This window comes from Cupriavidus phytohabitans (assembly GCF_017815025.1).
Classification (GTDB): domain Bacteria; phylum Pseudomonadota; class Gammaproteobacteria; order Burkholderiales; family Burkholderiaceae; genus Cupriavidus.
Window position 1 is genome coordinate 112,787 of record NZ_JAGIQB010000007.1, and the last position, 56,129, is coordinate 168,915.

51 protein-coding genes and 1 tRNA gene (2 of these 52 running past the window's edge) are annotated in these 56,129 nt (G+C 68.2%); 18 read left to right on the plus strand and 34 right to left on the minus strand.

Going from position 1 to position 56,129, the window contains the following annotated elements:
• The 10 genes from purH to J8I34_RS07000 form a co-directional block, all read right to left on the minus strand.
• On the minus strand, positions 1-625 hold the 5' end (the start) of the coding sequence (gene purH, locus J8I34_RS06955) for a bifunctional phosphoribosylaminoimidazolecarboxamide formyltransferase/IMP cyclohydrolase (protein ID WP_209805689.1). Its footprint begins 950 nt before the window's first position; 625 of the gene's 1,575 nt are visible here — the first part of the coding sequence; its start codon is at positions 623-625; its stop codon lies off the left edge, out of view.
• Between the two features lie 22 nt (positions 626-647).
• Positions 648-881: a Fis family transcriptional regulator gene (locus J8I34_RS06960; RefSeq protein WP_019447044.1), complete on the minus strand. Its 234-nt coding sequence runs from the start codon at positions 879-881 to the stop codon at positions 648-650.
• Entirely contained in the window at positions 878-1,945 is a 1,068-nt protein-coding gene (gene dusB / locus J8I34_RS06965) for a tRNA dihydrouridine synthase DusB (protein WP_209805690.1), read from the minus strand. Before dusB ends, J8I34_RS06960 begins: the two co-directional genes overlap by 4 nt.
• Positions 1,946-2,240: 295 nt before the next feature.
• Positions 2,241-3,470, minus strand: a complete 1,230-nt coding sequence (locus J8I34_RS06970) for a UbiH/UbiF/VisC/COQ6 family ubiquinone biosynthesis hydroxylase (RefSeq protein WP_209805691.1) — start codon at positions 3,468-3,470, stop codon at positions 2,241-2,243.
• Complete coding sequence (locus J8I34_RS06975; protein ID WP_209805692.1) at positions 3,451-3,933, minus strand: hypothetical protein; 483 nt, start codon at positions 3,931-3,933, stop codon at positions 3,451-3,453. Before J8I34_RS06975 ends, J8I34_RS06970 begins: the two co-directional genes overlap by 20 nt.
• Positions 3,930-5,321 carry an aminopeptidase P N-terminal domain-containing protein gene (locus J8I34_RS06980; protein ID WP_209805693.1) on the minus strand — a complete coding sequence of 464 codons (1,392 nt, stop codon included), beginning with the start codon at positions 5,319-5,321 and terminating at the stop codon, positions 3,930-3,932. Before J8I34_RS06980 ends, J8I34_RS06975 begins: the two co-directional genes overlap by 4 nt.
• A gap of 119 nt (positions 5,322-5,440) precedes the next feature.
• The gene (murU, locus tag J8I34_RS06985) at positions 5,441-6,178 is read right to left on the minus strand and encodes an N-acetylmuramate alpha-1-phosphate uridylyltransferase MurU (RefSeq protein WP_029048787.1); all 738 of its coding nucleotides are present in this window, start codon (positions 6,176-6,178) and stop codon (positions 5,441-5,443) included.
• Complete coding sequence (locus J8I34_RS06990; protein ID WP_133093742.1) at positions 6,178-6,501, minus strand: AzlD domain-containing protein; 324 nt, start codon at positions 6,499-6,501, stop codon at positions 6,178-6,180. Before J8I34_RS06990 ends, murU begins: the two co-directional genes overlap by 1 nt.
• Positions 6,498-7,199, minus strand: coding sequence for an AzlC family ABC transporter permease (locus J8I34_RS06995; RefSeq protein WP_245175819.1), 702 nt, complete (start codon positions 7,197-7,199; stop codon positions 6,498-6,500). Before J8I34_RS06995 ends, J8I34_RS06990 begins: the two co-directional genes overlap by 4 nt.
• An 88-nt stretch (positions 7,200-7,287) precedes the next feature.
• Entirely contained in the window at positions 7,288-8,322 is a 1,035-nt protein-coding gene (locus tag J8I34_RS07000; protein ID WP_209805695.1) for an aminoglycoside phosphotransferase family protein, read from the minus strand.
• A gap of 200 nt (positions 8,323-8,522) precedes the next feature.
• Here J8I34_RS07000 and J8I34_RS07005 point away from each other — a divergent pair, with 200 nt between their 5' ends.
• From J8I34_RS07005 to trpS, 5 genes are all read left to right on the plus strand, one after another.
• The gene (locus J8I34_RS07005; RefSeq protein ID WP_209805696.1) at positions 8,523-10,976 is read left to right on the plus strand and encodes an LPS-assembly protein LptD; all 2,454 of its coding nucleotides are present in this window, start codon (positions 8,523-8,525) and stop codon (positions 10,974-10,976) included.
• A gap of 9 nt (positions 10,977-10,985) precedes the next feature.
• A complete protein-coding gene (locus J8I34_RS07010; RefSeq protein WP_029048792.1) occupies positions 10,986-12,458 on the plus strand; it encodes a peptidylprolyl isomerase in 1,473 nt (490 codons plus the stop codon).
• Between the two features lie 42 nt (positions 12,459-12,500).
• On the plus strand, positions 12,501-13,607 hold the full coding sequence (gene pdxA / locus J8I34_RS07015) for a 4-hydroxythreonine-4-phosphate dehydrogenase PdxA (RefSeq protein WP_029048793.1): 1,107 nt from the start codon (positions 12,501-12,503) through the stop codon (positions 13,605-13,607).
• Between the two features lie 29 nt (positions 13,608-13,636).
• Complete coding sequence (gene rsmA, locus J8I34_RS07020; protein ID WP_209768502.1) at positions 13,637-14,470, plus strand: 16S rRNA (adenine(1518)-N(6)/adenine(1519)-N(6))-dimethyltransferase RsmA; 834 nt, start codon at positions 13,637-13,639, stop codon at positions 14,468-14,470.
• A gap of 79 nt (positions 14,471-14,549) precedes the next feature.
• Positions 14,550-15,587 carry a tryptophan--tRNA ligase gene (gene trpS / locus J8I34_RS07025; protein ID WP_029048795.1) on the plus strand — a complete coding sequence of 346 codons (1,038 nt, stop codon included), beginning with the start codon at positions 14,550-14,552 and terminating at the stop codon, positions 15,585-15,587.
• Positions 15,588-15,763: 176 nt separating this feature from the next.
• Here trpS and J8I34_RS07030 read toward each other — a convergent pair whose 3' ends face one another.
• The 15 genes from J8I34_RS07030 to J8I34_RS07100 form a co-directional block, all read right to left on the minus strand.
• Positions 15,764-16,630: a DMT family transporter gene (locus tag J8I34_RS07030; protein ID WP_051320584.1), complete on the minus strand. Its 867-nt coding sequence runs from the start codon at positions 16,628-16,630 to the stop codon at positions 15,764-15,766.
• A gap of 59 nt (positions 16,631-16,689) precedes the next feature.
• Positions 16,690-17,097 (minus strand): lactoylglutathione lyase, encoded by a 408-nt coding sequence (gene gloA, locus J8I34_RS07035; protein ID WP_029048797.1) that lies wholly within the window; start codon positions 17,095-17,097, stop codon positions 16,690-16,692.
• Between the two features lie 83 nt (positions 17,098-17,180).
• On the minus strand, positions 17,181-18,035 hold the full coding sequence (locus J8I34_RS07040; RefSeq protein ID WP_029048798.1) for a M48 family metallopeptidase: 855 nt from the start codon (positions 18,033-18,035) through the stop codon (positions 17,181-17,183).
• Entirely contained in the window at positions 18,032-18,796 is a 765-nt protein-coding gene (locus J8I34_RS07045; RefSeq protein WP_029048799.1) for a lysophospholipid acyltransferase family protein, read from the minus strand. Before J8I34_RS07045 ends, J8I34_RS07040 begins: the two co-directional genes overlap by 4 nt.
• 47 nt (positions 18,797-18,843) lie before the next feature.
• Positions 18,844-19,434, minus strand: coding sequence for a D-glycero-beta-D-manno-heptose 1,7-bisphosphate 7-phosphatase (gene gmhB, locus J8I34_RS07050; protein WP_029048800.1), 591 nt, complete (start codon positions 19,432-19,434; stop codon positions 18,844-18,846).
• Between the two features lie 31 nt (positions 19,435-19,465).
• Positions 19,466-21,589 carry a glycine--tRNA ligase subunit beta gene (gene glyS, locus J8I34_RS07055; protein ID WP_029048801.1) on the minus strand — a complete coding sequence of 708 codons (2,124 nt, stop codon included), beginning with the start codon at positions 21,587-21,589 and terminating at the stop codon, positions 19,466-19,468.
• A 35-nt stretch (positions 21,590-21,624) separates the two neighbouring features.
• The gene (locus J8I34_RS07060; RefSeq protein WP_029048802.1) at positions 21,625-22,254 is read right to left on the minus strand and encodes a hypothetical protein; all 630 of its coding nucleotides are present in this window, start codon (positions 22,252-22,254) and stop codon (positions 21,625-21,627) included.
• A complete protein-coding gene (glyQ, locus tag J8I34_RS07065) occupies positions 22,251-23,207 on the minus strand; it encodes a glycine--tRNA ligase subunit alpha (RefSeq protein ID WP_029048803.1) in 957 nt (318 codons plus the stop codon). Before glyQ ends, J8I34_RS07060 begins: the two co-directional genes overlap by 4 nt.
• 543 nt (positions 23,208-23,750) lie before the next feature.
• Entirely contained in the window at positions 23,751-25,358 is a 1,608-nt protein-coding gene (lnt, locus tag J8I34_RS07070; RefSeq protein ID WP_209805697.1) for an apolipoprotein N-acyltransferase, read from the minus strand.
• On the minus strand, positions 25,355-26,242 hold the full coding sequence (locus J8I34_RS07075) for a CorC family transporter (protein ID WP_029048805.1): 888 nt from the start codon (positions 26,240-26,242) through the stop codon (positions 25,355-25,357). Before J8I34_RS07075 ends, lnt begins: the two co-directional genes overlap by 4 nt.
• Before the next feature lie 133 nt (positions 26,243-26,375).
• Positions 26,376-27,137, minus strand: a complete 762-nt coding sequence (gene ybeY, locus J8I34_RS07080) for an rRNA maturation RNase YbeY (protein WP_029048806.1) — start codon at positions 27,135-27,137, stop codon at positions 26,376-26,378.
• Entirely contained in the window at positions 27,138-28,145 is a 1,008-nt protein-coding gene (locus tag J8I34_RS07085; RefSeq protein ID WP_029048807.1) for a PhoH family protein, read from the minus strand.
• A gap of 18 nt (positions 28,146-28,163) precedes the next feature.
• Positions 28,164-29,516, minus strand: a complete 1,353-nt coding sequence (miaB, locus tag J8I34_RS07090) for a tRNA (N6-isopentenyl adenosine(37)-C2)-methylthiotransferase MiaB (RefSeq protein WP_209768117.1) — start codon at positions 29,514-29,516, stop codon at positions 28,164-28,166.
• Positions 29,517-29,602: 86 nt separating this feature from the next.
• Positions 29,603-30,016 carry a hypothetical protein gene (locus tag J8I34_RS07095; protein WP_209768118.1) on the minus strand — a complete coding sequence of 138 codons (414 nt, stop codon included), beginning with the start codon at positions 30,014-30,016 and terminating at the stop codon, positions 29,603-29,605.
• A 112-nt stretch (positions 30,017-30,128) separates the two neighbouring features.
• Complete coding sequence (locus J8I34_RS07100) at positions 30,129-31,814, minus strand: ClcB-like voltage-gated chloride channel protein (RefSeq protein WP_209805698.1); 1,686 nt, start codon at positions 31,812-31,814, stop codon at positions 30,129-30,131.
• A gap of 325 nt (positions 31,815-32,139) precedes the next feature.
• Between J8I34_RS07100 and J8I34_RS07105 the strand changes: the two genes are divergently transcribed.
• Together J8I34_RS07105 and J8I34_RS07110 are read left to right on the plus strand one after the other, a co-directional pair.
• Positions 32,140-33,789, plus strand: coding sequence for a DEAD/DEAH box helicase (locus tag J8I34_RS07105; protein WP_209805699.1), 1,650 nt, complete (start codon positions 32,140-32,142; stop codon positions 33,787-33,789).
• A 4-nt stretch (positions 33,790-33,793) separates the two neighbouring features.
• Positions 33,794-34,846: a serine/threonine protein kinase gene (locus J8I34_RS07110; RefSeq protein ID WP_029048812.1), complete on the plus strand. Its 1,053-nt coding sequence runs from the start codon at positions 33,794-33,796 to the stop codon at positions 34,844-34,846.
• Positions 34,847-34,902: 56 nt separating this feature from the next.
• Here J8I34_RS07110 and J8I34_RS07115 read toward each other — a convergent pair whose 3' ends face one another.
• A complete protein-coding gene (locus J8I34_RS07115; protein WP_029048813.1) occupies positions 34,903-35,340 on the minus strand; it encodes a universal stress protein in 438 nt (145 codons plus the stop codon).
• A gap of 375 nt (positions 35,341-35,715) precedes the next feature.
• Here J8I34_RS07115 and J8I34_RS07120 point away from each other — a divergent pair, with 375 nt between their 5' ends.
• Together J8I34_RS07120 and J8I34_RS07125 are read left to right on the plus strand one after the other, a co-directional pair.
• Positions 35,716-36,783, plus strand: coding sequence for a CaiB/BaiF CoA transferase family protein (locus tag J8I34_RS07120; RefSeq protein ID WP_209768125.1), 1,068 nt, complete (start codon positions 35,716-35,718; stop codon positions 36,781-36,783).
• Between the two features lie 215 nt (positions 36,784-36,998).
• Positions 36,999-37,625, plus strand: a complete 627-nt coding sequence (locus J8I34_RS07125) for a response regulator transcription factor (protein WP_029048815.1) — start codon at positions 36,999-37,001, stop codon at positions 37,623-37,625.
• A 9-nt stretch (positions 37,626-37,634) separates the two neighbouring features.
• Here J8I34_RS07125 and J8I34_RS07130 read toward each other — a convergent pair whose 3' ends face one another.
• The 3 genes from J8I34_RS07130 to J8I34_RS07140 form a co-directional block, all read right to left on the minus strand.
• Positions 37,635-40,211, minus strand: a complete 2,577-nt coding sequence (locus J8I34_RS07130) for a fimbria/pilus outer membrane usher protein (RefSeq protein ID WP_209805700.1) — start codon at positions 40,209-40,211, stop codon at positions 37,635-37,637.
• Between the two features lie 89 nt (positions 40,212-40,300).
• On the minus strand, positions 40,301-41,062 hold the full coding sequence (locus J8I34_RS07135) for a fimbria/pilus periplasmic chaperone (RefSeq protein ID WP_198030850.1): 762 nt from the start codon (positions 41,060-41,062) through the stop codon (positions 40,301-40,303).
• Positions 41,063-41,242: 180 nt separating this feature from the next.
• Positions 41,243-41,785 (minus strand): fimbrial protein, encoded by a 543-nt coding sequence (locus tag J8I34_RS07140; RefSeq protein WP_029048817.1) that lies wholly within the window; start codon positions 41,783-41,785, stop codon positions 41,243-41,245.
• A 380-nt stretch (positions 41,786-42,165) separates the two neighbouring features.
• Here J8I34_RS07140 and J8I34_RS07145 point away from each other — a divergent pair, with 380 nt between their 5' ends.
• The 8 genes from J8I34_RS07145 (at position 42,166) to J8I34_RS07180 (ending at position 50,217) form a co-directional block, all read left to right on the plus strand.
• On the plus strand, positions 42,166-43,926 hold the full coding sequence (locus tag J8I34_RS07145) for a L,D-transpeptidase family protein (RefSeq protein ID WP_245175806.1): 1,761 nt from the start codon (positions 42,166-42,168) through the stop codon (positions 43,924-43,926).
• Between the two features lie 30 nt (positions 43,927-43,956).
• Entirely contained in the window at positions 43,957-44,517 is a 561-nt protein-coding gene (gene mepK, locus J8I34_RS07150) for a peptidoglycan L,D-endopeptidase MepK (protein WP_209805701.1), read from the plus strand.
• A 277-nt stretch (positions 44,518-44,794) separates the two neighbouring features.
• The gene (locus tag J8I34_RS07155; protein ID WP_209768141.1) at positions 44,795-45,076 is read left to right on the plus strand and encodes a UxaA family hydrolase; all 282 of its coding nucleotides are present in this window, start codon (positions 44,795-44,797) and stop codon (positions 45,074-45,076) included.
• A gap of 55 nt (positions 45,077-45,131) precedes the next feature.
• Positions 45,132-46,307 carry a UxaA family hydrolase gene (locus tag J8I34_RS07160; RefSeq protein WP_209805702.1) on the plus strand — a complete coding sequence of 392 codons (1,176 nt, stop codon included), beginning with the start codon at positions 45,132-45,134 and terminating at the stop codon, positions 46,305-46,307.
• The gene (locus J8I34_RS07165) at positions 46,307-47,242 is read left to right on the plus strand and encodes a hydroxyacid dehydrogenase (RefSeq protein WP_209805720.1); all 936 of its coding nucleotides are present in this window, start codon (positions 46,307-46,309) and stop codon (positions 47,240-47,242) included. The genes J8I34_RS07160 and J8I34_RS07165 overlap by 1 nt, the downstream gene beginning before the upstream one ends.
• Entirely contained in the window at positions 47,239-48,264 is a 1,026-nt protein-coding gene (locus J8I34_RS07170) for an Ldh family oxidoreductase (protein WP_209805703.1), read from the plus strand. Before J8I34_RS07165 ends, J8I34_RS07170 begins: the two co-directional genes overlap by 4 nt.
• Before the next feature lie 77 nt (positions 48,265-48,341).
• Positions 48,342-49,373 (plus strand): Bug family tripartite tricarboxylate transporter substrate binding protein, encoded by a 1,032-nt coding sequence (locus J8I34_RS07175; RefSeq protein ID WP_209805704.1) that lies wholly within the window; start codon positions 48,342-48,344, stop codon positions 49,371-49,373.
• 103 nt (positions 49,374-49,476) lie between these two features.
• The gene (locus J8I34_RS07180) at positions 49,477-50,217 is read left to right on the plus strand and encodes a GntR family transcriptional regulator (RefSeq protein ID WP_029048824.1); all 741 of its coding nucleotides are present in this window, start codon (positions 49,477-49,479) and stop codon (positions 50,215-50,217) included.
• A 113-nt stretch (positions 50,218-50,330) separates the two neighbouring features.
• On the opposite strand, the gene J8I34_RS07185 is transcribed toward J8I34_RS07180, so the two are convergent.
• From J8I34_RS07185 to J8I34_RS07205, 5 genes are all read right to left on the minus strand, one after another.
• Positions 50,331-50,407, minus strand: a tRNA-Met gene (locus J8I34_RS07185).
• Between the two features lie 141 nt (positions 50,408-50,548).
• Entirely contained in the window at positions 50,549-52,246 is a 1,698-nt protein-coding gene (locus tag J8I34_RS07190) for an MFS transporter (RefSeq protein ID WP_029048825.1), read from the minus strand.
• A gap of 251 nt (positions 52,247-52,497) precedes the next feature.
• Positions 52,498-52,821 carry a DUF4212 domain-containing protein gene (locus tag J8I34_RS07195; RefSeq protein ID WP_029048826.1) on the minus strand — a complete coding sequence of 108 codons (324 nt, stop codon included), beginning with the start codon at positions 52,819-52,821 and terminating at the stop codon, positions 52,498-52,500.
• Positions 52,818-54,371, minus strand: coding sequence for a sensor histidine kinase (locus tag J8I34_RS07200; protein ID WP_029048827.1), 1,554 nt, complete (start codon positions 54,369-54,371; stop codon positions 52,818-52,820). The genes J8I34_RS07195 and J8I34_RS07200 overlap by 4 nt, the downstream gene beginning before the upstream one ends.
• Positions 54,372-54,465: 94 nt before the next feature.
• The gene (locus tag J8I34_RS07205; RefSeq protein ID WP_029048828.1) at positions 54,466-55,155 is read right to left on the minus strand and encodes a response regulator transcription factor; all 690 of its coding nucleotides are present in this window, start codon (positions 55,153-55,155) and stop codon (positions 54,466-54,468) included.
• Positions 55,156-55,382: 227 nt separating this feature from the next.
• Here J8I34_RS07205 and recA point away from each other — a divergent pair, with 227 nt between their 5' ends.
• Positions 55,383-56,129, plus strand: partial view of a recombinase RecA gene (gene recA, locus J8I34_RS07210; RefSeq protein WP_209805705.1) — the 5' portion only. The gene runs 309 nt beyond the window's last position; the window shows 747 of its 1,056 coding nt (coding positions 1-747); it begins with the start codon at positions 55,383-55,385; the stop codon falls past the right edge of the window.

A 56,129-nucleotide genomic window follows, 5' to 3' on the forward strand; every position in this document is an offset into this window, starting at 1 on the left:
TCTGCGGGTAGGCGCTGCGGGCCTGGTGCGACTTGTCGGCACCCAGGCTGGTCAGGTAGTTGGTGATGGCGCCGTCGTACTGCGCCGTGTGCGCGAATACCTTGGTCGCCAGGCGGAAGTTGGTGTCGTAGCCAACGGCGTTGCCATTGGCGCGCATTTCGTCGAGCACCACGGCGTAGTCGGCCGGATCGACAATCACGGTCACGTCGCGGTGATTCTTGGCCGCCGACCGCAGCATGGTCGGGCCGCCGATATCGATGTTCTCGATCGCGTCCGGCAGCGTGCAGTCATCCTTGGCCACGGTCTGCTGGAACGGGTACAAATTCACCACCAGCAGGTCGATGGTGGGGATATTGTGCTCGGCCAGCGCGGCCATGTGCTCGGGCAGGTCGCGGCGCGCCAGGATGCCGCCGTGGACCTTCGGGTGCAGCGTCTTGACGCGGCCGTCGAGCATTTCCGGGAAGCCGGTGTAGTCGGCCACCTCCGTCACGGGCAGGCCGCTGTCGGCCAGCAGCTTGGCGGTGCCGCCGGTGGAAAGCAGCGTCACGCCGAGCGCGTTCAGTTCGCGCGCGAATTCGACGATGCCGGTCTTGTCGGAAACGGAAAGGAGGGCTTGCTTGATCATGGCTGTGGGAAACGCTTCAAATTCAAAGTAAACCGTGCTGCTGCAGCTTCTTGCGCAGCGTGTTGCGATTGATGCCCAGGTAGGCGGCCGCCAGCGACTGGTTGCGCTCGGCGCGCACCATCACGGCTTCCAGCAGCGGCCGTTCGACGGCCTCGAGCACCATGTTGTACATATTGGAAGGCTCTTCACCGTCCAGGTCGCGAAAATACGTGTCCAGGCTGTCCCGGATGCACTGGTCGATAGCGTTGCGGCTCATGCGGCAAGCAACTCCCCGTTTTTGTTGTTGTTCGCTTCGTCTTTATCTTGTCTGCCCTGATCGTCGTCCACGTACACCAGCCGGTCCGAGAACGCCGCCTGCTCGTCGAAGAAGGCGTTGACCGCCGCCAGTTGCTCGGTGGTGGATTCCAGCGTGTTCATCCGGTGCCGGAACAGGTTCGCGCCGCGCAGGCCGCGCGTGTACCAGGCAATATGCTTGCGCGCGGTGCGCACGCCGGTGAACTCGCCGTAGAAGGCGTAGTGGTCTTCCAGGTGCGCGTTCATGATCGCGCGGATCTCGGCCACCTCGGGCGACGGCAGCATCTCGCCGGTCTTCAGGAAGTGCTCGATCTCACGGAACAGCCACGGCCGGCCCTGCGCCGCGCGGCCGATCATGATCGCGTCCGCGCCCGTCAGCGCCAGCACTTGCCTTGCCTTCTGCGGCGTGGTGATGTCGCCGTTGGCGACCACCGGGATCGAGGCCGCTGCCTTGACCGCGGCAATGGTCTCGTACTCGGCGTCGCCGTGGTACAGGTCGGCACGGGTGCGCCCGTGGATGGTGAGCATGCTGATGCCCGCGTCCTCGACCATGCGCGCGACGCGCAGCGCATTGCGGTTCTCGCGGTTCCAGCCGGTGCGGATCTTCAGCGTGACCGGCACGCGATCACCGACGGCGGCGACCACCGCCTCGACGATGCGCACCACCAGCGGCTCGTTCTGCAGCAGCGCCGAGCCGGCGGCCACGTTGCACACCTTCTTGGCCGGGCAGCCCATGTTGATGTCGATGATCTGCGCGCCGCGGTCGACGTTGTATCGCGCCGCCTCGGCCATCATGGAAGGCTCGGCGCCGGCGATCTGCACGGCGATGGGCTCGACCTCGCCCGCGTGGTTGGCGCGGCGCATGGTCTTTTCGCTTTTCCACAGCTGTGCGTTGGACGCCACCATTTCCGACACCGCATAACCCGCGCCGAGCTGCTTGCACAGCTGGCGGAACGGCCGGTCCGTCACGCCCGCCATGGGGGCGACAAACAGGTTGTTGCGGAGTTGGTGAGGTCCGATCTGCACGATAGGGCGGCGGTTCTGCTGGGGGCCCTGCCGCCCTGGCGGCGCGCGCGCCGGGAAGGATCGGGATGGCCTGCTCTGGTTCGGGGACCTTCTTGTGACGATCGGGCGAAACAGAGACGAAACGGAAAAACATGCCCCTGCCGAAACTGCAGCCGGCGATGGATCGGGACATGTGCGAGGGCGAGATTCTACCGCCAAACGGGAGCGACTGCCCAAGAATTGAGCATCGATGGCGCAATCTGTAGCGGGATCTGTGGTACGTGGCGCACGCGCCACAGATCCCCGATGCCCGACTTCAGCGGCGCATACCGAACATCATGTGGCGCGCCAGCGCGTGCCGCAACGGCGGCAGGCAGGCCAGCGCCGCCAGCGACGCCCCGCGGGCATGCGCGGCAAGCGGGTAGGGCACACCGAACAGCCGCGGCAGCAGGTCGGTGACGCCGATGGTGACCGCGCGGTCGAGCCGATGCCGGCTGGCAAAGGCCTGCAGCGCCTGCGGCGTGCAGGCCGCACGCAGCGAGTCGGCCAGCGCGAAGGCGTCGCGCAGGCCCAGGTTGAGGCCCTGGCCTGCCACCGGGTGCAGCGTCTGCGCCGCATTGCCGACCGCAGCGACGCGGCCGCTGACCGTGACCGGCGCGGCGTTCAACCCCAGCGGAAAGGCATGGCGCTTGCCCGCCAGCGTGAAATAGCCCATGCGGTCGCCAAAGGCACGGCCAAGTTCCAGTGCGAAGTCCGCGTCGGGCAGCGCCAGCCGCCGTGCGGCCTGTTCCGGCGGGCAGCACCACACCAGTGCGTAGCCCGGCACGCCATGCTGGTCGTGCGGCAGCAGCGCCAGCGGGCCTTCCTCGGTAAAGCGTTCCCAGGCCCAGCCCGGCTGCGGGCGTGAGCAGGCCACATGGGCGATCAGGGCGGTCTGCCCGTAGTCGCGCGTGCGCGCGCCGCGGCCCTGGTGCCGGGCCTGCTCGTGGAACAAGCCGCCCTCGGCCTGGATCGCCACCCGGGAGGCAAAGACCGCTGTCTGCCCGTCATGGGCGGTGCCGGTCAGCTGCACCGTGCCGCCGTCGGCATCGTCGCCGGTGCCGGCCGATGGCGGCTGCTCGATCTGGTCGATGCGGGTCTCGAATACGCGCTGCAGCCGGTCGGCCGGGCAAGCCTGCGCGGCGCGCGCGAGGGCGCGTTCGAGCACGTCGCACAGCTCGCCATAGCGGACTACATAGCCCAATGCCGGCACGCCGTAGTCGTCATGGTGCAACCGGACGTGGCCGAAGCGGCCGCGCTGCGACACGTGGATATGCTCGATCGGGCTGCCTGGCACGGGCCAGGCGCCGATCTGTTCGAGCAACTGGCGGCTGCCGTACGACAGCGCGATCGCGCGCGGATCGCGTGCGGCGCGCGCCGGCGTGGCCGCATCGATCAGCGCGATGCGCCAGTCGGTGGTGCGCAGCAGCTGGCAGGCCAGCGCCAGTCCCACCGGGCCGCCGCCGACGATGGCGATGTCGTGGAGATCAGCTGGTGCGACCGGCATTGTCACTGCCTCCGGTATTGCCGCCCGGGGCATTGCTGCCGCCGCCAGTCTCGCCGGCACCGCGCTTCCAGCAGATCGCGTCAGTGCGCGACTTGCCGGCCGCGGCGTCGCGCAGCGCATTGTCGAGCTTCTGCTGGTTGAAACCGGGCAGCGCGCGCAGTTGCTCGAGCAGCGCGGCATAGTTGGCGGCATCGGCCGGGACCACGCAACCCTGGCCGCTGTCGGGCGCGCCGACCAGGATCAGCCAGGCGGCGCCCGCCCAGGGCTCGCGGTTGGAGACGCGCACCACGACGCGTTCCAGCGTGTCCCACGCGATTTCCTCGCGCTGGCCATCGGGGCGGTGCACCACGACGCGGTCGTCGAACAGGTTGATGATGAACGGTTCTGACGGATCGCGCGGTGGCGAGGCCGAAGCCCGGGCGCGGCCCTGGCCGGGAAAGATTCTGCGCAGCCAGCCGATCATCGCCGGCCTCCGGCGTCGCGCATCAGCGTTTCGATCTCGTCGGCATGCACCGGCACGCCGCGGGTGATCAGCTCGCAGTCGCCATCGGTCACCACGGCGTCATCCTCGATGCGGATGCCGATATGCCAGTAGCGCTCCGGCACGTCCTCCGCCGGGCGCACGTAGATGCCGGGCTCGATGGTCAGCACCATGCCCGGCTGCAGCGGCCGCCACGGACGCTCGCCTTCGCCGCTGTGGCTGGCGACGCGGTACTCGCCCACGTCGTGCACGTCCATGCCAAGCCAGTGCCCGGTGCGGTGCATGTAGAAGCGGCGGTAGCTGCCGCTGGCCAGCACGTCGTCGAGCGTGCCTTCCTTGTTGCGGTCGAGCAGGCCGGTATCGAGCATGCCTTGCGCCAGCACGCGCACGGCGGCATCGTGCGGCACGTTGTAGGGCACGCCGGCGCGGGTTTCGGCGATCGCGGCTTCCTGCGCTGCCACCACCAGGTCATACAGCTCGCGCTGCGCGGGCGAAAAGCGTCCCGACACCGGGAAGGTGCGGGTGATGTCCGAAGCGTAGCCGTCAAGCTCGCAGCCGGCATCGATCAGGCACAGGTCGCCATCCTTCAGCTCGGCCGGGCCGGCGCGGTAGTGCAGCACGCAGGCGTTGGGGCCGGCGGCGACGATCGAGTTGTAGGCCACGCTCTGCGCGCCGTGGCGGCGGAATTCATAGAGCAGTTCGGCTTCGAGGTGGTATTCGCGCAGGCCCGGGCGCGTGGCCTGCATCGCGCGCACATGGGCCCCGGCGGAGATTTCGCCGGCGCGGCGCATGATCGCCAGTTCGCCCGCGTCCTTGAACAGCCGCATCTCGTCGAGCACCGTGCGGATATCGATCGCCGCCGACGGCGCGGACACGCCCGCGCGGCCCTGCATGCGCACGGCGTCGAGCCAGCGGCGCATCTGCATGTCGGTGCGGGTCGACTCGGCCAGCGGGTAGGCCACCTGTGCGCGATTGGCCAGCAGCGGCGGCAGCGTCGCGTCGATTTCTTCGAACGAATGCGCCTCGTCGAAGCCGAACGCGGCGCGTGCCCCTTCGGGCCCGTAACGGAAACCGTCCCAGATCTCGCGCTCCTCATGCTTGGGACGGCACAACAGGATGCTGCGGTCGGCATCGTCCGGGTCGCCGGGCGCGCCGGCCACCAGCACCAGCACGGCCTCGGGCTCGGTGAAGCCGGTCAGGTAATAGAAGTAGCTGTCGTGCCGGTACGGATAGTCGCTGTCGCGGTTGCGCATGGCTTCCGGCGCCGTAGGCAGGATCGCCACGCCACCGCCGCCGGCGCGCAGGTGCTGCAGCACACGGGCGCGGCGTTCGCGGCAGGCGGCGAGGAGGGCGTTGTCGGGTGCGGACATGGTGTGGCCTGGGAAAGAGGAGGATCAGGCCGATTCTAACGCCGCCGGGCACGTTGCAGCGTTGGTGCAGCAAAAGGCGCGCCGCGCCACTGCCATGGCACGGCTCGGGTCCGCCTCGATCAGCGGCCCACGAAGGCGGCCGCCACAGGCGCAATACTGGCGTTCAGCTCGTCCAGCTGCGCCGGCGTGCCGACGTTCTCCCAGCGCCCTGCGAAACGTTCGCCCGTAGCGGTGCCCGCGGTGATTGCGGCGCGGTAGAGCGGCGTCATGGCGACACGGCTGCCGGGGGCGATGCCAGTGAACAGGCGCGTGTCGTACAGGCCGATATTGCCGAAGGTAAGCCGCTCGCCATGCGTCGGATGCTCGTCCAGCGACAGTCGGCCCTGGGCATCCATCGCAAAGTCGCCGCGCGGGTGGAATGCGGGGTTGGGCACCATCACCAGGTGCATGCGCGGCTCGGCCGCGCCTGCCAGCGCGGCGGCGCGGGGCAGCAGGGTGCGGAAGTCGTAGTCGCAGAAGATGTCGCCCGACACGGCCAGGAAGATCTCGCCGCGTGCCGGGTCGTGCGACAGCAGCGGCAGGGCCTTGGCGATGCCGCCGGCGGTTTCCAGCGCCTCGGTTTCGGGCGAGTAGGCGATGCGCACGCCGAAGCGGCTGCCGTCGCCGAGCGCGGCCTCGATCTGCTCGCCGAGCCACGCGTGGTTGATGACGATGTCGCGCAGGCCGGCGCGCGCCAGCGCCTCGATCTTCCAGACGATCAGCGGCTTGCCGCCCACGGCCAGCAGCGGCTTGGGGCAGGTATCGGTCAGCGGGCGCATGCGGTCGCCGCGGCCGGCGGCGAAGATCATGACCTTCATCAGAAGAGGGCCTCCAGGGCAAGGAGCGCGGCCATGCCGCCGGCAATGGTCCAGCCGACGCTGCGGGTACGCGCGGCGATCAGGATGGCGACCACGCCGGCCACCAGCCGCGCATTGGTTGGGGTAAGCGCGAGCTCGCCGCCCTGCATCAGCAGGTCGGGGGCGATCAGCGCCGACAGCATGGCGGCCGGGACGAACTGCAGCGCGGTGCGGAACCACGCCGGCAGCCGCACGCGGCCTTCCACGGCGATGAATGACAGGCGGATCAGGAAGGTCGCCAGGCCCGCAGCCAGGAAGACCCATAGCAAGGTCAGCGCATTCATGCGGCCTCCTTGCCGACCGAGCCGGAATGATCCGCCGCCCCGGCCCGGCGCGCGCCGGGGCGGTTGCCACGGCCCAGCACCAGCATGCCGGCGGCGATGCCGCCCAGCGCCGCCACCATCAGCCCGAGCTTGTGCGGCAGGCCGAAGCAGGCCACCGCCAGCACGCTGGCGGACACTGCGGCGGCCACGTGCGAGCGGTGCTTGAGACCGGGCACGATGATGCCGATGAAGGTCAGCGGCAGGAAGAAATCGAGCGGCCAGTCGCGCGGCACCTGGGCGCCGACCAGCACGCCGGCCAGCGTCGACACTTGCCAGCTGGCCCACAGCGCGAAGCCGCCGCCGAAGTAGTACCAGTGGCGGTATTGCGCGCGCGGGCCGGTATCGCCCAGCCGGTGCGTCATCGCGGCGAAGGCCTCGTCGGTCAGCAGGTAAGCGATCAGCGCCTTCCAGCGGCGCGGCAGGTGGGCCAGCGTTGGCGCGATGGTGGCGGAATACAGCGCGTGGCGCAGGTTGACCATCGCCACCGTCAGCGTGATCACCACCGCGGGCGTGCCGGCGGTCCACAGCTGGGTGAGGATCATCTGCGAGGCGCCGCCGAACACGATCGCGCTCATGGCACAGGCCAGCCATGCCGGCATGCCGGCGCCGACCGCCAGCACGCCGTAGATCAGGCCGAACGGCACCACGCCAAGCAGCATCGGCGCGAGCGCGCGCGCGCCGGCCAGCCACTCGCCGAAGGCGGTGATGGCGGGGGGGCGGGCCGGATCGTTGACGTCAGGCACTTCGTCAGAAGGTATAGCCGGCCGGGCTGGCCACGCCTTCCAGCGCATCCAGCAGGCGGATCAGCTTGCGCAGCTCGGTATAGCGGCCGGCAACGCTGCGGGTGTACTTCAGCACCAGCGGCAGGTTGGCGAGGTAGCCGTCCTTGCCGTCGCGGTGGTACAGGCGGGCGAAGATGCCCAGCACCTTCAGGTGGCGCTGCAGGCCCATCCATTCGAAATCGCGGTAGAACTCGCCGAAATCGGCATTGACCGGCAGGCCGGCCTTGCGCGCACGCTCCCAGTAGCGGATCAGCCAGTCGAGCTGCTGTTCCTCTTCCCATTCGATATAGGCGTCGCGCCACAGCGAGACCGCGTCATAGGTGATCGGGCCGATCACCGCGTCCTGGAAATCCAGCACGCCAGGATTGGCGCCGCCGTCCAGCACCATCAGGTTGCGCGAGTGGTAGTCGCGGTGCACGTAGACCTGCGGTTGCGCCAGGTTGTTGGCAAGCAGCGTATCCATCACTTCGCGCAGGTCGGCCTGCTGGGCTTCGCTCAGTGTGGCGCCAAGGTGCCTGGCCACGTACCACTGCGGGAACAGGTCGAGCTCGCGCTGCAGCAGCGCGCGGTCGTACGCGGGCAGTTCGCCGGGGCGGGTGGCGGCCTGGATGCGGACCAGCGCCGCGGCGGCATCGGTATACATGCCATGGGCCGTGGAGTCGTCCAGCCTTGACAGGTAAGTCTGGCTGCCCAGGTCCGCGAGCAGCAGGAAGCCCTGCGCCAGGTCCTGCGCCAGCACGGTCGGCACGGTCACGCCGGCCTCGCCGAACAGCTGGCAGACGTGGATGAAGGGTCGGCAGTCCTCGTGTGCCGGCGGCGCGTCCATGACGATGGCGGTCGGGTGCGCCGGGTTGCCGGTGCGCACGCGGAAATAGCGCCGGAAGCTGGCATCGGCCGATGCGGGCACGCAGGAATCGGGATCGGCGGACCAGGCGGGGCCAAGGCCGGACACCCAGGCCTTGAGCTGGTCCAGGCGTGGGTCGTGGGGAAGAGCTGCCATACAGGAAGGGCGCGGAAAAATATCGTGGAGCGGGGCAAGCCGGCCGCAAGGGCAGGTTTGGATGCCCCGTATAATACCCGACCAGACCCGGGCGCCGGGCGGCCCCCGGGAGGGGCCTTCGTTGCCCCGCAGCCTGCTCTGGCAGGGGTTGGCGGCTTGCAGGCGGCCGCAGCCCACGCCGAGACTGACAACCCGTGCGAATGACCGAACAACGACGAACACCGAATAACAAGGCCTTGCTTTCGCCTGCCTCCACTGGCGCCGCCGCCCGCGCCAGGCTCGCTGGTCGCCTGAATGGCCGCCTGAACGCTGGCCGGCTGCGCCCGCTGGTGCTGGCCATGGCCGGCCTGTCGGCCGGCGCCCAGGCGCAGATGTCGGGCTCGGCGATTCCGGACCTGGATCAGGTCGAGCCGGTGTTCGAAGCCGCACCGCAGGCGCCCGAGCCGCCCACGGTCTCCGGCGAACTGGTGCCGCGGCTGGCCGAGCCCCCCAAGACCAGCGAGCCTGATTCCGGCGCGCCGACCTTCATTGAAGGCGACCGCATGACGGGCTACAGCGAGCGCGGCGTCGAACTCGAAGGCCATGCCGAGCTGCGCCGCGACGGCGGCGTGGTCAAGGGCGACAAGCTGAGCTACGACCAGGATACGGACGAGGCCCATGCCGAGGGCAACGTGCGGCTGTCGCGCAGCGGCACGCTGGCGGTGGGGCCCGAGGCCAAGCTGAAGGTCGAGGCCAACGAAGGCTACATGCTTTCGCCGGACTACTACTTCCAGCAGACCGGCGGCGCCGGCAAGGCCGAGCGCATCGATTTCCTGGACAAGGACCGCAGCACTATCAAGCGGGCGTCGTACACCACCTGCTCGCCGGACAACGCGGACTGGTATTTCAGCGCGAACCAGATCGATCTGGACAGCGACCGCCAGGTGGGCGTGGCCTATGGCGGGGTGCTGAATTTCTTCGGGGTGCCGATCGCGGCGGCGCCGGCGTTCAGCTTTCCGCTGAACGATGACCGCCGCAGCGGCTTCCTGGCGCCGTTGATGGGTTACGGCTCGCGCTCGGGTTTCGACCTGACGATGCCGTACTACTTCAACATCGCGCCGAACCGCGACCTGACCATCTATCCGCGGCTGATGACGGAGCGGGGCCTGCAGCTCGGCGGCGAGTACCGCTACCTGGGGCAGGGCTACTCCGGCCGCATCCGCGCCGAGTTCCTGCCTGACGACCAGAAGACCAACTCGAACCGCTGGGCCTACTCGATCCAGCACAACCAGAACCTGGCCAAGGGCCTGAACGCCTACCTGAACGTCAACCGGGTCTCGGACGACCAGTACCCGGACGACTTCAACCGCAGCGTGGCGCAGTCCGCGCAGCGCCAGTACGTGCAGGAAGGCGGCGTCACCTATAACTGGCAGGATTTCTTCCTGATGGCGCGGGTGCAGAAGTTCCAGACGCTGCGCCCCAGCGAGCCATCGTACGAGCGCGAGCCGCAGCTCAACGGCAAGTACATCCGCTATGACCTGGGCGGCTTCGACGTGCAGGTGGAGGCGGACTACACCCGCTTCCGCATCCCGCTGACGTCCACCGGCTTCCAGCAGCCGCAGGGCGAGCGCATGTATGTCCAGCCGAGCATCAGCTCCCCGATCGTGCGCGCCGGCTGGTACGTGACGCCGAAGGTCACGTTCAACGCGACCCAGTACCAGATGGAGTCGCAGGACAATACGCCCAACGCGCAGACCAATTTCTCGCGCGTGCTGCCCACCGTCAGCCTTGATTCGGGCATGACGTTCGAGCGCGAGGCGCCGACCATGAGCCGGCTGTTCGGCGTGAACTACCTACAGACGCTGGAGCCGCGCCTGTTCTACGTCTACACGCCGTTCCGCGACCAGAGCCTGTTCCCGCTGTTCGACACGGTCCAGTCCGATTTCGGCTATGGCCAGATCTTCAGCGAGAACCCGTTCACCGGCTACGACCGGATCGCCGACAACAACAAGATCACTGGTGGCCTGACCACGCGCCTGATCGAGTCGGACTCCGGCATCGAGCGCTTCCGCGGCACCATCGCGCAGCGCTACGACTTCACCGGGCAGCGCGTGCAGATCAATGGCACGCTGGCGGACCCCAAGCCTGGCGCCTCCGACCTGCTCGCCGCGACGACCATCCAGATGTTCCGGGGCTATTACCTGGACATGGGCGTGCAGTACAACCTGGATACCGACCGGGTCAACTACGGCAACGTGGCGTTTTCATACCGTCCCGAGCCGCGCAAGGTCTTCAACGCCGGCTACCGCTACCGCCGTCCGACCGCCGTGACCGACAATACCGCGATCGACCAGTTCGAGTTGTCGGGCCAGTGGCCGATCACGCGGCGTGCCTACGCCATCGCGCGCTTCGCCTTCGACCTGAGCGCGAGCCAGATGGTCGATACGCTGGCCGGCGTCGAATACGCCGCGGACTGCTGGGTCGGCCGCGTGGTCTACCAGCGTTTCCGCAACACCACGCAGGGCTACACCGGGCGGGTCTTCCTGCAGGTGGAGTTCCGTGGCCTTTCCAAGATCGGGTCCAATCCGCTGAACATCCTGCGCCTGAACGTGCCGGGCTACGAGCCCGTGTCCGCCAAGCCGGTGCCGACGACCCAGTACGATCACTATGAATGACGGATTAAGATGAAACGTCAAGAATTCGCCTTGTTTTCCTTTCTCATGACGTCGTGGCACCGCCTGCTGTTGCCGGCCGTGCTGGCCGCGATCGCCGTTCCGGCCGCCGCGCAGCTGAAGGCGCCAGGCACCGGGCGTGCCACTGGCATCTTCGTGCCGCAGTCGTCGGACGTCACCGCGCCGGCGAGCCAGCCCAAGCTCGGCGTGCCGCAGCCCGGCGACCAGAAGCGCTCGCAGCTGGTCGACGAGGTGGTTGCCGTGGTCAACAACAGCGTGATCACGCGCCGCGAGCTGCTCGACCGCGCCGATGAGATCGAAGGCCAGCTGCGCGCCGCCGGCCGTCCGATCCCGCCGCGCGCCGACCTGCTCGGCGAGGTGCTGGAGCGCCTGGTGATGGAACGCGTGCAGACCCAGGCCGCGCAGGAAGCCGGCATCCGCGTGACCGACCAGGAGATCGACCGCGCCATCGAATCGGTGGCGCAGCAGAACCGCATGAACGCCACCGAGCTGCGCCGCCGCGTGGAAGCCAGCGGCATGACCTGGACCAAGTACCGCGACGAGCTGCGCAAGCAGGTGCAGGTGATCCGCCTGCGCGAGCGCGAGGTCGATTCCAAGGTGCAGGTCTACGACGGCGAGATCGACAACTTCCTCGCTGCACGCGGTGGCCAGGCCGGGGCCACTGGCCCGACCGAATACAACGTGGCGCAGATCCTCGTGCGCGTGCCCGAGAATGCCTCGGACGCGCAGAAGCAGGCGCTGCGCGCCAAGGCCGAGGGGCTGCTGAAGCAGGCCCAGGGCGGCGCCGACTTTGCACAGCTGGCGCAAGCCAGTTCGGAAGGCCCGGAAGCCGCGCAGGGCGGCGCCATGGGCTTTCGCGAGATCGGCCGTCTGCCGGCGCTGTTCGCCAACTCGGTGGTCGACCTCCAGCCTGGCGCCGTGGCGCCCCAGGTGGTGGAAAGTGCCGCGGGCTTCCACGTGGTCAAGCTGGTGGCCAAGCGCGCTGCCCCGGCATCCGGCCAGGCCGCGGCAGGCAAGATCACGCAGACGCAGGTGCGCCATATCCTGATCCGCACCGGCCCCAACATGCCCGAAGCCGAGGCGCGCCGCCAGCTCAGCACGCTGCGCGACCGCATCACCCACGGCGGTGACTTTGCCGACGCGGCCAAGCGCTTCTCGCAGGATGGCTCGGCACAGAACGGCGGCGACCTCGGCTGGGTTTCGCCGGGCGAGCTGGTGCCCGAATTCGAGCAGGCCATGAGCCGCCTGCGCCCGAACGAGATCTCCGAGCCGGTGGTCACGCAGTTCGGCGTGCACCTGATCCAGGTGCTGAACCGCCGCGAGACCGAGCTGTCGCCCGAGAAGCAGCGCGACTTTGCCCGCGCCGAGGTCCGCGAACAGAAGCTGCGGGCCGCGTATGATGACTGGGTGCGCCAGCTGCGCTCGCAGGCGTACGTCGAGTACCGCATCAACCGGCAGCGCTGACGCGCGCAAGCGCCGCTCACCCGCCCTCCCGCCCACGCCGACATGCCTGACCCGCTATCCCTGGCCATTTCCACCGGCGAGCCCGCCGGCATCGGCCCCGATATCACCATCGGGGCGTTGCTGCAGCTCGCCGGCGCCAACCATGGCAACAATGGCGGCAGCGGGCACTACCGCTTCCATGTGCTGGGCGATGCCCGCCTGCTGGCCGAACGCGCCGCGGCGCTGGGCGTGACGCACGCCTGGGAGCGGCGCATCGCCGACGGCGATGTGGTGATCGAGGACATCCCGCTGGCCGTCGCATGCGAACCGGGCCGCCTCGATGCACGCAACGGCCCGTACGTGCTGGCGCTGCTCGATGCCGCCATCGCCGGCTGCCGCCCGCACGGCCGCGCCGCGCCGCGCTATGCGGCCATGGTCACGGCGCCGGTGCAGAAAAGCACCATCAACGACGCCGGCGTGCCGTTCACCGGTCACACCGAATACCTGGCCGACAGCGCCCGCGTGCCGCGCGTGGTAATGATGCTGGCCGGCCCGCAGCCCGCGCACGACAACGCCATGCTGCGCGTGGCGCTGGCGACGACCCACCTGCCGCTGCGCGCGGTGCCGGATGCACTCTCCGTCCCGCTGCTGTTGCAGACCCTGACCATCATCGATGCCGACCTGCGCCACTACTTCGGCATCGCGCGCCCCCGCATCCTGGTGACGGGCCTGAACCCGCACGCCGGCGAAAGCGGGCACATGGGCCGCGAGGAGATCGACGTGATCGTGCCCGCGCTGGCGCAGGCCAAGGATGCCGGCATCGATGCGCGCGGTCCGTTCCCTGCCGACACGCTGTTCCAGCCGCGCCACCTGCGCGATGCCGATTGCGTGCTGGCGATGTACCATGACCAGGGGCTGGGGCCGCTGAAATACGGCACCTTCGGCCACGGCGTGAACATTACGCTGGGGCTGCCCTTCATCCGCACTTCGGTGGACCACGGCACCGCGCTGGATCTGGCTGGCACCGGCCAGGCCGAGCATGGCAGCATGATCGAGGCCATCCGCAGCGCGGTCACCATGGCCGGCCATGCCAACGGCCGCCATCCCGATGGCGCCGGCGGCGCCAGCCATCCGGGCCATCCCAATCCTGGCTTGCAGCCGCCTTGCTGAAGCCGGACCTCATGCTGCAACATCGAACCATGCGTTCCAACGTGCACCAGGGCCATGTGGCCCGCAAGCGATTCGGGCAGAACTTCCTGGTCGACGACACCATCATCCACGGCATCGTCAATGCCATCAATCCGCAAGCCGAGGACGTGCTGGTCGAGATCGGGCCGGGGCTCGGCGCGCTGACCAGCCCGCTGCTCGAACGGATCCCGCAGATGCAGGTGGTCGAACTCGACCGCGACCTGGTCGAGCGCCTGCGCCGCCGCTACGGCGAGCGCCTGCAGGTACACGCCGGCGACGCGCTGGACTTCGACTTCGGCAAGCTGGAAGTGCCGGGCAGGCCGCTGCGCATCGTCGGCAACCTGCCATACAACATTTCGAGCCCGCTGCTGTTCCACCTGATGCAGTTCGCCGACCGGGTTCGCGACCAGCACTTCATGCTGCAGAAGGAGGTAGTCGAGCGCATGGTGGCGGAGCCAGGCAGCAAGGCCTTCGGCCGGCTGTCGATCATGCTGCAGGTGCGCTACTACATGGAACATGTGCTGGACGTGCCGCCTGGCAGTTTCAACCCGCCGCCCAAGGTCGATTCGGCCGTGGTGCGGATGATCCCGTGGCCACGCCATCACGATGGCCGTCTGCGCTCGCCGCATGCTGACTGCGACATCACCGTGCTCGGCGACGTGGTCACCGCGGCCTTCTCGCAGCGGCGCAAGGTGCTGCGCAATACCCTGTCATTCCTGCGCGGCCAGGTCGACTTCGACGCGATGGGCTTCGACCTTGGCCGCCGTGCCGAGGAAGTGCCCGTCGGCGAGTATGTCGAACTGGCCCGCCGCCTGGGCGGCGCCGCCACAGGGCAGGCCGCCTGAAGCCACAGATCAACGAACCCGAAATCCCGAATCCCCGAATCCCCGAATCCCCGCGACTTATTTCGTGCAAGACCGTCCCATGACAGCCCAAACCAGCCAAACCAACCGGCGTCCCGTGATCCTGACCGGCGACCGTCCCACCGGCCCGCTGCACCTCGGCCACTTCGTCGGCTCGCTGCAGAGCCGCGTGGCGCTGCAGGATTCGCATGAGCAATACCTGCTGCTGGCCGATACCCAGGCCATGACCGACAACGCGCACGATCCCGACAAGGTGCGCCGCAACGTGCTGGAAGTGGCGCTCGATTACCTGGCGGTCGGCATCGACCCGGCCAAGACCACCATCACCGTGCAGTCGCACCTGCCGGCGCTGGCCGAGCTGACGCTGATGTACCTGAACTTCGTCACGGTATCGCGGCTGGAGCGCAACCCGACCATCAAGGAAGAGATCCAGGCGCGCGGCTTCGGCCGCGATATCCCGGCCGGCTTCCTGTGCTACCCGGCCGCGCAGGCCGCGGACATCACCGCCTTCAAGGCCCAGGTGGTGCCGGTGGGCGAAGACCAGGCCCCTTTGATCGAGCAGACCAACGAGATCGTGCGCCGCATCAACCACCAGGTCGGCCGTGACGTGCTGCCGGAGTGCAAGGCGCTGATCCCCAAGTTCGGCCGCCTGCCCGGCGTCGACGGCAAGGCCAAGATGAGCAAGTCGATGGGCAACGCGATCGCGCTGGGCGCGTCGCCGGAGCAGATCAAGGCCGCGGTGCACAGCATGTACACCGACCCGAACCACCTGAAGGTGTCGGATCCAGGCCAGGTCGAGGGCAACGTGGTGTTCACGTACCTGGACGCGTTCGACCCGAACACCGAGGAAGTCGAGGCGCTGAAGGAGCACTATCGCAAGGGCGGCCTGGGCGACATGGTGCTCAAGCGCCGCATCGAGGGCATCCTGCAGGACATGCTGGCCCCGATCCGCGCCCGCCGCGAAGAGCTGGCCAAGAATCCGGACTATGTGTTCGATGTGCTGCGCCAGGGCACGCAGAAGGCGCGCGAGCTGACCCAGCAGACGCTGGAGGAAGTGCGCGACGCGCTGGGAATGTTCTCGTTCGAGGCGCGCCGCTGATCTTGAGGGCGGCCAAAAGAGCCCACCGGTTTTGGGTGCTCCCAGGCCGCCCGAGCTTGCCTAAGCAAGGTGTTCGCCCTCTCCCCTCAGGGGGAGAGGGCCCGGGGTGAGGGGTGGGCTAGCAAGGCGCCACACCAACAAAGCCAACGGTTCTAACCCGAACCCTGACGTGCGCCTCACGCGCGCCGATTGACCAGCACGATCCCTGCCAGCACCAGCACGGCCGCCACCGCAAAGCGCGGCCCCACCGCATCGTGCATCAGCAGCACGCCGAATGCCACCCCGAACAGCGGGGTCAGGAAAGAAAACACCGACAGCCGCGACGCCAGGTAGCGCCGCAGCAGCCAGAACCACGCCAGGTAGCTGGCAAACGCAATCAGCACCGACTGGTAGAACAGGCTCGCCAGCACCACGCCGTCCACCTGCGCGGTCGCGGTCTGGCCCGCGGCCACCGCCATCGCCAGCAGCAGCACCGCCGATACCGCCAGCTGGTACAGCAGCGTCTTGCTGGCCGGCGCGCTCGCCAGCGGGCTGGCACGCACCACCACGGTGGTGGCGGCCCACAGCGCCCCGGCCAGGATGCCCAGCGCATCGCCCAGCAGCGTGCTGCCATGGACCGACGGCGCTGCGATGCCATCGGCGAACGCCATTGCCATGCCCACGAAGGCCAGCGCCACGCCGAGCCATTGGCCGGTGTGCAGCCGCTCGCCCGGGACAACGAAATGCAGCCCCAGTGCGGTGAAGATCGGCGCGGTGTACAGGAACACCGCCATGCGCGAGGCCGTGGTGTAGCCCAGCCCGACAAAGATGCAGAAGAACTCGGCGCCGAACAGCAGCCCCGCCAGCAGCCCGGCGTTGAGCGTGCCGTCGCGGCGCCAGATCGGCGTGCCCCGCCAGGCGGCAAAGCCGAATACCAGCAGCGCCGCCACCGCCGAGCGCACGCCCGCCTGCAGCACCGTGCCCATCAGCGGGGCGGTCACCTTGATCACCACCTGTTGCAGGCCCCAGCCGGCGCACAGCAGCACCATCAGTCCCACCGCCATGCCGTCCAGCGGCCGGCGGCTCAGGGTTTGCGCGTCCACGGCCGCGGTCGATGGACGCGTTACGGGCGGCTGGCGTCGCGGGTGGAATGGCGCTCGATCAGCTCGATCTTGTAGCCGTCCGGATCTTCGACGAAGGCGATCACGGTGGTGCCGCCCTTGACCGGGCCGGCTTCGCGGGTGACCTTGCCGCCGGCCGCACGGATGCGCTCGCACGCCGCCGCGGCGTTGTCGGTCTCCAGCGCGATATGGCCATAGGCCGTGCCCAGGTCATACTGGTCGACGCCATAGTTGTAGGTCAGCTCCAGCACCGCGGTTTCGCTTTCGGGGCCGTAGCCGACGAAGGCCAGGCGGTACTTGTACTCGGGATTGTCGCTCTCGCGCAGCAGCTGCATGCCGAGAATGCGGGTATAGAAATCGATGGAGCGCTGCATGTCGCCGACGCGCAGCATGGTGTGGAGAAGTCGCATGTGAGGGCCTTCAACTGTTTTAGGTATTGGAAGGCGCCATTTTAGTGCGTTTGGCCGAAACGCACCGGCTGCTTGGCCGTGGCTTAAAAGCTCGGCAGCAGCTCGGGCGGATGCGCGCGCAGCTGCGCACGGGCGTCGCGGAATTCCGGGAAGATCGATTCCACGGTCTGCCAGAAGCGCGGCCCGTGGTTCATTTCCTTCAGGTGGGCGAGTTCGTGCGCCGCGACGTAGTCGATCATCGACAGCGGAAAATGCATCAGGCGCCAGTTCAGCCGGATCTTGCCGTCGGCGGTGCAGCTGCCCCAGCGCGTGGCTGCCGAAGTCAGCGCAAAGCCGGTATGGCGCACGCCCAGCTTGCCGGCATAGACATCGAGCCGCTCCGGCAGCAGCCGGCGCGCCTGTTGCTGCAGCCAGCCTTGCACGCGGTCCTTGATCTGCTGCTCGTCGGCGTGCGCAGGCAGCGCCAGGTGCAGCACGCGGCGGTCCGCGTCGAACAGCAGCGCGCCGATCGGCGACTCCAGCGAAAGCGTCAGCGGCTGGCCCAGGAAGGGGAGGCTGGCGCCGTCGCGCCACTGCACCGTGGGCAGCACGCGGCGTGCCTCGCGGTGGCGCCATTCGCCGAGCTTGTTGAAGATCCAGCGCTGCTTCTCCAGGATGGCCGATTCGATGTCGGCCAGCGTGACCCAGCGCGGCGCGGTGATCGACAGGCCGCGGTCGTCGATGGTGAAGCCGATGGTGCGGCGCGACGAGCGCTTGAGCGTATAGTGCAGCGCGCGCTCGCCCACATGCAGCAGCCGGCCATTGGGCTGCGGAACCGGCCACGCCGGCGGCACCGGCGCCAGCGGCGCCGCCGGTACATGGACACCGGGAGCGGCCTCTGCCAGCGGCAGTTCCAGCTGCGCGCCGTCGACGTCGGAGGCGGGGCGCAGCAGCTTCATGCGGCCGGCTCTACCCGTACTTCGCTGCGGTAGCTGTCCGCGTCGATGCGGCGCATGTCGCGCTCGATCCAGTCGGCCACTTCCTGGTTGAGCTGGTCGGCGGTCTTGTTGGCCGAGGCGATCGGCGGGCCGACCGAGATCGTCACCATGCCCGGGTACTTGAGGAACTTGTTGCGCGGCCACACCCGGCCGGAATTGACCGCCATCGGCAGCACCCAGGCACCGGTCTCGACCGCCAGGCGCGCGCCGCCGCTCTTGTAGCGCGGCTTTTCCAGGCCCGACGGCGTGCGCGTGCCTTCCGGGAACATGATGATCCAGGCGCCTTCGGCCAGCCGCTCGCGGCCCTGGCGCACGGCCGAGGCGAAGGCGCGGGTGCCTTCCTTGCGGTTGATATGGACCATCTTCAGCATGCCCAGCGCCCAGCCGAAGAAAGGCACCAGCAGCAGCTCGCGCTTGAAGACGAAGCACAGCGGCCTGGGCATCAGCGCCACGTAGGCCACCGTCTCCCATGCCGACTGGTGCTTGGACAGCAGCACCACCGGCTTGTCGAGCATGCCATCCATGTGTTCATGGCCTTCGATGCGGTACTGGATGCCGCAGATGCCGCGCGCGGCCCAGATCACCAGCCACGGCCAGCCGCGCACGAAGCGGAAACGCTGGTCGGCGTTCATGAACGGAAAGACGAGGAAGCAGGCGCAGGCGTAGGGAGGCGTCAGCACCAGCAGGTACAGCGCAAACAACAGGGAACGGAGAAACGTCATGCGTGGGGGCGCAAAAAAAGAGGGTCGGTGCCAGCCTCGGCAATGGCTTATTGTGCGGACTCGCGGGTGGCGCCGTCGTTGCCGCCATGGTTGCCGGTCAGCCAGCTCGCAAAGGCGCGCAGGTCGTCATGCACCTGCGTGCCGGGCGGCAGGCCGCCTTGGTCGAGGGTCTTCATGCCCTTGCCGCTGCGCACCAGGTGCGGCGCGCAGCCGACCGCGACACCGGCCTCCAGGTCGCGCAGCGAATCGCCCACGATCGGCACGCCCCTGAGCTCGATGCCGAAGCGCTCGCTGATCTGCTCGAGCATGCCGGACTTGGGCTTGCGGCAGTCGCAGCCGTCCGCGGCGGTATGCGGGCAGAAAAACACGGCCTCGATGCGTCCGCCCAGGCGTGCCAACGCCGCGTACATCTTCTCGTGCATGGCGTTGAGCGTGCTCATCTCGAACAGGCCGCGGCCGATGCCGGACTGGTTGCTGGCGATCACCACGCGATAGCCGGCCTGGTTCAGCGCGGCGATGGCTTCCAGGCTGCCGTCGATGGGAACCCACTCGTCGGGCGACTTGATGAACTGGTCGCTGTCGAGGTTGACCACCCCGTCGCGGTCCAGGATGACAAACTTGGGCGGCGTCTGCGGCATGTGCGGCTCCGGTATCGCGTACTGGCGGCGCTCAGGCGGCCAGCTTGGAGATGTCGGCCACGCGGTTGGCCAGCGCATGCAGCGAGGCCAGCAGCGCCAGGCGGTTGGCGCGCAGCTGCGCGTCCTCGGCCATCACCATCACGTCGTTGAAGAAGCGGTCGACCGCATCGCGCAGCTGGGCCAGGTCGCGCAGCGCGACGGTGAAATCGCCGCTGGCGAAGGCGGCTTCGGCGGCCGGGCGCACCTTCTCGATGGCCGCGTGCAACGCGCCTTCGGCCTCTTCCTGGAACAGCGCCGGGTTCACCGCGCCGACCGGCTCGGTGTTCTTGCGCAGGATATTGGTGATGCGCTTGTTGGCGGCGGCCAGGGCCTCGGCCTCGGGCAGCGCGGCGAAGGTGCGCACCGCTTCCATGCGGCCCAGCACGTCATGCAGCTGGTCCGGGCGCAGGCTGACCACGGCCTCGACCTCGTTGGTGGTGTAGCCTTTTTCCTTCAGGTAGCCGCGCACGCGGTCGTACAGGAAGTCGGCGATGGCATCCGGCGCCGGCTTGACCGCGGCAATGCCTTCGAACGTCTGCTGCGTCAGCGCCAGCAGCCCGGTCACCGACAGCGCCAGCGGCTTCTCGATCAGCATGCGCAGGATGCCCAGCGCATGGCGGCGCAGCGCGAACGGATCTTTCTCGCCGGTCGGCTGCAGGCCGATGCCCCAGATGCCGACCAGCGTCTCCAGCTTGTCGGCCAGCGCTACCGCGGTGCTGACCGAGCCTTCGGGCAGCGCGTCGCCGGCGAAGCGCGGACGATAGTGCTCGGAGCAGGCCAGCGCCACCTCCTCGGCCTCGTCGTCGTGGCGGGCGTAGTACGTGCCCATGGTGCCCTGCAGCTCGGGGAACTCGCCCACCATGTCGGTCAGCAAGTCGGCCTTGGCGAGCTCGGCGCCGCGCATCGCGGCGGCCTTGTCGGTGGCCACGCCGGCGGCGTTGAGCGCATCGGCGACATGGCCGGCGATCTGCTGCAGGCGCTGCACGCGGTCCAGTTGCGTGCCGATCTTGTTGTGGTAGACCACGCCGGCCAGCTGCGGCACGCGCGAGGCCAGCGTCTTCTTGCGGTCCTGGTCGAAGAAGAACTTGGCATCGGCCAGGCGCGGACGCACCACGCGCTCGTTGCCGGTGATGATCGACTGCGGCGTCTCGGTGGCCAGGTTCGACACGATCAGGAAGCGGTTGCGCAGGTGGCCCTGGGCATCGGTCAGCGCAAAGTACTTCTGGTTGGTCTGCATGGTCAGGATCAGGCATTCCTGCGGCACCGCCAGGAAGGCTTCCTCGAAGTGGCAGGCATAGACCACCGGCCATTCCACCAGCGAGTTGACTTCATCGAGCAGCGACTCGGGGATGATCACCTGGTCGGCGCCGGCCTCGGCCAGCAGCGCGGCGCGCATGCGCTCGCGGCGCTCGGCATAGCTGGCCAGCACGCGGCCGGCCGATTCAAGCTGCTTCGCGTAGTCGTTGGCATGCGCGATCTCGATCGCGCCATGCGACAGGAAGCGGTGGCCCCGCGTCACGTTGCTGGCCTGCAGGCCCAGCACCGACACCGGCAGGATCTCGCTGCCGAACAGCGCGATCAGGCTGTGCGCCGGGCGCACGAAGTGCACGGTGCCGCCGTCCGGGCGCTGGTAGCTCATCACCTTGGGGATGGGCAGCCTGGCGATGGTGTCTTCCAGCGCTGCCTGCAGACCCGCGGCCAGCTCGGCGCCGCGGGCGGTGTAGCGATAGAAGAAGGCCTCGGCCTTGCCGTCCGAGGCGCGCTCCAGCGACTGCCAGTCGATCTCGGCGACGCCGACCGACTTGGCCAGCGCGGCCAGCTTCTTGGCCAGCGGCGGCGTGGGCTCGCCGTTGGCGCCCAGCGCTACCGACAGCGGCAGGACCTTCTCGCGCTGCTCGCGGTCGGGCGCGCTGCGGCGCACGCCCGACACCAGCGCGGCCAGCCGGCGGGGCGTGGCGAACGGCGTCACGGTGGCGCCCGGCTCAAGCAGGTCGCGCTCGCCCAGGCCGGCGAACAGGCCCTGCGCGAAGGCGTCGCCCAGACGCGCCAGCGCCTTGGGAGGCAGCTCTTCGGTGAACAGTTCGATCAGCAGCGAGTCGGTCATGGGTTGCGACATGAATCGTATCCAACAGGTTGTGGCGCGCGCTGCTGTCAGCAGCGCGGCGAATGATTAGGTTCCACTCCGGACAGCAGCCACAGGCCGTTCTGTTGCCGGAATTGCAGCGTGGTGAAGGCGCATTGCGCGGCCGCCGCAGCGCTGGCCGCGCCGTTGCTGCCGCCGCGGCTGCCCGCTGCGGGGAAGCGCGCGTCGATGCGGCGCAGGCGCTTGTCGTAGCGGATCTCGTCGATGCGCCCGCCCACCCAGAAATCGATCTTCGGCGGCAGCTGTGCCGCCGAGTAATAGGTCTTGGTCTTGCGCCGGGTGCGGCCGTTGGTGGTTTCCACCTCCACCCAGGTCAGCGGGTAGCGGATCGCGCTTTCATAGGCGCGCAGCGGCACGCGGTGCCAGCCCAGGTCGCGCTGGCCCGACAGGTCGCAGGCGAACGAGCGCACCAGTTGCGTCCACTGGTCGAGCGCGTTCAGCGAAGGGCGCCAGTGGCGCGACATGGCCAGTTGCAGCGCCTGCGGGTCGGCTTCGCACACATTGCTCAGTTCGGCCGGCAGCAGCAGCGCCTGCGGCGCGGGGGCGGCCACGGCGCGCGCGGCGGCGGCATTGCCGGCGGCAGACAGCGTGGCGATGGCCAAGGCGCAGCACAGCGCGCTGCGCGCCAGTTGCGTCATGCCCGGGCTCCGCCGTTGCCGCACATCGGGAAGCCGAGGGCCTCGCGCGAATCATAGTAGGCCTGCGCCACCTGGCGCGACAGGTGGCGGATGCGGCCGATATAGGCGGCGCGCTCGGTCACCGAGATGGCGCCGCGGGCGTCCAGCAGGTTGAACGTGTGGGCGGCCTTCAGTACCTGTTCATAAGCGGGCAGCGCCAGGCGCGTGCCGGTGGCCTGGCCCCCCCCGGTGCCGTCGGCGCCCTCGGCATTGCCCATCAGCCGCTTGGCCTCGCCCTCGTGCTCGGCGAAATGGCGGAACAGGATCTCGGTGTTGCTGTGCTCGAAGTTGTAGGTCGACTGCTCGACCTCGTTCTGGTGGTACACGTCGCCGTAGGTCAGGCGGCGCGTGTCGCCGTTCTCTACCCATTCGGTCCAGACCAGGTCGTAGACGTTCTCGACCTTCTGCAGGTACATCGCCAGGCGTTCGATACCGTAGGTGATCTCGCCCGTGATCGGCTTGCAGTCGATGCCGCCGACTTGCTGGAAATAGGTGAACTGGGTCACTTCCATACCGTTGAGCCAGACTTCCCAGCCGAGGCCCCACGCGCCCAGCGTCGGGTTCTCCCAGTCGTCCTCGACGAAGCGAATGTCGTTCTGCTTCAGGTCCAGGCCAAGTGCCTCCAGCGAGCCCAGGTACAGATCGAGGATGTTCTCCGGCGCGGGCTTGAGCACGACCTGATACTGGTAATAGTGCTGCAGGCGGTTGGGGTTCTCGCCATAGCGGCCGTCCTTCGGGCGCCGCGACGGCTGCACATAGGCGGCGCGCCACGGCTCGGGGCCGATCGCGCGCAGGAAGGTATGCACGTGGGAAGTGCCGGCGCCGACCTCCAGATCGATGGGTTGCAACAGCGCGCAACCCTGCCGGTCCCAGTAGGCCTGCAGGGTCAGAATCATTTGTTGGAAGGTCAGCATATGAAGACTAGGTAGTGGCTGATCGGTCGGCTGGGGGCGAAGTTGCGCCGCCCGGCATGCTGGCGGCGCAGCCCGTGCCGGGGCCGCCGCTTACGGATTTTGCCAAACCCTGAATTCTATCGGCTTTTTGGCCGCCCGCCCCGATTGGCGGGGTGTGGGCTGGTGCGTGGAGGTGCCAGCGGATGTCGGTCTTTCGCAACGCATGGGGAAAATACCGACCCCGTTTTCAAGTTGCGGGACCGCTGGCCGATACCGTTTTTGTATACAGTATCAGTAAGCAACCCGCTCGAGAGTTGCGGTTGGCAGGCCTGGCCGTCCTGCCGGTAGACGATTAACGATGGGGACTTTGGGATCATGACGCTCCTTTCTCGCAAACCTTACCTGGTCGCAATCGCGGTCATGATTGCCGCGGCCGCCGTGTCGGTGGCGACCGGGCTGCTGAACTGACGCAGCCGGCGCGCGCCTGACGCGCCATGGACGCCGCGGCTCGGGCGAACGCGGCGGGAGACCCGGCGCGTCCGCCGCGCCCGCCAAATGCGGGCTTCAGCCCGCGCGCCGCGAGCGCCAGGCGGCCGCGCCCAGCACCAGCGCAAACAGCGCCAGCACCGGCGCATTCCCCCAGCGGATATACGGGGTCAGCCCCTGCATGCCCTGCACCTCGGCCACCAGCGTGCCGACCGTGAAGGTGGGCAGGCGCGCCTGCACGGTGCCGTCCGGGCGCACCACCGCGGTCATGCCGGTATTGGTCGAGCGCAGCATCGGGCGGCGCGTTTCCAGCGCGCGCATGCGCGAGATCTGCAGGTGCTGGTCCAGCGCGATGGTGTCGCCGAACCAGGCCAGGTTGGTCAGGTTGGCCAGCACGTTGGCGGGCGCGGGCTGCTGGCGCAGCGTCTGCGCTATTTCCTCGCCGAACAGATCCTCGTAGCAGATATTGGGCGCCACGCGCACGCCGCGCACCGGCAGCGAAGGCTGGTCGAGCCCGCCGCGGCGGAAATCGCCCAGCGGCATCTTCATCATGTCGACGAACCAGCGGAAGCCCAGCGGGATAAATTCGCCAAACGGCACCAAGTGGTGCTTGTTGTAGCGGTATAGGCGCTCGGTCAGCGGCCCCAGCCCGAACACGCTGTTGGTGAAATCGACCGGCGAATCGGCGCCGGCCGCGCCGAACAGCACCGTGGTGTCACTCTGCAGCGCGTAGTCGCGCACCGCCACGGCGACGTCGACCGGCAGGTCCTGCAGGATCACCGGGAAGGCGGTTTCGGGCGTCACCACCAGGTCGGCGGGCGCGGCGGTGATCATGTCGCGGTAGAGCGCGATCGAGCGCTGGATGCCGGCGGCCTCGAACTTGATGTCCTGCGGCACGTTGCCCTGCAGCAGGCGCACCGTCAGCGGCTTGCCGGCCGGCGTGGTCCAGGCCAGCGGCGACAGCGCGGCGCCAAGAGCCGGCAGCAGCAGTGCCAGCGCCAGCGACACAACGGCACGCGTGCGCGCACCGTGCCCCAGCCCGCGCACGGCCCCGGCCAGCAAGGCCGCGACGGCAGCCGCCAGCGCGCCGATGCCATAGACGCCGGCCAGCGGCGCAAAGCCGGCAAGCGGGCCGTCGGTATGGGCATAGCCCCCAGACAGCCATGGGAAACCGGTGAAAACGACACCGCGCAGCCACTCCGACAGCCCCCACGCGGCACCGAACGCCAGCGGGGCGAGCAGCGCCGCGGCCCATGTGCCGGCGCGCAGCCGTGCCGTCAGCCGGTGCCACAGCGCGCCCGCCAGCGCCGGCCACAGCGCCAGGTAGCCCGAGAACAGCACTACCGCCAGCGCTGCCATCCACGCCGGCATCTCGCCGTAGACGTGCATGCTGATATAGAGCCACCAGATGCCGGACAGGAACCAACCCAGGCCGAAGGCATAGCCGGTGGCCGCGGCGATGCGCGCGCGCGGCGCGTCGGCCATCAGCGCGGCCAGGCCGGCCAGCGACAGGATCTGCAGCCACCACCAGTCATGCGGGGCGAAGGCCTGGGTATGGGCAATGCCGAGCACGCCGGCCAGCAGCAGCCGCGCCATGGCGGCGGCGCGCGAACGCGCGCCGGGCACGCTGCCAGCACCGGCGTCGGCAGCAGCGGCGCCGTTGGGGATCGGGGCGGTACGCTTCATGCGCCGGCAGCGCTCGCGCTGTCAGCCAGGGATTCGCGGCGGACCTGCAACAGGTGCACCTGCCGCGCGTCGGCGCGCAGCACTTCGAAGCGGATCGGCGGCAAGGTGATGACCTCGCCGCGGTGGGGCACGTGGCCCACGTGGTTGGACAGCAGTCCGCCCACGGTGTCGACATCGTGGTCGGAAAAGCCGGTGCCGAAGGCCTCGTTGAACTGGGAGATCTCGGTGAGGCCATGCACGCGCCAGCTGCCGTCGGGCATCGGCAGGATATTGTCCTGGTCTTCGTCCAGGTCGAACTCATCCTCGATATCGCCGACGATCTGCTCGAGCACGTCCTCGATCGTCACCAGCCCGGCCACGCCGCCGTATTCGTCGACGACGATGGCGATATGGTTGCGGTTGATGCGGAACTCGCGCAGCAGGATGTTCAGGCGCTTGGATTCGGGGATGAACACCGCCGGGCGCAGCGTTTCGCGCAGGTCGAAGGCGGGATCGGTGTAGTAGCGCAGCAGGTCCTTGGCCAGCAGGATGCCGATGATGTTGTCTCGGCTGCCTTCACAGACCGGGAAGCGCGAATGCGCGGTCTGCTGCATGAACGGGATGAAGGTCTCCGGCGCGTCGGCGATATTGACCATATCCATCTGCGCGCGCGGCACCATGATGTCGCCGGCGGTCAGTTCGGAGACCTGGAACACGCCCTCGATCATCGACAGCGAATCGGCGTCGATCAGGTTGCGCTCATGCGCTTCCTGGAGCACTTCGAGCAGTTCTGCGCGGGTGTCCGGTTCGGGGGAGATCAGGTCTGACAGGCGTTCGAGAAGCGATCTGGGGCGATCGACCTGCTTCAGGTAGGCGGGCTTCGAACTGGGATAGGGGTCGTTCATTTCGCGGCGAGCGCGTGGTGGAGATCGACTGAAGGATACACCAAAAGGCTGTCGATCCCGTGACAGCGGCCGGGCAGCGGCTGCCGGATGTGATGCCGGCGGCCTTCGCGTCGCGCCGCCGGTGCGCCGTCAATCACGCGGTGCCGGTGCGCTCGGCGAGATAGGGGTCCGCGTAGCCCAGCGCCTGCAGGGTCTCGGTCTCGATCGCCTCCATTTCCTCGGCTTCGGCGTCTTCCTCGTGCTCGTAGCCCTGCGCATGCAGCACGCCGTGCACCACCAGGTGCGCATAGTGCGCTTCCAGTGGCTTGCGCTGCTCGCGCGCCTCGGCTTCGACCACCGGGCAGCACAGCACGATATCGCCGGTCACGGGGTCGTCCTCGTTCTCGGCATAGGCAAAGGTCAGCACGTTGGTGGCGTAGTCCTTGCCGCGATAGGTGCGGTTCAGCAGGCGGCCTTCTTCCTCGCCGACGAATCGGATCGTCAGCGCAGCATCGGCATACAGTGCCGACTTGACCCAGGTTTCGATCTTCCGGCGCGGCGGCAGGCCGTCCTGCTTGCCGATGCCGTTCCCTTGCTGGATCTCCAGTTCCAGCGCCGGCGGCGTGGCCGGGGTGCCGGTGGTGGTCACGACCGGCGTGGCGGTCACGGCCACGGACAGAGAGTCATGGTTGTCCGGGCGCACCAGCAGGCCGGCCTGCTGGTTGGTGTCGGTATGCTCGGCCAGCAGCGCGACCACGCCGTCGGCGGCCTGCGACAGGTCCAGCGTCAGGCTGCGGCCGTCGGGCAGCTGCACGCGCAGCGCGTGCGCGGCGCTCTTGCGCGCGCGGCCATCGCCATCGAACAGGGTCAGGCTGACGCCGGGGGCCTTGGATTTCTGGTTTTTCGGGGATTTCAATTACGCGTCCTTGTGCTGGGCGTGGTATTCGTCATAGGCATCGACGATGCGGGCCACCAGCGGGTGGCGCACCACGTCGATGCTGGTAAAGCGGGTGCAGGCGATGCCGCGCACGTCGCGCAGCACATGCAGCGCTTCCACCACGCCGCTCTTCTGTCCCTTGGGCAGGTCGATCTGGGTGATGTCGCCGGTGATCACCGCCTTGGAGCCGAAGCCGATCCGGGTCAGGAACATCTTCATCTGCTCGGGCGTGGTGTTCTGCGCCTCGTCGAGGATGATGAAGGCGTGGTTCAGCGTGCGCCCGCGCATATAGGCCAGCGGTGCGATCTCGATCATCTGGCGCTCGAACATCTTCTGCGTGCGGTCGAAGCCGAGCAGGTCGTACAGCGCGTCATACAGCGGGCGCAGGTAAGGATCGACCTTCTGCGCCAGGTCGCCGGGCAGGAAGCCCAGGCGCTCGCCGGCTTCCACCGCCGGGCGCGTCAGCACGATGCGCTTGACCGCGTCGCGCTCCAGCGCGTCGACCGCACAGGCCACCGCCAGATAGGTCTTGCCGGTGCCGGCCGGGCCGATGCCCATGGTCAGGTCGTGCGACAGGATGTTGCGCAGGTACTCGCGCTGCGCCACGGTGCGGCCCTGCAGGCCGGTGCGGCGGGTGTGCAGCACTGGCGATTCATCTTCGAACTCGCGCTCGTCGTTGTTGCCCTTGTCGGCGTCGTTGCCGGGCAGGTAGCTGCCATGCGCGCTGAGCTGGCGCGTTTCCACCAGGCCCAGCTGCACGTCGTCGATCGACAGCGGCGTGCGCGCGTGGTTATAGAAACGCTCCAGCGCCAGCGCGGCGTCCTGCGCATGGTTGCCGCGCACCGTCATGCGATGGCCGCGCCGCTGGATGGTCACGTCCAGCGCCTGCTCGATCTGGCGCAGGTTTTCGTCGAGCGGGCCGCACAGGTTCTGCAGCCGGGTGTTGTCGTCCTTGGGGGCGACGAATTCTGCCGAAGGGATCTTCATCTTTTGCCGGAGGCTCGATTACTGGCGCACCACGATCTCGCCGCGCAGCGAGTGCGGGAATGCCTGCGTGATGCTGACATCGACCATCTGGCCGACCAGCCGGTCGCGTCCGGCCTGGGGCACGCCAGGCAGCGCGAAGTTGACCACGCGGTTGTTCTCGGTGCGGCCATGCAGCTCGGTCGGATCCTTGCGCGCCGGGCCTTCGACCAGGATGCGCTGCACCGTGCCGACCATGTTCTGGCTGATGCGCTGCACGTTTTCCTCGATGGTGGCTTGCAGGCGCTGCAGCCGGCGCAGCTTGACCTCGTGCGGGGTGTCGTCGTGCAGGTTGGCCGCGGGCGTGCCCGGACGCGGGCTGAAAATGAACGAGAACGAGGTGTCGTAGCCGATCTCCTCGATCATCGCCATCAGCTTCTCGAAGTCGGCATCGGTTTCGCCGGGGAAGCCGACGATGAAGTCCGACGACATCGACATCTGCGGGCGCAGCGCGCGCAGCTTGCGGATGATGCTCTTGTATTCCAGCACGCTGTAGCCGCGCTTCATCGCCATCAGGATGCGGTCCGAAGCATGCTGCACGGGCAGGTGCAAATGATTCACCAGCTTGTCGCAGCGGCCGTAGAGTTCGACCAGCCGCGAGGTGAATTCCTTCGGGTGGCTGGTAGTGTAGCGGATGCGCTCGATGCCGGGGATCTCGGCCACGTACTCGATCAGCAGCGCAAAGTCGGCGATCTCGGTGGTGTCGCCCATCTTGCCGCGATAGGCGTTGACGTTCTGGCCCAGCAGCGTGACTTCGCGCACGCCTTGCTCGGCCAGGCCGGCCACTTCGGCCAGCACGTCCTCGAACGGGCGCGACACTTCCTCGCCACGGGTATAGGGCACCACGCAGTAGCTGCAGTACTTGGAGCAGCCTTCCATGATCGAGACGAACGCGCTAGGGCCTTCCACGCGCGCGGGCGGCAGGTGGTCGAACTTCTCGATCTCGGGGAAGGAGATGTCCACCTGCGACTGGCCGGTGCGCTGGCGCCGCGCGATCAGGTCGGGCAGGCGATGCAGCGTCTGCGGGCCGAACACCACGTCGACATACGGCGCGCGCGAGACGATGCTGGCGCCTTCCTGGCTGGCCACGCAGCCGCCCACGCCGATCACCAGGTCGGGCTTGACCGCCTTGAGCGCCTTCATCCGGCCCAGTTCGGAGAACACCTTCTCCTGCGCTTTCTCGCGCACCGAGCAGGTGTTGAACAGGATCACGTCGGCGTCTTCGACGTTGTCGGTGGGTTCCAGCCCCTGGCTGGCGTTGAGGACGTCGACCATCTTGTCCGAGTCATACTCGTTCATCTGGCAGCCGTACGTCTTGACGAAAACTTTCTTCATATGCCGATCTCAGTGGTTGACCTGGGGGCATCAGGGTGTTGCAACAACGCGCGGTCGCGTGGGGCACGCCGCGCTCTTTCGGGGGACTACGATTTCTGTTTCAGCGCCTTCTGCTCCGGCTCGCTCAACACCCAGGCGGTCAGCAACTGGCCGTAGAGGTCGAGCTTGTACCGCACCGGCAGCTTCTGGCCTGCTACCGCGATGGTGGCCAGCAGCTGGTTGTCGGTACCGAACAGGCGCAGGCCCGGTGCCACACCCACGGTCTTGCCGTCCAGCGTGGCGGTCTGCGGCGCGCTGGCCGACGGGGCGGCGAGCACCAGCCTGGCTGCCTGCGCGTCCTGCGGGATCACCCGCACCGGCTGGGCGGAGGCGGCGGCCACGCCGAGCAGCAGGGCCGTTGCCGTTACTGTTACCGTTGCGCACGCCAGCCTCGGCAACCGCCCGCGCAAGAACCTGGTACTTTCCGGCGCCTCGCGGCGCGTATCACGACCTGCTGGCATGGGGGAAACTCCGTCAAGTGAGGCGAAGCGTGGGTGGGAATGGCCCGGAGCGGGCGCAACCTGCCATTTTACTCGCTTGGCGCTTCCCCGGGGCGGCCAGACAAGACGGCATTCAGAACAGGCAGGATGCTTCTTGCAGCACACGTTGCTTCGACACTGTGCCGATCAGCTCACGGTCGACCGTGTTCCGCACCAGCGGGATCCGGTTGATGCCGTGTTCGGCGAACACCTCGAGCGCATCGCGCAGGCGCGAATCGGGCGTCAGCGCCGGGAAGTCGCGCTCGGCCAGCTCCAGCACGCGTTGCTGCGAGCCTTCGCGCTGGGCGCGTTGCACGGCGTGGATCGACAGCGCGCCCAGCAGGCGCCCGTCGAACTGCACCAGGTAGAGATAGCGGGTACCGGTCTCGGCGAACTTGTCGGCGGCCTCGGCCAGGCTGGCGTCGGGGTCGAGCACGGTGGCGGTCGGGTCGCACAGCCCCGCCAGCGTCATGGTGCGCGCTTGCTCGGCCGCGGCCGACGCCTGCGCGCGCTCGGCGATCACGCTGTACAGCGACAGCGTCTGGCAGCGCGAGGCCGTGTAGTACGCCGCCACCGCGCCGATCATCGACGGCAGCAGCAGCGCCGGCGCCAGCGTCATCTCGAACACCATCAGCACCGACATCAGCGGCGCCTGGCTGGTTGCCGCCAGGAAAGCGCTCATGCCGACCAGCGGCAGCAGCGGCGTGGCGCCGTCGGCGACGCCATGCATGGCCAGCGCCAGCAGTTGCCCCAGCGCCGCGCCGACGAACAGCGACGGGGTGAAGACCCCGCCGACCGCGCCCGAGCCCATGCTGATCACCGTGGCCACCAGCTTGGCCAGCAGCACACCGGCCACCGGCACGCTCAGCGGCTGTTCCTGCAGGATGGTCTGGATGGTGTGGTAGCCGTTGCCCACCACCTCCGGCACGGCCATCGCCAGCGCGCCGACCAGCGCGCCGCCCAGCGCCAGCCGCGCCACTGGCCCACCCGGCACCGCGGCGAAGCGGCTGCGGGCGAAGCCAGACGCGCGCATGAACAGCGCCCCGACTATGCCAGCCGCCACGCCGAGCCCGGCTGCCGCCAGCAGGATGTGCGGTCGCAGGTCGGGCGCGATATCCAGCCCCGGATACAGTGGCTGCAATCCGCCGTGCCACTGGCTGACCATGGCGCCGGCCACCGACGCAAGGAACAGGGGCATCAGCCGCTGGACGGCCAGTGCGCCGAACACCACTTCGGCAACGAAGACGGCGGCGGAGAACGGGGTGTGATAGACGGTCGCCAGGCCCGCCGCGGCGGCGCAGGCGGTCAGCATCCGGCGCATGTTCGAGCCGCCGCCGCGCTCCAGCCGGGTGGTCGGAAACAGCGACCCGCACAGCGCGGCCAGCTGGATCATCGCGCCCTCCTTGCCCACCGAGCTGCCGCTGACGATGGAGAAGAATGACGACATCGCCCGCAGCAGCGTGATCCGCACCGGCAGCCGGCCGCTGCCATTTGCCACCGCTTCCATATAGTCGGTCGCGCCGCTGTGGCCCTTGGCCAGCCGGTTGGACAGGACCAGCAGCGCGCCGGCGATCGCGCCGCCCACTGCCGGTACCACCACGCGCCAGCCCAGTGCCAGGGCCGCAAAGACGACCACCACATCGGCATGGGTCGAAAACAGCACCACGCCGGCACCGTCCAGCGCCTCCTTGAACAGCGTGGTCGCAATCGCTGCCACGATGCCGACCGGGATGGCCGCAAACAGGGTGACTTCCTGGTCTTCAAGGAAACGCAAGCGCATGGCGGGCTCCGGGGCCGGGGGCCGGGGCAAGGCAGGGTGGGCAGGCTTGACAGCGGCCACAGGGGGCGGACCGCTGCAGAGCCAGCCATGATAGCGCAGCGCCACCTGGCCGGCGCCGGTGTGCGCCGCCGCGCATGCGGCCCTGCCGCATGTGCAGAACCGGCTCGCGATGGACTGGTACACTAGCGTCCTTTCCCGCGGACGGGCCATTGGCCCGCCAGGCCGGTCCCCCCGGCCGCTCCTGTTACCGATACCGAACATCGATTACGCGAGCCATCCCGCACTCGGCGCACCGCGTGCGCAGGGATGGCCGAAGCAGCAATTCATGTCTTTTTCCGAACTCGGCTTGTCCGAAAAGATTGTGCGTGCGGTGGCCGAACAGGGCTACACCTCACCGACTCCCATCCAGGCGCAGGCGATCCCGGCCGTCCTCAAGGGCGGCGACCTGCTTGCCGGCGCCCAGACCGGCACCGGCAAGACCGCCGGCTTCACCCTGCCGATGCTGCACCTGCTGTCCGAGTCCGCCGCGGCCCGTGCCGCCGGCAACGCGCCGCGCGCCGGCAAGCCGCCGGTACGCGCGCTGGTGCTGACGCCGACGCGCGAACTGGCCGCGCAGGTCGAGGAAAGCGTGCGCAACTACGGCAAGTACCTGCGCCTGCGCTCCATGGTGATGTTCGGCGGCGTCGGTATCAACCCGCAGATCGAGCAGCTCAAGCGCGGCGTCGATATCGTGGTGGCCACGCCGGGCCGCCTGCTCGACCACGTGGCCCAGCGCACCGTCGATCTGTCGCAGGTAGAGCTGCTGGTGCTCGATGAAGCCGACCGCATGCTTGACATGGGCTTCATCCACGATATCCGCAAGATCCTCAACGCGCTGCCGGCCAAGCGCCAGAACCTGCTGTTCTCGGCGACGTTCTCGGACGATATCCGCGCGCTGGCCGACCGCCTGCTGAACAACCCCGCCTCGATCGAGGTGGCGCGGCGCAACACCACCGCCGAGACCGTCGACCAGCGCGTCTACCCGGTCGACCGCGAACGCAAGCGCGAGTTGCTGGCGCACCTGGTGCGCCAGCACGACTGGCACCAGGTGTTGGTGTTCACCCGCACCAAGCACGGCGCCAACCGCCTGGCCGAGCAACTGACCAAGGACGGCCTGTCGGCGCTGGCGATCCACGGCAACAAGAGCCAGTCGGCGCGCACGCGCGCGCTGTCCGAGTTCAAGGCCGGCACGCTGCGGCTGCTGGTGGCGACCGATATCGCCGCGCGCGGCATCGACATCGACCAGCTCCCGCACGTGGTCAACTTCGACCTGCCCAACGTGCCCGAGGACTACGTGCACCGCATCGGCCGCACCGGCCGCGCCGGCGCCGAGGGCGAGGCGATCTCGCTGGTCTGCGTGGATGAGCACGCGCTGCTGCGTGATATCGAACGCCTGATCAAGCGCAAGATCGAGCAGACTGTGCTGCCGGGGTTTGAAGTCGACCCGACCATCGCGCCCGAGCCGATCCAGAAGGGCCGCCAGCAACGCGGCGGCGGGCAAGGGCAAGGGCAAGGGCAAGGGCAAGGGCAAGGGCAAGGGCAAGGGCAAGGGCAAGGGCAAGGGCAAGGGCAAGGCCGCGGCCGCAGCCAGCCACGCCAGGCCAGCGCCGACGGCGAGCCGGCACAACGCGCACGCGCGCCGCACCAGGCCCAGGACGCACCGCGCCAGGGCCAGGGTGGCCAGCCGCGCCAGCGCCAGGCCGAAGGCGGCCAGCGCCGCGGCGGTGGCAACGCCAACGCCGGCAACCAAGGTGGCGCCAATGGCGGCGCGCGCAACGGCGCATCGCGCCAGGGCGGCCAGGAGCCGGCACGCGGCCAGCAGCGCGCCGCCGCCCAGCCGGCACGCCAGCCGCACGATGCCGCCCCGGCCCCCGCACGCAACCGCCGCCCGGCGCCGCAGGCCGCGCTGCTCGGCGGCAACCGCAACCGCGACTGACACCATGACAGCGTCCACCGCCCCGGCCGATTCCGGTATTCCCTATGCCGGCCTGACGCCTGAGCGGATTCTGGACGCGCTGGAGAGTGCCGGCCTGCGCCCCGACGGGCGCCTGCTGGCGCTCAACAGCTATGAGAACCGGGTGTGGCAGGCCGGCATCGAGGATGCCGCGCCGGTCATCGCCAAGTTCTACCGCCCCGGCCGCTGGACCGACGCGGCCATCCTGGAAGAACACGCCTTCGTGCAGCAGCTGGCCGATGCCGAGATCCCGGCCGTGCCGGCGCTGGCCTTGCCGACCGGCGCGCCGGACGCCGGCACGCTGCGCCACCACGCCGGCTTCCGTTTTGCGGTGTTCCCGCGCTGCGGCGGCCGCGAACCCGCGCTCGACCGCAAGGACACGCTGACCTGGCTCGGCCGCTTCATCGGCCGTATCCATGCCGTCGGCTCGACGCAGCCGTACCAGGCCCGGCCCGCACTGGATATCGATACCTTCGGCGTTGCCCCGCGCGACTGGCTGCTGGCCAACGGCTGCATTCCCGCCGACCTGCTGCCGGCGTGGCAGTCGGTCGCCGACCTCGCGCTGGACGGCGTGCGCCGCTGCTACGAACGCGCTGGCGACGTGCCGCTGCTGCGTGTGCATGGCGACTGCCACCGCGGCAATGTGCTGTGGATCGACGAAGACGATGCGCGCGGCGGCAGCCACGGCGCGCCCGGCCCGCATTTTGTGGATTTCGACGACAGCCGCATGGCGCCGGCGGTCCAGGACATCTGGATGCTGCTGGAGGGCGACCGCGCGGCGATGCAGGACCAGCTGGCCGACATCGTGGCCGGCTACGAAGACTTTGCCGAATTCCGCACGCGTGAACTGTGGCTGGTGGAGGCGCTGCGCACCCTGCGCCTGCTGCACTACAGTGCCTGGCTGGCCAGCCGCTGGGCCGACCCCGCGTTCCCGGCCGCGTTTCCGTGGTTCGGCACGGCCCGCTACTGGCAGGACCGCATCCTGGAACTGCGCGAACAGGTCGCGCTGATGGACGAAGCGCCCCTGTGGGGCGCCTGAAAAACGAACCGCGGCGCCGGGCGCGCCGCGTGTCCTGGGATTGCCTGACTTCTGCCTTACTTCTTCTCAGGCGCCTTGACCAGCAGCACCGGGCAATCCGCCTGGGCCAGCACGCGTCCGGCCACCGAACCGATCACCGCATCGAAGAAGGAACCGCGGCCATGCGTGCCCATCACGATGGCTTCTGCATTCACCGAACGCGCATAGGCAATGATGCGCTCCGGCGCGAAGCCATGCAGCGCATGCCGCTCGAACGGCACGCCGGCCGCCGACAGGATCTCGCTGACACCCGCCATCGCCTTGTCGCTGGCCTCCTTGTGCCAGTCGTCGATGGTCTCCTTGCTGACAAAGGCGCGCACCTGGCCGCTCACTTCGGGGGCCACATGCACAACATGCACAGTAAAGCCGGTCTGCAGCAGCTTGCCTTCGGCGATAAAGCGCGCCGCGGCATCGCTGAAGGCCGAGCCATCGGTGGCGAGCACGATATTGGTCATGACGGGAATCTCCTGGATTGGGGGCTGTCGGGACGAGCCAGGTTGAAGAACACCTCCTGACGCTGCCGCCGGGGGGCGTCGGCGCCATCTGAAACCATCATCGCAGCTAGTTTCTCGCTGTGACCCGACTTAGATCAAGTTCGTTCGGAAAACTACGATGCCGCCACGGCCTCGCGTGCGATAACCGGCCGCGTGGCAAATCCGTCAACCCGGCTGGCAGTTTCGGCCATTGCCGCCCCGGCACCTCGGCGCGTAGCATGGTTCGCGAGCGCCGTGACTGGCCGGCAGGCAGCCGTACTGACGCGGCGCACGACACATCCCACACAGGCTGGCCCGGGACCCGGATCCCGGCGCACGGCAACCGGAGACAAGGAAATGAGTGAGCATGGCAAGCTGCTGCCCCTGCGCGGCATCAAGGTGGTGGAATTCGAAGGCATCGGCCCCGGCCCGCTGTGCGGCGCCATGCTGGCCGGCCTCGGCGCCGAGGTAACGCTGGTGACACGGCCGGTCGCCCCTGACGCGCGCCGCATCCTGCGCGGCGAGGCCGTGCCACCGGAGATGGAACTGGAGCACGGCAAGCAGGTAGTGCAGCTGAACCTGAAATCGCCCGAGGGCGTCGCCGCGGCGCTCGACCTCGTGGCGGGTGCCGATGCGCTGATCGAAGGGCTGCGCCCCGGCGCGATGGAGCGGCTGGGCCTGGGCCCCAAGGCCTGCCACGCCCGCAATCCGCGCCTGGTGTACGGCCGCATGACCGGCTGGGGGCAGAGTGGCCCGCTGGCGCAGAGCGCCGGCCATGACCTGAACTACATCGCGCTGACCGGCCTGCTGTCGATGGCCGCGCGCGACGATGCGCTGCCGATGGTGCCGCCGACCGTGATGGGCGACGCCACCGGCGCCCTCGGCCTGGCCTTCGGCCTGACCAGCGCCATCCTGAGCGCGCGTGCCAGCGGCGAGGGCTGCGTGGTCGATGCGGCGATCACCGACATCGTTGCCATGCTCGGCTCGCTGGTGCAGGTGTCGCGGGCCGCCGGCACGCTCGGCGGACCCCAGCCAAGCCCGTTCCACGATTCGCCGTTCTATGACGTCTATCGCTGCGCCGACGGCCGCGCCATCACGCTGGGCGCGCTCGAGCCGCAGTTCTACCGCGAACTGCTCGAACGGCTGGATCTGGCCGACGTCGATCCCGCTGCGCAATATGACCGCGCCCAGTGGCCCGCTTTGAAGGCGCGCATCGCCGCCTGCATCGCGGCGCAGCCGAGCAAGCACTGGGAAGCGCTGCTGGGCGGCACCGATGTCTGCTTCGCGCGCGTGCTGACTTTGGATGAGGCCGCCCGCCATCCGCACAACCAGGCGCGCGGCACCTACCGGATGTTCCGGCAGGGCGAGCGCGAGGTGCCGCGCTCGGCCCCGGCGCCGCGCTTCCTGCCCGCCGGCACGGAGTGAGTGGCGGGTTCGCCGTCCACTGTTGTTTCCCCGCGGCGCCGGACGCCGCCAAGTCCTGACGCGCGGGCCAGCCTGGCTACGCCTGGCTGTCCACCCGTGCGGAATTGCCCGACTGCCGCGCAGATTCTGCTGCTCCCGACCAGCGAGTATTCCGCGCTTCAGCACGCAGCATGGCCCTTAATCTTGGCAATTCCCCAAGTGTCAAGGAGTTCCAATTGCACCACGCGCTGATCGTCGACGAGCCTTCCCGGTTCCGCACGTCGCTGTCCGGCCAACTGGCGATGGCATTGGATGCCGCCGAAGTGCTGGAAGCCGACGGCGTGCGCGATGCCTTCCGGCTGGTGCGCGATCACCGCCCGGGGCTGGTGCTGGTCGATGTCGAGTATTTCGGCAATCCCGGCGTCGATTTCGTCCGGCGCGTGTCGGCGACCTTTCCCGCGGTACACCTGCTGGTGCTGTCCGGCACCGACGCCACCGCCGCCCCGGTGCGGGCGCTGCGAGCCGGCGCGCACGGCTTCGTGGTCAAGCACCGCGGCGTGCCCGAGGTGCTGCAGGCCGCGCGCGGCGTGCTGAGCGGTTACCTGGTGTTCCCCATGCACACGCTGGAAGCCGCGCGCCAGCTCGGCGATGCGCTCGACTCGGGCATCCCGCGGCTCAGCAATCGCGAAATCACCATCCTGCAATATCTGGCGCGCGGCCACTCCAACAAGGCGATCGCCGCGGAGCTGCTGATCAGCAGCAAGACGGTCAGCACGCACAAGGCCAATATCATGGCCAAGCTCAATGTCGGCTCGCTGGTGGAAATGGTCGACTATGCGCGGCGCCACCAACTGGTGTGGTGAACGGCTGCATCAGCGCGTGCAAAGTGCGTCCCTGACGACCATCGCCGCCGCCTCGTTGCCAGGCTTGCCTAGGTCATAGCGCAGCGTGCAGGTATCGCCGCCGGCCTGGCTCCACCGTGCCGTCAGCGTGCCGGCGTCCGCTGCCAGGCCGCGCACCAGCACGCGGCCAGCCTGCGCCACGGTCCCGACCGGCTTGCCGTCGGCATTGAACACTTCTGCGCCGAACGGCACCGGAGCGCCATCCGGCAGGCGCGTGCGCAGGATTGCCGCGCGGCCGGGATTTTCGGTTTCGAAGCGCACCCGCACCACGGCGCCCGCGGTCGGCGCGATCCGCTGCTGCGTCGACTTGAGTGCGACTTCCAGCGGCAGGCCCTGCGGATCGATTTCGATTTCGTTCCGCGCGAACGGCACCAGGTTCGATACCACGGCATGGCCCCACGGGTCCACCCGCAGCCCAGCGCCATTGGCCAGGCGCGCGCCCGCGGCGTCCTTGGCCTCGACCACCGCAACCGTATCGCCCAGGGAAGGCGAAAACGCCACGCCATCCGCATAGGCCACGATACCGCCGGAAATGCCTGCGCCGGCCTGCGTATAAGCGGTACTCCTGGACGCGTTGGCGGTCATTGTCGCAAACGGCGAGATATAGGCGACGCTGCCCCCGATACTGTTGGCACTACCGGCCCCCCCTCCGCTATGGCCGGCATTGAGCGCATAGCTGAAGGCATTGTCGCTGCCGAGCGTGCCGGTCACCGTCTCTTGTGCAGTGAAGGTGCCGTCGGAGCCGCGCTCGACGCTGGTCAGCGAGTAGGGAGCCCGTGCCGACTTGCCCAGCGGCAGGCCGACGGTCAGCATCACGCGCGTGTCCCACTTGCCGGTGGTGACGTTCAGCTGCCGCGATGCCGACACGCCATAGGCGATGGCGCGGTAAGCATTGTTGTAGCCGGCCTGGAACTGGCTGACGGTGCCGCTGCCCTCGGTGCCGCTGCCCTGCCAGTAGCTCTGCACCGACCCGGTCAGGTAGAAATTGCCATATCCGGGCGGCAAGGCCTGGTTGATGCTCAGCTGCAGCTTGCCGCGCGCGGTCGGCAGGCTCGGCAGCCGCTCCGCCTGGTCAAGCGCGAGCCAGGACATGGCATCGGCGAGGCCAAGGTAGCCGCGGCTGGAGTAGCGGTATGCCGCTACCGAAAAATTGGTGTTGGTCGGTGCTACCAGCTTGCTGTAGCTCAGCCGCACGCTCTGGCCGCTGCGGTCCGGTTGACCCTGCAGCCGCGTGCTGGCATGCGTGATGTCTGCGCCAAAAGCGCCCAGGTCGGTGTTCAGCGCCGCACCCGCGGCGATCGCGGCGTAGCCTTGCGCAGCCACGAAGCCACCGTAGCCGGTGACCATATTGGTGAAGCCGTGCAGGTAAGTGCCCTGCAGCAGCAGCGTCGAGCCCTGCAGCACGGTATTGCGGTACTGGCCCGCGGTGACGCTGTAGCGGCTCTGGCCGGCACGCAGGGCGTTCACCGCGGCGGCGTAAGGCATCGTCGATACGTGCACGCTGCCGTCCGCCTCGGTGACCACGACTTCGATGTCGCCACCATAGCCGGTCGGGTACAGGTCATCGATCTCGAACGGTCCCGGCGCCACCGTGGTTTCGTAGAGGATATTGCCTTGCTGGCGGACCTGCACGCGGGCGTTGCTGCGCGCGATACCGCGCACGATGGGTGCATAGCCGCGCAGCGATTCGGGATACATCCGCTCGTCGCTTGCCAGGCGCACGCCGCGAAAGCCGATGCTGTCGAACAACGTACCGTCGGTAAAGGCATCGCCGATCACCAACTGGCTTTTCCAGGGCGCAATGGCGCGCTGCAGGTTGGTCAGCACGCTCTGGTAGCGCGTGCCCTGCCGTTCGTCGCGGTTCAGGCTACCCTGGTGGCTGAAGCGCCATGGCCCCACGTTGATGCCGGCGTTCAGGCCCACATAGGCCTGCGTGGTCGACAGGCCGGATGCGTCGGAGTGATAGACGTTGGCGTTGTATTGCAGGCGTGCCGCCGGCACGCCGTCGTCCCAGTTCTCCGGGCTGACGTAACCACGCGCGCGGCGCACCATCGCAGCCTGCGGCACGCTGACGTCGAGCCGTTGCTCGCCGTTGTCGAAGCTCGCGGTGGCGTCGGCGACCAGCGCTGGCAGCGGCTGGCAGCCGTCGCCATCCAGCAATGGCGCGGCCGGCAGCCTGGCCAGGTCGACGCCGATGCGCTCCAGCAGGCTGCGATCGAAGCATGGCACCGCAGGGGCAGCGGGGTCGCCGGACTGGCGCAGCTCTACGTCGGCGCGGCCAAGCCAGATTTCGTTGACATACAACTCGGCACGGTAATGGCCGGGCAGCGCCGGATTGCCCTTGCTGAAGCGGCTGAGGTCCGCAACGCCGCCCGCAGTGCCCTGCAGGAAGGTATCGCTGAACTCCACGTCCTGCACGGAACGGGCGGGCCGCGGGCTGGCGTCGGGTTGTCCGGCTGCGCCTGCGCCGCTGGCGAACAGGGCCAGCAGCAAGGCATGAAACGGACGCAGGCGAAACGGAACGTGGCGGGGAGGGAGTGGCGGCATGGCACCGGCGTGTCGACGATGGCCGCACGCAGGCACCCGGCAGCCAGCGGCTGCCGAGAGGGCGTAACGGACCGTGGGTTGAGTGAGGGCTAGCGGGAGCCGGAGGCGCTCAGCGGCGCGCTGAATTTGTCCCTGCCGCCGAAGTCGTTGATGCAGTGCACGCGCACGGTGGCGCCGGCAGGGTTGCGGACGTCGCTGTCGAGGTGGAAGGTCGCGCTGGCGCCAGGCGCAATCAGGTCGAGGTCTGTCGCCTTGACAAGGTGCTCGCCGGCGATGACCTCGACGCTAACCGGCGACACGTGGTACGGCGTCGGGTTATGGGCCACCAGCACGGGCTTGCCGTCGCGGCTGCCGAGTTCCCAGCGCAACGCAGACGGCGCCTCCGTAGCACTGCCTGGCAGCCCGGCGGGGCGGAAAAACAGCTTGAAGCGCGAACGGAAAGCCATTTGCAGCGAGTTGACACCGGCTTCATCGGCGGACGGCTTCGGCGGGATTTCAAGCACGTTGAGCCAGAACAGCGATTCCTTGTCCTGCGGCAGCGGCTCGCCGGTATAGAGGATGCGCAGCGTCTGGCCCTTGCCCGGGTCGATGCGCGCGATCGGCGGCGTGACGGTGAAGGGCACTTCGATCGAGGTAGGCGTCGGGGTCGCTGTCCCGGCATCGACCCACGCCTGCGTGAGCGCGGGCGATTGCCCTTCGTTGGTCAGTTTTAGCGTGACTTCCTTGTCCGTGGCGCGATAGACCACGCGCGTGCCGCCGACGATGACGGAGGCGCTGGCGGGCAATGCGCACGATAACGCCAGCGCGGCCATGGGGACGGCCAGCAAGTTTCGCAGGGATGTGGACAGCATGGTGAGGCTGGAGAACAGGGCTTGAGGAACCAGTCGTTGGCAGGATCGGCAAGCACAGCAGAGGGAAATGGGGCGGCACGCGCCGCCAACATGGTGCGTGCCGACGCACCGGACCGCGCCACATGTGCGCCAGGCCCGGAATCGGATTTGCCCTTCAGGGAAATCTCAGCAACGCTGGCGTCATGGGTACGCGATGGTGTACATCACGCTGGAATTGGCCGCGCCCGCGGTGGCCTGGCCGGTGGCGACGTATTCGGCAAAGTAGGACAGGGTTGCCGCGCCGTTGACCAGGGGCACCGCCTGCGAGTTCTGGGCGCTGTCCGCAAAGCCGGCCTTGATCTGCGTGAAGTCGGCATTGAGCAGCCCGATCTGCACATTGCCCGCCGTGCCGGTGCCACTGTTGATCACGAGGTTGCCGGTGCTGGCATCGGTGGTCGGTCCCGGTTCGAAGTAGGTATGGATCGCGCCGGCAGCCAAATCGCAGTTCAGCGCAATGGTGAACGGGGTGCGGCCGGCGCGCGCACCCGCCGAGTTCAGCGTATTTGCGGACACCGTTGGCAGCGTGACGGTGAACGACTTCAAGCCGGTGCCATTGCCATTGATCTCGCACGAGTTGGGGGTGATGTTGCCGTTGAAGGTAATGGTGCCGTCGACGGCATGCGCGGATTGCGACGCGAAGACGATGCCGGCGGCAAGTACCACCGGTGCAAATGCGAATTTCATGTTGGGTCTCTTGGTTGTGGATGGCGTGCCGCCGCACGATTGCCGTGACACGCGGGCGTTCCAAGGCGGTGGCTGCATCCGGACATCGGAATTGCCTTGTGAACCGGGCCCAGTGTAGGAATATGGCGATACGCCCACCGTGTGAAACTTCCGAGCAAGCTGATTGAATCGGCTGAATTTGCCTACTCAACAAGCCGGACCGGTGACTTGCGTCGTTCAATGTGGTCTGAGGCGGACTGCCTGGGCATCTGCTCCGATTCGACGCTGGCGCGAAGCGGCCGCTGTGCGCTCCTGACGCCGCTTCCACAAGACGGGTAGACTGTGGGCGTGTGCCACGAAACGAGCCCATCCGCACGATGCCTTCGTTCCCGACAGCCGCCATGCGCCTGACCGGCGCCGGTCTTGCTGCAGCCAAGGCTGCTCTCCCTTCGCTTTGCCTGGGCGCGCGTCACGTCGGCGGCGACCGTCCGAGCCGCCGTCCCGGCAACATGAAGCTTGCGTTCGCCGCACTGCTGCTGGCAGGCGCCTTAGGAGCCCCGGTCCTGGCCCAGCCGCCTCAGCCGACCCAGACCCCACAAGCGCCACAAGCAGTACCACAGGCGCCACAGGCCTCGGTGCCACAAGCCACTCCGGCCCCTCAGGGACCACTGTGGTTCGCCCAGGGCAGGCCCATACCGGAGGCCAGGCAGGCGGTCGACGCGCTGTCCAGCTCGGCCGCTGATGGGCTCGATCCCCACGACTACGATGCCGAGGCGTTGCGGCAGGCAGTGCACCAGGCGGCCACCGGGCCGGCCCTCGCAACGGATGCCGCCGCCCGTCTCGACGCCGCGCTGAGCGCCGCGATGGAGCGCATGCTGGCCGATCTGCACAGCGGCCGCATCAATCCAAGCGCGGTCCGGGCCAATTTCGCGCCACAGGATGAACGCCCGTATGACGCTGCGACGGTGCTGCGCGAAGCGGTCGCGCAGCATCGCCTGCCGGACGCCGTGCGCCAGGCCGCCCCCACTTTCCCGCTGTATGGCACGCTGCGCGCGGCATTGGCCCGCTACCGCGAGATCGCCGCGCAGCCGGTCTGGGCGCAAGCGCTGCCGGCGCTGCCCGCGGGCAAGCTGACGCCGGGACAGCCGTGGGCGGGCACTGCCGCGCTGACGGCGCGCCTGGTGGCGCTCGGCGACCTGCCGGCCGGTACGAAGCCACCGGCGCGCTATGAAGGCGCACTCGTCAACGGCGTCAAGGCGTTCCAGTCGCGGCACGGGCTGCAGGCCGACGGCGTGGTCGGCGCCGGAACGCTGGCGCAACTTAATCTGCCCATGGCCAGCCGGGTGCGGCAGATCGAACTGACCATGGAGCGGATGCGCTGGACCCCGCTGGATGGCCCGCGCATGATCGTGGTCAACGTGCCGGAGTTCATGCTGCGCGCCTACGAGATCCGCGACGGCAAGCTCGACATCAAGCTGGAGATGAAGGTGATCGTCGGCAAGGCGCTGGACACGCGCACGCCGTTGTTCGAGGAAGACATGCGCTACATCGAGTTCAGCCCGTACTGGAATGTGCCGCCATCGATCGCCAAGCGCGAGACGGTGCCCCGGCTGCGGCGCGATCCGGCGTATTTCAACCGGCAGGGCTTCGAGTTCGTGGCCGGCGACGGCAAGGCCGTGACCACGCTGTCCGAGGACAACCTGGAGGCCGTGCTCAATGGCCGCATGCGCATCCGGCAGCGCCCCGGCCCCATGAATGCGCTGGGCGACATCAAGTTCGTGTTCCCCAACAACGAAAACATCTACCTGCACCACACCCCGACGCCGCAGTTGTTCAAGCGCGACCGGCGCGACTTCAGCCACGGCTGCATCCGCGTGGAATCCCCAGTGGCACTGGCGCAGTTCGTGCTGCAGGATATGCCAGACTGGAACGAGGCGCGTATCCGCGAGGCGATGACACGCGGGAAGTCGAACACGGTGAGGCTGCAGCAACCGCTGCCGGTGGTGCTGGCCTATGGCACGGTCATCGCCCGGGCCGATGGTCGTGTATCCTTCCTGCCTGACATCTACGGTCACGACAAACTGCTGGACAAGGCGCTGCGGCAACGCAACGGGCGCCCCTCGCCGCCAGCCATAGCGCGCGCCGCTGCTGCCAAGCAGTAAGGCGCGCCCAGCACATGCAGAGGAAGTACCATGAATGATGCGACGCGCAAGGCACGCCGCCGCTTTCTACATACCACCGGAGGCCTGGCACTGGCCGCCGGCCTGATGCCCCTGGCGCCGCGCCAGGCGCTTGCCAGCCTGCCCGATGCGCGCTCGCTGGCCTTCGACCATACCCATACCGGCGAGCGCATCAAGCTCGTCTATGCCGTCGGCGACAGCTTTGTTCCCGAGGCGCTCACGTCGCTCAATGGTTTCCTGCGCGACCACTATTCCGGCCAGGTAGGCGTGATCGATCCGCAACTGTTCGACCTGCTGTACCAGGTGCGCCGGGAACTCGGTACCAGCGAACCGTTCCAGGTCATCTCGGGGTATCGCAGCCCGGCCACCAATTCACGCCTGCGGAACTCGCGTGGCGGCGGGGTCGCCAGGCACAGCCTGCACATGGACGGCAAGGCCATCGACATCCGCGTCGCCGGTGTGCCGCTGGACGACCTGCGCGATGCCGCGAAGACGCTGAAGGGCGGCGGTGTCGGTTTTTACCAGGGCGAGCAATTCGTACACCTGGATACGGGCCGGGTACGCTACTGGTAACCGCTGCGGCAGGCCGTCACCGCTTGCGCTCCCGATAGCTGGCCGGGCACGCCGATGCCCGGCACGGCGGTCTTGAACAGGCCGCTCCCACGGCAGCACCTCCTTCCCCACGACACCGCCACGGAATGATCGGCAGGTCAGCGATGACCTGCCGCAATCCCGCGCGCGCTACGCGCCCATTCACGCTCAACTAAGTGATATATATGAGTTGGTTGACATGGATCACTGGTTTGCCTAACATGAATCCACCAAGACGACCCACACAGAGGAGACAACGATGATTCACGTAGTGCTGCACGACGCCAAGGACACCGTGGCGGTGGCCGTGGTGGAAGGGATCCAGGCCGGTACCAAGCTCAACGCCTGGATCATGGATGAGGACAAGATCGTGACCGTGACCGCGCTACAGCCGATCCCCATCGGCCACAAGGTGGCCCTGTGCGACATGGATCCCGACGACACCGTCTACAAGTACGGCATCGACATTGGCAAGGTGGTGGCGCCGATCAAGGCGGGCGAACACGCCCACGTCCACAACATCAAGACCAAGCGCTGGTAAGCCGCGCCCCGTCCCCGCCATTCATCTCCCCACCCCCATACCCGAGACCCAAGCCATGTCCGTGATCGATCAAAACACCACCTTCTGGGGCTACCGCCGCGACAACGGCCGCGTCGGCGTGCGCAACCACGTCATCATCCTGCCGCTGGACGACCTGTCCAACGCCGCCGCCGAGGCGGTTGCCGTCGCCATCAAGGGCACCATGGCGATTCCCCATCCGTATGGCCGGCTGCAGTTCGGGCCGGACCTCGACCTGCACTTCCGCACGCTGATCGGCGCGGGCAGCAATCCCAACGTCGCCGCCGTGGTGGTGATCGGCATCGAGGATGGCTGGACCAAGAAGGTGGTCGATGGCATCGCCAAAACCGGCAAGCCGGTGGTCGGCTTCGGCATCGAGGGCCATGGCGACCATGACACCATCATGCGGGCGTCGAAGGCCGCGAAAGAGTACGTGCAATACGCCACCGCGCTGCACCGCGTGGAATGTCCGATCAGCGAGTTGTGGGTGTCGACCAAGTGCGGCGAGTCGGATACCACCTCCGGCTGCGGCGCCAACCCGACCGTCGGCAATGCCTTCGACAAGCTGCATCCGCTCGGCACCACGCTGGTCTTCGGCGAGACCTCCGAGCTGACCGGCGGCGAACATATCGTGGCGGCGCGCTGCGCCAACGACGAAGTGCGCCACCAGTTCATGGCCATGTTCGAGCGCTACCAGGGCATGATCGACCGCTGGAAGACTTCGGACCTGTCGGAGTCGCAGCCGACCAAGGGCAATATCGCCGGTGGCCTTACCACGATCGAAGAGAAGGCGCTGGGCAACATCCAGAAGATCGGCAAGAAGTGCACGGTCGACGGCGTCCTCGACAAGGCCGAGGAGCCGACCCACCCGGGCCTGTGGTTCATGGATTCGTCGTCGGCCGCGGCGGAGATGGTCACGCTGTGCGCCGCCGCAGGCTATGTGGTGCATTTCTTCCCGACCGGGCAGGGCAACGTGATCGGCAATCCGATCGTGCCGGTAATCAAGCTGTGCGCCAACCCGCGCACGGTGCGGCTGATGAGCGAGCACATGGACGTCGATTGCTCGGGCCTGCTGCAGCGCGAGCTGACGCTGGACCAGACCGGCGACAAGCTGCTCGAGTGCATGATGGCCACGATCAACGGGCGCTGGACCGCGGCGGAAGCGCTCGGTCACCGCGAGTTCGTGCTGACCCGCATCCACGAGTCGGCATGATGAAGCGGATCTGCATCAGCGAGTTCATGGACGATGCCGCGGTGCAGGCGCTGCGGGCGGGCTTTGACCTGCGCTACGAGCCGGGCTGGGTGGACCGCCGCGCCGAACTGCTCGATGCGCTGCCCGGCGCGCAGGCGCTGATCGTGCGCAACCGCACGCAGGTCGACGCCGCGCTGCTGGCCGGTGCGCCGTCGCTGCGCGTGGTCGGGCGGCTCGGGGTCGGGCTCGACAATATCGATGTCGATGCCTGCCGCGAGCGCGGCATCCGCGTGATCCCCGCGGCCGGGGCCAATGCGCGCTCGGTGGCCGAGTACGTGGTCATCACTGCGGCGCTGCTGCTGCGCGGCGCCTACGGCAGCAGCGCGCAAGTGGCCGCGGGGCAGTGGCCGCGCGCACGCCTGTCGGAGGGCAGGGAGGCACTCGGCAAGACGCTGGGGCTGGTGGGCTTCGGCGACATCGGCAGGCAGGCCGCCGCGCTGGCGCAGGCGTTCGGCATGCAGGTAGTGGCGCATGACCCGATGCTGTCCGCGGCCGACCCGGCATGGGCGCGGACCGGCGTGCGCAGCGTCGCGCTCGACGCGCTGCTGGCGCAATCCGACGCGGTCAGCCTGCATGTGCCGCTGGTCGCTGCTACGCGGCATCTGCTCGACGCGCAGCGAATCGCCGGCATGAAGCGTGGCGCGGTGCTGATCAACACCGCCCGCGGCGGCGTGGTCGACGAGGCGGCGCTGGCGCAGGCGCTGCGCAACGGGCATCTCGGCGGTGCCGCGCTCGACGTCTTCGAGCATGAACCCCTGCCCGCAGGCAGCGTGCTCGCCGACGTGCCCAACCTGATCCTGACGCCGCATATCGGCGGCGTGACACAGGAGGCTAATGCGCGGGTGTCGATGATGATCGCGCAACAGGTGCGGCAGACGCTGGAGGACATGACATGAGCCGGGTGCCGATCACGCAATTGGAGCGGATCGCCAACGCCGCGCTGCGGCGTGCGGGGGCGAGCAAGCTGCAGGCCGACGCGACGGCCGCGGCGCTGGTGCGTGCCGATGCGGCGGGGCTGGCATCGCATGGCGTATCGCGCGTACCGATGTATGTGGCGCACCTGCACGCGGACCGTGTCGACGGCCACGCCACGCCCACGGTGCGCTCCGGACGCGGCAGTGCCGCGCTGGTCGATGCGGGGTGCGGCTTTGCCTTCCCGGCATGCGACCTGGCAATCGCCGAGGCAATGGGCCGGGCCTATGAAACCGGTGTCGGTGTCGCGGCGGTCAACAACAGCCATCACTTTGGCGCGGCCGCGCTGCCGCTCGACGCGGTGGCGCGCGTCGGCATGGTTGGCATCGCCATGGGCAATTCGCCTGCCGCGATGCCCGCCTGGGGCGGGCGGCGCCCGCTGTTCGGCACCAACCCCATTGCTGCGGTGTTTCCGCGCCGGGGCCACGCGCCGGTCGTGATCGACCTGTCGTTGTCGGAGGTCGCACGCGGCAAGATCATGGTGGCCGCGAAGCAGGGCAAGCCGATTCCGCTGGGCTGGGCTTTGGACGAGACTGGCCAGCCAACCACCGATGCGCAGGCCGCGCTGCGTGGCTCGATGCTGCCCGCGGGCGGCGTCAAGGGCGCGATGCTGGCGCTGATGGTCGAGCTGCTGGTGACCTCGCTGGCCGGCGCCAGCTTCGGCGCCGAAGCGGATTCCTTTTTCACCGACGCCGGCAACCGGCCGCGAATCGGCCAGCTCTTCATGGTGCTGGACCCTGGCGCGTTCGCAGGCTCCGACGCTTATGCCGGGCGTGTCGAAGCCCTGTTGCAGGCAATGCTGGATGACGAGGGCACGCGCCTGCCCGGCGCGCGGCGCGATGCCGCGCACGCCGACGCGCAGGCCCACGGCATAGACATCCCCGACGCCCTGCTCGATGCGCTTCGCGAACTGGCGGGCGAGGCGCTGCAGGAGGGCAAGGCCTAGCGGTTTTCGATTCGATTCCCACCACGAAAGCGGACCCGACACAGAACGGGCCAGCGACCACAAAACGGAGACACACCATGTATCGAGGTTTGATTCGCACCGCGCTCAGGTACGGAGCCGGCGCGCTTGTCGCGTTGTCCGCAGTATCCACGCTCACCGGACTGGCCTCGGCGCCGGCTGCCGCACAGGGCACCGCGCAGGCGTCGGTGCCCGCCCATGACTATCCAGGCAAGCCGATCCGCTACGTGGTCCCGTTTGCGGCCGGTGGCCTGACGGACATCATGGCGCGCCTGGTCGGGCATCAGCTCGCGGAAGAGTGGAAGCGGCCCGTGGTGGTGGACAACAAGCCCGGCGGCAACGCGAACATCGGCGCCGACCAGGTCGCGAAGGCACCCGCCGACGGCTATACCTGGCTCGCGGTCACGCTGACGCATGCCTCCAATGTCACGCTGTTCCCCAAGCTGCCGTTCAGCATGCAAAAAGACCTGGTGCCGGTGGCGCGCATCGCCTCGTCGCCGATGCTGGTGGTGGTGCCGGCCAGTTCGCCGGTCAAGTCGATGAAGGACCTGGCCGCGGCGGCGCAGAAGGGCAAGCTCAATGCCGGCTCCAGCGGCAACGGCACACCGCCGCACCTGACGCTGGCGCTGTTCGAGAGCCAGACCGGCGCCAACCTGACCCATGTGCCGTACAAGGGCGGGGCGCCGTCGATGACCGATCTGATCGGCGGCCAGATCGAGGTGGTGTTCTCCAATTTCCCGGAGTCGCTGGCCTATGTGAAGGGCGGCAAGCTGCGCGCGCTGGCGGTGACCACGCGCGAGCGGCATCCGCTGCTGCCCGACGTGCCGACCGTGGCCGAGGCGGGCTTTCCCGACCTGATCGTCGAGAACTGGACCGGCCTGATGATGCCGGCGGGAACGCCCAGGCCGATCGTCGACAAGGTCGCGGCGTCGGTGGCGCGCATGCTGCAGTCCGACGCGCTGCGCGAGCGCATCGTGGCGGCGGGGTTCAGCCCGGCGCCGCAGACCAGCGGCCCCTTCGCCGAATACTTCAACGGCGAGGTGACGCGGTGGGCACGGCTGATCGAAGAGAAGCACATCCGCGCCGAATAACACCGGCAGGGCGTGACGGGGCCTCCGGTATGATCTGGCTTATCCAGATGAATCGGCCCGCGCAGCCGGCAAGGCGGCGCGGGCCAGCGAACAGGGATCTAACGTGGGTGCCAGATTTGATGCCGCCAGTGCGATCGGCGGCGTCCTGTACAAGGACGTCAAGCAGGCCATTCTCTCCGCGCTGGCGGAGGGTGAGTGGAAGCCGGGAGAAGCCATTCCGTCCGAGCGCAAGCTGATCGAACGCTTTGGCGTGTCGATCGGCACGTTGCGCAAGGCAATCGACGAACTGGTGGCCGAAGGCATCATGATCCGGCACCAGGGCCGCGGCACCTTCGTCGCCACGCACCGGCAGGAGGATCACTTCTTCCGCTTCTTCCGTATCGTGCGCCAGGACGGCCATCGCGAATATCCGACCGTACGCCTGGCCAGGTTCCGGCGCGCGAAGGCCGACAAGGACGAGGCGGCCGCCCTCGGGCTGGCCGTGGGCGAACCCGTGTTTCGCTTCGCCAATGTCCTGTCGCTGGAAGGCACGCCGATGATGATCGATGCCATCACCGTGCCGGAAGAGCGCTTCAAGGGCCTGACGGAGAAGCAGCTGCGCGAGCGGCCCAATACGCTCTACAACTTCTACCAGGATACCTTCGGCATCAATATCATCCGCACCGAAGAGCGGCTGCGCTCGGCGCTGGCGGACGAAGATGACCACGAGCTGCTGGGGGTTGCCGTAGGCAGTCCGTTGCTGAAGATCCTGCGCGTGGCCTCGTCCTACCGCGACGAGCGGATCGAGTACCGCGTGTCACGGCTGGATACGAGCCGGCATGAGTTCCTGTTGTCGCAGCCGTAGGGCGTGACGCTTCCGGCATCGAGAGCTGCCGGCAGCGCGCCCGGCAGTCCAACGCCTGGCAATCCAAAGCAAAAAGCCGCGTTCTCTTGCGAGAACGCGGCTTTTCAAATAGATGGTGGCGAATCAGGGACTCGAACCCCGGACCTGCGGATTATGATTCCGTCGCTCTAACCGACTGAGCTAATTCGCCAACGAAGACTGAGATTATACATGGGCTTTCGGCACTGTCAACACCCTCGTGCGAAGATTTTTGCGGGGCACCGGCGTCCATGAAAAAACGGCAGGCCGGGGCGGCCTGCCGTTGTGGTCACGGTCTCGCCCAGCCGACCGTTCAGTCGTGGGCGTAGATGTCCACGTCCTTGGTTTCCCGCACGAACAGCGCACCGATCACGAAGGTGATGGCCGCGATGATGATCGGGTACCACAGGCCGTAGTAGATATTCCCGTTCTGGGCCACCAGCGCGAACGAGATGGTGGGCAGCAGGCCGCCGAACCAGCCGTTGCCGATATGGTAGGGCAGCGACATCGAGGTATAGCGGATGCGGGTCGGGAACAGCTCCACCAGCATGGCGGCGATCGGGCCGTAGACCATGGTCACGTAGATCACCAGGATGACCAGGATCACCAGCACCATGATCGTGTTCATCTGCGCCGGGTCTGCCTTGGCCGGGTAGCCGGCGGCGGACATGGAACTGCTGACTTCCTTCTTGAACGCCGCGATCTGGGCCTTGCTGGCCTCGTCGAAGCTGTGGCCGTTGGCGAGCTTGGCGTCGAAGGCCTTGATCTCCTTGTCGCCGATCTTCACCGAGGCCACCGTGCCGGCCGGCGCGTTCACCACCTCATAGCTGGCCGAAGACTGGGCCAGGGTACGCTTGGCGATATCGCACGAACTGCGGAAGTCGATCTCGCGGGCGATCGGGCTGCCCTGGAACGAGCACTGCTTCGGATCCGCGGTCACCACGATCTGCGCGGTCTGCTGCGCGCGCTCCAGCGCCGGGTTGGCGTAGTGGGTCAGCGCCTTGAACAGCGGGAAGTAGGTCAGCACGGCCAGCGCGCAGCCCACCATGATGATCCACTTGCGGCCGATCTTGTCCGACAGCGAGCCGAAGAAGATAAAGAACGGCGTGCCGATCACCAGTGCGCCGGCGATCAGCAGGTTGGCCGTCTTGGCATCGACCTTGAGCACCTGCGTCAGGAAGAACAGCGCGTAGAACTGGCCGGTGTACCAGACCACGGCCTGGCCGGCGGTCAGGCCGAGCAGGGCCAGGATCACGATCTTCAGGTTGCGCCACTGCGCGAACGACTCGGTCAGCGGTGCCTTGGAGGTCTTGCCTTCGGCCTTCATGCGCTGAAATGCCGGCGATTCGTTCATCGACAGCCGGATGTACACCGACGTCCCCAGCAGCAGGATCGACAGCAGGAACGGGATGCGCCAGCCCCACACTTCAAAGCTCGGTCCGGTCAGTTCGCGGCACAGCAGGATCACGATCAGCGACAGGAACAGGCCCAGCGTGGCGGTGGTCTGGATCCACGAGGTGTACGATCCGCGCTTGCCGTGCGGCGCGTGCTCGGCCACGTAGGTGGCGGCGCCGCCGTACTCGCCGCCGAGCGCCAGGCCCTGCAGCATGCGCAGCGCGATCAGGATCACCGGGGCGGCCCAGCCGATGGTGGCAAAGCCGGGCAGCAGGCCGACGATGAAGGTCGACAGGCCCATGATCAGGATGGTCACCAGGAAGGTGTACTTGCGCCCGATCATGTCGCCGAGGCGGCCGAACACCAGCGCGCCGAACGGCCGGACGATAAAGCCGGCGGCGAAGGCGAGCAGTGCGAAGATGAAGGCCGAGGTCGGATCCAGCCCGGCGAAGAACTGCTTGGCGATGATCGCCGCCAGTGAGCCGTACAGATAAAAGTCGTACCACTCGAATACCGTGCCCAGCGACGAGGCAAGGATCACCTTGCGCTCCTCGTGTGTCATCGGTGCGTTTTGCGTGCCCCCTCCGGGTACCGCAACGTTTTGCACGTTTGCCATCTTGTCTCCTCCGTCTGGAATGGATCTCGGGCAAGGCGCGGCAACATCGCGGAAAAGGCCCGTGCCGCTGGCCGGGAGCCTGAGTTGCAGAGGATTGTGGTTCGCGAAACTTACTGAGTTCTGACAGATTTCGGCGCGCAACCGCCAAAAATGTCGGGGTATACGCTAGCCGTTTTCAGGGCCGCGCATGCTGCGGTGCAGCCAGCCTTGGCTCATGCCCGGCATTGCCTGGCGGCTCCGCCGGCATATCGCTATGCAGCATCGGAGCCGGGCCCGCGCATGGCGCCCTGCGAAGGCCGGGGGGTGGGCGCGTCAGCTTCGTCGTGCGTTTCGTCGGCGCGGTTCATGCGCCAGGCGTAGAGGGCGGCCATCAGCACGTAGACCACCAGCGCACCCTGCGCGCCCACCCAGAACGAGAACGGCCAGCCGAAGAAGTCAAAGCGCAATTCGCGCGCGAACCACGCCACCACGAAGGTGACCACGAACCAGACCGCCAGCAGTCCGGCAATCCAGCGCAGGTTGCGGTGCCAGGCCTGGCGCTGGCGCGCCTCGGCGAGGTCGGGGGTGTCGTTCATGGTGCGGAGAGATCGGTGGGGCGGCGCAGTGTCACGCGGAAATGCGCGCCGGCCAGGCGCGGCGATTGCTGGTAGACGTGGTCGGATATCTGCACATCGCCGCCGTGCTGCTGCACGATCTCGCGCACGATGGCCAGGCCCAGCCCGCTGCCTTCGGTATTGGTGCCGAGCACGCGGTAGAAGCGCTCCATCACGCGTTCGCGGTCGGCCGGTGCAATGCCCGGGCCGGTATCTTCCACGTCCAGGTAGGCAAACGGCTCGAAGGCATCGGCGCTGACGCGCACCGTCGCGTGCCCGCCGCGCGGCGTGTAGCGGATGGCATTGTCGAGCAGGTTGTTGAGCATCTCGGTCAGCATCAGCCGGTTGCCCAGCACGGTCACCGGGTGGTCGTCGGCTTCCAGCCCCAGGTCGATGTCGCGCGCCCAGGCTTGCGGCAGCCAGTCCTTGACCACCTCGCGCGCCAGCGCACCCAGGTCGAGCTCGCCCATGCCGCCGGCGCCGGCCAGGTTTTCCATGCGCGCCAGCGACAGCAACTGCGTAACCAGGTGCGCGGTGCGCTCGGAGCTGCCCGCAATCTGCGCCAGCGAGCGCCGCAGCTCTTCCGGCGACTGCTCTCGCTGCGCCAGCTCGGCCTGCATGCGCAGCCCCGCCAGCGGGGTCTTCATCTGGTGCGCGGCATCGGCGATAAAGCGCTTCTGCGTCTGCACCGACTGGTCCAGCCGCGCCAGCAGGTCGTTGAACGATCCCACCAGCGGCGTGATCTCCTGCGGTGCGGCGCGCTCGTCGATGGGACTGGTGTCGCCCGGGTTGCGCGCGCGGATGCGCTGCTGGATCGCGGTCAGCGGCGCCAGCCCGCGCGAGAGCCCGAACCACACCAGCACCACCGCCAGCGGCAGGATCACGAACTGGGGCAGGATCACGCCCTTGATGATCTCGTTGGCCAGGCGCGCGCGCTTGTCGAGCGTCTCGGCCACCTGCACCAGCACCGGCTGGTTGCCGCTGACATGGCGCAGGTCGACGTAGGTGTAGGCCACGCGCACGTCGTTGCCGGCGACGCGGTCGTCGCGCAGCGACACCAGGCCGGCGTGGCCCTGGTCTTCTTCCGATGGCAACGGCAGGTCGTGGTCCCCGGCGATGTACTCGCCGTGCTTGCCGACCACCTGGTAATAGATACTGTCGGTCTCGTCCGCGCGCAGGATCTCGCGCGCCGACAGGGGCAACTGCAGCGTGACGCGGCCGTTGACCTCGCGCACCTGCTGCGATAGCACGATGGCGCTGGCCTCCAGCGCCCGGTCGAACGGGCCGTTGGCGATCGACTTGGCGACCAGGTAGGTCACCGCGATGCTCATTGGCCACAGCAGCAGCAGCGGCGCCAGCATCCAGTCGAGGATCTCGCCGAACAGCGAGCGCGGCGCGGGCGTGGCCGTGCTTTCCTCCAGGTGCGGCAGTGCGTCGGCCAGTTCCTGGTCGGCGGTGCCCGCGGGCGTGGCAGGGGAGGGTGGCGGCACGGCGCGGTGCGCGCGCCGCCAGGGCAGTTGCAGCAGGCTCATCTCGACGGTGGTCGTTCGGGTGCGGTCGTGCTCGCCTGCAAGGGTGGGGCTAAGGTACGGGCCGCGTCAATGGGGCCACATCAACAGGGCCGCGTCAGTGCTGCGCGGCCACGGCCGGCTGGAATTTTTCCAGGCAGTAGCCCAGGCCGCGTACCGTGGCGATGCGGATGCCGCCCACCTCGATCTTTTTGCGCAGGCGGTGCACGTAGACTTCGATGGCGTTGTTGCTGACTTCTTCGCCCCACTCGCACAGGTGGTCGACCAGCTGTTCCTTGGACACCAGCCGCCCGCAGCGCGTGAGCAGGATCTCCAGCAGGCCGAGCTCGCGCGCCGACAGGTCGAGCATCTGCTCGTTCAGGTAGGCGATGCGGCCGACCTGGTCGAAGGCCAGCGGCCCGTGCCGCATCAGCGTGGCGCCGCCACCGGCGCCGCGGCGCACCAGCGCGCGCACGCGCGCTTCCAGCTCGGACAGCGCAAAGGGCTTGGCCATGTAGTCGTCGGCGCCCAGGTCCAGGCCCTTGACGCGTTCGTCGACGCTGTCGGCCGCGGTCAGGATCAGCACCGGCAGCATCGCGCCGCGGGCGCGCAGGCGCTTGAGCACCTCCAGGCCGGACATGCGCGGCAGTCCCAGGTCGAGGATCAGCAGGTCGAAGGTCTGGGTGGAGAGGGCCGAGTCGGCGCCCAGCCCGTCGGCGACGTGGTCGACGGCATAACCCGAGTGGCGTAACGACCGCGTCAGGCCATCGGCCAGCGTGTCGTCATCTTCGGCGATCAGAATACGCATGGTTGTCTCCACCCCTGGCCGGCATAGCCGGGCACTCGAGAATGGGCGCGATGGGGCTTGCCAAGCATACTGTTTTTTTATACAGTACCCGCACATTCCGCTGGGGCCGCCCTGGGATGACCCCTGAGTGGCGGCCGCGCGGACAGCCGGGCCGGCGCTGGAGCCGGCAAAAGCCGGTGCCGCGCCACATGCGGCCTATTTATACACCATTTGATTCAAGGACGACCATGGACGACAAGAAGGCAGGTGCCGGCGTGAGCGCCGAGAAGCAGAAGGCGCTTGCCGCCGCGCTCTCCCAGATCGAGAAGCAGTTCGGCAAGGGCTCGATCATGCGCCTGGGCGACGGCGAGGTCGAGAAGGACATCCAGGTGGTCTCCACCGGGTCGCTCGGCCTGGACATCGCGCTTGGCGTCGGCGGCCTGCCGCGCGGCCGCGTGGTCGAGATCTATGGTCCGGAATCGTCGGGCAAGACCACGCTGACGCTGCAGGTCGTGGCCGAGATGCAGAAGCTGGGCGGCACCTGCGCCTTTATCGACGCCGAGCATGCGCTGGATGTCAGCTACGCCGGCAAGCTGGGCGTGAACGTCGGCGACCTGCTGATCTCGCAGCCGGACACCGGCGAGCAGGCGCTGGAAATCACCGACGCGCTGGTGCGCTCGGGCTCGATCGACCTGATCGTGATCGACTCGGTGGCGGCGCTGGTGCCCAAGGCCGAAATCGAAGGCGAAATGGGCGACTCGCTGCCCGGCCTGCAGGCCCGCCTGATGAGCCAGGCGCTGCGCAAGCTGACCGGCACCATCAAGCGCACCAACTGCCTGGTGATCTTCATCAACCAGATCCGCATGAAGATCGGCGTGATGTTCGGCTCGCCGGAAACCACCACCGGCGGCAATGCGCTGAAGTTCTACGCCTCGGTGCGCCTGGATATCCGCCGCATCGGCTCGATCAAGAAGGGTGACGACGTCATCGGCAAC

Excerpts from the sequence above, each read along its gene's own strand:
- J8I34_RS07135 (WP_198030850.1), bottom strand. The coding sequence starts at position 41,062 with ATGCTGTCCACATCCCTGCGAAACTTGCTGGCCGTCCCCATGGCCGCG.
- J8I34_RS07095 (WP_209768118.1), bottom strand. The coding sequence starts at position 30,016 with ATGCCAGCAGGTCGTGATACGCGCCGCGAGGCGCCGGAAAGTACCAGG.
- J8I34_RS06980 (WP_209805693.1), bottom strand. The coding sequence starts at position 5,321 with ATGTCCGCACCCGACAACGCCCTCCTCGCCGCCTGCCGCGAACGCCGC.
- J8I34_RS07085 (WP_029048807.1), bottom strand. The coding sequence starts at position 28,145 with ATGAAGATCCCTTCGGCAGAATTCGTCGCCCCCAAGGACGACAACACC.
- J8I34_RS07195 (WP_029048826.1), bottom strand. The coding sequence starts at position 52,821 with ATGAACGACACCCCCGACCTCGCCGAGGCGCGCCAGCGCCAGGCCTGG.
- glyQ (WP_029048803.1), bottom strand. The coding sequence starts at position 23,207 with ATGCTGACCTTCCAACAAATGATTCTGACCCTGCAGGCCTACTGGGAC.
- gmhB (WP_029048800.1), bottom strand. The coding sequence starts at position 19,434 with ATGCCGCAGACGCCGCCCAAGTTTGTCATCCTGGACCGCGACGGGGTG.
- J8I34_RS07170 (WP_209805703.1), top strand. The coding sequence starts at position 47,239 with ATGAGCCGGGTGCCGATCACGCAATTGGAGCGGATCGCCAACGCCGCG.
- J8I34_RS06975 (WP_209805692.1), bottom strand. The coding sequence starts at position 3,933 with ATGATCGGCTGGCTGCGCAGAATCTTTCCCGGCCAGGGCCGCGCCCGG.
- J8I34_RS07000 (WP_209805695.1), bottom strand. The coding sequence starts at position 8,322 with ATGGCAGCTCTTCCCCACGACCCACGCCTGGACCAGCTCAAGGCCTGG.
- J8I34_RS07160 (WP_209805702.1), top strand. The coding sequence starts at position 45,132 with ATGTCCGTGATCGATCAAAACACCACCTTCTGGGGCTACCGCCGCGAC.
- J8I34_RS06995 (WP_245175819.1), bottom strand. The coding sequence starts at position 7,199 with ATGCTGCTTGGCGTGGTGCCGTTCGGCCTGATCTACGGCGTGCTGGCG.
- pdxA (WP_029048793.1), top strand. The coding sequence starts at position 12,501 with ATGCCTGACCCGCTATCCCTGGCCATTTCCACCGGCGAGCCCGCCGGC.
- J8I34_RS07060 (WP_029048802.1), bottom strand. The coding sequence starts at position 22,254 with ATGACGCAACTGGCGCGCAGCGCGCTGTGCTGCGCCTTGGCCATCGCC.
- rsmA (WP_209768502.1), top strand. The coding sequence starts at position 13,637 with ATGCGTTCCAACGTGCACCAGGGCCATGTGGCCCGCAAGCGATTCGGG.
- miaB (WP_209768117.1), bottom strand. The coding sequence starts at position 29,516 with ATGAAGAAAGTTTTCGTCAAGACGTACGGCTGCCAGATGAACGAGTAT.
- J8I34_RS07040 (WP_029048798.1), bottom strand. The coding sequence starts at position 18,035 with ATGAAGCTGCTGCGCCCCGCCTCCGACGTCGACGGCGCGCAGCTGGAA.
- J8I34_RS07145 (WP_245175806.1), top strand. The coding sequence starts at position 42,166 with ATGCGCCTGACCGGCGCCGGTCTTGCTGCAGCCAAGGCTGCTCTCCCT.
- J8I34_RS07115 (WP_029048813.1), bottom strand. The coding sequence starts at position 35,340 with ATGACCAATATCGTGCTCGCCACCGATGGCTCGGCCTTCAGCGATGCC.
- lnt (WP_209805697.1), bottom strand. The coding sequence starts at position 25,358 with ATGAAGCGTACCGCCCCGATCCCCAACGGCGCCGCTGCTGCCGACGCC.
- J8I34_RS07165 (WP_209805720.1), top strand. The coding sequence starts at position 46,307 with ATGAAGCGGATCTGCATCAGCGAGTTCATGGACGATGCCGCGGTGCAG.
- J8I34_RS07130 (WP_209805700.1), bottom strand. The coding sequence starts at position 40,211 with ATGCCGCCACTCCCTCCCCGCCACGTTCCGTTTCGCCTGCGTCCGTTT.
- mepK (WP_209805701.1), top strand. The coding sequence starts at position 43,957 with ATGAATGATGCGACGCGCAAGGCACGCCGCCGCTTTCTACATACCACC.
- J8I34_RS06990 (WP_133093742.1), bottom strand. The coding sequence starts at position 6,501 with ATGAATGCGCTGACCTTGCTATGGGTCTTCCTGGCTGCGGGCCTGGCG.
- J8I34_RS07110 (WP_029048812.1), top strand. The coding sequence starts at position 33,794 with ATGACAGCGTCCACCGCCCCGGCCGATTCCGGTATTCCCTATGCCGGC.
- J8I34_RS07010 (WP_029048792.1), top strand. The coding sequence starts at position 10,986 with ATGAAACGTCAAGAATTCGCCTTGTTTTCCTTTCTCATGACGTCGTGG.
- J8I34_RS06970 (WP_209805691.1), bottom strand. The coding sequence starts at position 3,470 with ATGCCGGTCGCACCAGCTGATCTCCACGACATCGCCATCGTCGGCGGC.
- trpS (WP_029048795.1), top strand. The coding sequence starts at position 14,550 with ATGACAGCCCAAACCAGCCAAACCAACCGGCGTCCCGTGATCCTGACC.
- J8I34_RS07100 (WP_209805698.1), bottom strand. The coding sequence starts at position 31,814 with ATGCGCTTGCGTTTCCTTGAAGACCAGGAAGTCACCCTGTTTGCGGCC.
- glyS (WP_029048801.1), bottom strand. The coding sequence starts at position 21,589 with ATGTCGCAACCCATGACCGACTCGCTGCTGATCGAACTGTTCACCGAA.
- J8I34_RS07205 (WP_029048828.1), bottom strand. The coding sequence starts at position 55,155 with ATGCGTATTCTGATCGCCGAAGATGACGACACGCTGGCCGATGGCCTG.
- J8I34_RS07045 (WP_029048799.1), bottom strand. The coding sequence starts at position 18,796 with ATGACGTTTCTCCGTTCCCTGTTGTTTGCGCTGTACCTGCTGGTGCTG.
- murU (WP_029048787.1), bottom strand. The coding sequence starts at position 6,178 with ATGAAGGTCATGATCTTCGCCGCCGGCCGCGGCGACCGCATGCGCCCG.
- J8I34_RS07175 (WP_209805704.1), top strand. The coding sequence starts at position 48,342 with ATGTATCGAGGTTTGATTCGCACCGCGCTCAGGTACGGAGCCGGCGCG.
- J8I34_RS07120 (WP_209768125.1), top strand. The coding sequence starts at position 35,716 with ATGAGTGAGCATGGCAAGCTGCTGCCCCTGCGCGGCATCAAGGTGGTG.
- gloA (WP_029048797.1), bottom strand. The coding sequence starts at position 17,097 with ATGCGACTTCTCCACACCATGCTGCGCGTCGGCGACATGCAGCGCTCC.
- J8I34_RS07030 (WP_051320584.1), bottom strand. The coding sequence starts at position 16,630 with ATGGCGGTGGGACTGATGGTGCTGCTGTGCGCCGGCTGGGGCCTGCAA.
- J8I34_RS07155 (WP_209768141.1), top strand. The coding sequence starts at position 44,795 with ATGATTCACGTAGTGCTGCACGACGCCAAGGACACCGTGGCGGTGGCC.
- J8I34_RS07200 (WP_029048827.1), bottom strand. The coding sequence starts at position 54,371 with ATGAGCCTGCTGCAACTGCCCTGGCGGCGCGCGCACCGCGCCGTGCCG.
- J8I34_RS06960 (WP_019447044.1), bottom strand. The coding sequence starts at position 881 with ATGAGCCGCAACGCTATCGACCAGTGCATCCGGGACAGCCTGGACACG.
- J8I34_RS07140 (WP_029048817.1), bottom strand. The coding sequence starts at position 41,785 with ATGAAATTCGCATTTGCACCGGTGGTACTTGCCGCCGGCATCGTCTTC.
- J8I34_RS07190 (WP_029048825.1), bottom strand. The coding sequence starts at position 52,246 with ATGGCAAACGTGCAAAACGTTGCGGTACCCGGAGGGGGCACGCAAAAC.
- J8I34_RS07075 (WP_029048805.1), bottom strand. The coding sequence starts at position 26,242 with ATGAACGACCCCTATCCCAGTTCGAAGCCCGCCTACCTGAAGCAGGTC.
- J8I34_RS07005 (WP_209805696.1), top strand. The coding sequence starts at position 8,523 with ATGACCGAACAACGACGAACACCGAATAACAAGGCCTTGCTTTCGCCT.
- J8I34_RS07105 (WP_209805699.1), top strand. The coding sequence starts at position 32,140 with ATGTCTTTTTCCGAACTCGGCTTGTCCGAAAAGATTGTGCGTGCGGTG.